The sequence below is a fragment of the Streptomyces sp. SID13726 genome, assembly GCF_010548375.1.
Lineage (GTDB): Bacteria > Actinomycetota > Actinomycetes > Streptomycetales > Streptomycetaceae > Streptomyces.
Genome location: NZ_JAAGLY010000003.1, coordinates 1 through 57,671 on the forward strand (window position 1 = coordinate 1; position 57,671 = coordinate 57,671).

At 70.3% G+C, this 57,671-nt stretch carries 43 protein-coding genes and 1 pseudogene (1 of these 44 running past the window's edge); 26 read left to right on the forward strand and 18 right to left on the reverse strand.

Annotation, left to right across the window (positions count from 1 at the left end):
• Positions 1–153 (reverse strand): annotated as a pseudogene (locus tag G3I78_RS51765) (MBL fold metallo-hydrolase); the annotation flags it as partial.
• 312 nt (positions 154–465) lie between these two features.
• Here G3I78_RS51765 and G3I78_RS08005 point away from each other — a divergent pair.
• The 4 genes from G3I78_RS08005 to G3I78_RS08020 all read left to right on the forward strand — a co-directional run bounded on the left by G3I78_RS08005 (position 466) and on the right by G3I78_RS08020 (position 5,506).
• Positions 466–648 (forward strand): hypothetical protein, encoded by a 183-nt coding sequence (locus G3I78_RS08005; protein ID WP_164422150.1) that lies wholly within the window; start codon positions 466–468, stop codon positions 646–648.
• 60 nt (positions 649–708) lie between these two features.
• Positions 709–1,359, forward strand: a complete 651-nt coding sequence (locus G3I78_RS08010; protein ID WP_164422151.1) for a TetR family transcriptional regulator — start codon at positions 709–711, stop codon at positions 1,357–1,359.
• Between the two features lie 131 nt (positions 1,360–1,490).
• Positions 1,491–3,083: an MDR family MFS transporter gene (locus G3I78_RS08015; protein ID WP_239157700.1), complete on the forward strand. Its 1,593-nt coding sequence runs from the start codon at positions 1,491–1,493 to the stop codon at positions 3,081–3,083.
• Positions 3,084–3,256: 173 nt separating this feature from the next.
• Positions 3,257–5,506 (forward strand): LuxR C-terminal-related transcriptional regulator, encoded by a 2,250-nt coding sequence (locus G3I78_RS08020; protein ID WP_343243675.1) that lies wholly within the window; start codon positions 3,257–3,259, stop codon positions 5,504–5,506.
• 471 nt (positions 5,507–5,977) lie between these two features.
• On the opposite strand, the gene G3I78_RS08025 is transcribed toward G3I78_RS08020, so the two are convergent.
• The 4 genes from G3I78_RS08025 to G3I78_RS08035 all read right to left on the reverse strand — a co-directional run bounded on the left by G3I78_RS08025 (position 5,978) and on the right by G3I78_RS08035 (position 9,671).
• On the reverse strand, positions 5,978–7,138 hold the full coding sequence (locus tag G3I78_RS08025; protein ID WP_164422154.1) for a PTS fructose transporter subunit IIC: 1,161 nt from the start codon (positions 7,136–7,138) through the stop codon (positions 5,978–5,980).
• 238 nt (positions 7,139–7,376) lie between these two features.
• On the reverse strand, positions 7,377–8,597 hold the full coding sequence (locus tag G3I78_RS08030) for a hypothetical protein (protein WP_164422155.1): 1,221 nt from the start codon (positions 8,595–8,597) through the stop codon (positions 7,377–7,379).
• Positions 8,598–8,793: 196 nt separating this feature from the next.
• Positions 8,794–9,216, reverse strand: a complete 423-nt coding sequence (locus tag G3I78_RS53140) for a hypothetical protein (protein ID WP_343243676.1) — start codon at positions 9,214–9,216, stop codon at positions 8,794–8,796.
• Positions 9,102–9,671 carry a hypothetical protein gene (locus G3I78_RS08035; RefSeq protein ID WP_343243677.1) on the reverse strand — a complete coding sequence of 190 codons (570 nt, stop codon included), beginning with the start codon at positions 9,669–9,671 and terminating at the stop codon, positions 9,102–9,104. The genes G3I78_RS53140 and G3I78_RS08035 overlap by 115 nt, the downstream gene beginning before the upstream one ends.
• 324 nt (positions 9,672–9,995) lie before the next feature.
• Between G3I78_RS08035 and G3I78_RS51770 the strand changes: the two genes are divergently transcribed.
• The 3 genes from G3I78_RS51770 to G3I78_RS08045 all read left to right on the forward strand — a co-directional run bounded on the left by G3I78_RS51770 (position 9,996) and on the right by G3I78_RS08045 (position 10,868).
• Positions 9,996–10,166 (forward strand): hypothetical protein, encoded by a 171-nt coding sequence (locus G3I78_RS51770; RefSeq protein ID WP_239157701.1) that lies wholly within the window; start codon positions 9,996–9,998, stop codon positions 10,164–10,166.
• A 25-nt stretch (positions 10,167–10,191) separates the two neighbouring features.
• The gene (locus G3I78_RS51775) at positions 10,192–10,341 is read left to right on the forward strand and encodes a carboxymuconolactone decarboxylase family protein (RefSeq protein WP_239157724.1); all 150 of its coding nucleotides are present in this window, start codon (positions 10,192–10,194) and stop codon (positions 10,339–10,341) included.
• A 188-nt stretch (positions 10,342–10,529) separates the two neighbouring features.
• A complete protein-coding gene (locus G3I78_RS08045; RefSeq protein WP_164422156.1) occupies positions 10,530–10,868 on the forward strand; it encodes a hypothetical protein in 339 nt (112 codons plus the stop codon).
• 3 nt (positions 10,869–10,871) lie between these two features.
• On the opposite strand, the gene G3I78_RS08050 is transcribed toward G3I78_RS08045, so the two are convergent.
• Entirely contained in the window at positions 10,872–12,365 is a 1,494-nt protein-coding gene (locus G3I78_RS08050; RefSeq protein ID WP_343243678.1) for a GMC oxidoreductase, read from the reverse strand.
• 673 nt (positions 12,366–13,038) lie between these two features.
• Between G3I78_RS08050 and G3I78_RS08055 the strand changes: the two genes are divergently transcribed.
• Positions 13,039–18,573: a type I polyketide synthase gene (locus tag G3I78_RS08055; RefSeq protein ID WP_343243679.1), complete on the forward strand. Its 5,535-nt coding sequence runs from the start codon at positions 13,039–13,041 to the stop codon at positions 18,571–18,573.
• Positions 18,574–18,670: 97 nt separating this feature from the next.
• Here G3I78_RS08055 and G3I78_RS08060 read toward each other — a convergent pair whose 3' ends face one another.
• Positions 18,671–19,519 (reverse strand): SDR family NAD(P)-dependent oxidoreductase, encoded by an 849-nt coding sequence (locus G3I78_RS08060; RefSeq protein ID WP_164422159.1) that lies wholly within the window; start codon positions 19,517–19,519, stop codon positions 18,671–18,673.
• A gap of 100 nt (positions 19,520–19,619) precedes the next feature.
• Between G3I78_RS08060 and G3I78_RS08065 the strand changes: the two genes are divergently transcribed.
• The 7 genes from G3I78_RS08065 (at position 19,620) to G3I78_RS08095 (ending at position 25,673) form a co-directional block, all read left to right on the forward strand.
• Positions 19,620–20,231 (forward strand): CGNR zinc finger domain-containing protein, encoded by a 612-nt coding sequence (locus G3I78_RS08065; RefSeq protein WP_164422160.1) that lies wholly within the window; start codon positions 19,620–19,622, stop codon positions 20,229–20,231.
• A 191-nt stretch (positions 20,232–20,422) separates the two neighbouring features.
• Entirely contained in the window at positions 20,423–20,830 is a 408-nt protein-coding gene (locus G3I78_RS08070; protein WP_164422161.1) for a barstar family protein, read from the forward strand.
• A gap of 47 nt (positions 20,831–20,877) precedes the next feature.
• Entirely contained in the window at positions 20,878–21,537 is a 660-nt protein-coding gene (locus tag G3I78_RS08075; protein ID WP_164422162.1) for a response regulator transcription factor, read from the forward strand.
• A 60-nt stretch (positions 21,538–21,597) separates the two neighbouring features.
• The gene (locus tag G3I78_RS08080) at positions 21,598–22,296 is read left to right on the forward strand and encodes a response regulator transcription factor (protein WP_164422163.1); all 699 of its coding nucleotides are present in this window, start codon (positions 21,598–21,600) and stop codon (positions 22,294–22,296) included.
• 11 nt (positions 22,297–22,307) lie between these two features.
• Complete coding sequence (locus tag G3I78_RS08085; protein WP_164422164.1) at positions 22,308–23,003, forward strand: response regulator transcription factor; 696 nt, start codon at positions 22,308–22,310, stop codon at positions 23,001–23,003.
• A gap of 107 nt (positions 23,004–23,110) precedes the next feature.
• The gene (locus G3I78_RS08090) at positions 23,111–24,469 is read left to right on the forward strand and encodes a hypothetical protein (RefSeq protein WP_164422165.1); all 1,359 of its coding nucleotides are present in this window, start codon (positions 23,111–23,113) and stop codon (positions 24,467–24,469) included.
• Positions 24,470–24,548: 79 nt separating this feature from the next.
• On the forward strand, positions 24,549–25,673 hold the full coding sequence (locus tag G3I78_RS08095) for a fructose-specific PTS transporter subunit EIIC (RefSeq protein ID WP_164422166.1): 1,125 nt from the start codon (positions 24,549–24,551) through the stop codon (positions 25,671–25,673).
• Between the two features lie 19 nt (positions 25,674–25,692).
• Here the strand turns inward: G3I78_RS08095 and G3I78_RS08100 are convergent, their stop codons facing one another.
• The 3 genes from G3I78_RS08100 to G3I78_RS08110 form a co-directional block, all read right to left on the reverse strand.
• On the reverse strand, positions 25,693–26,886 hold the full coding sequence (locus G3I78_RS08100) for a HAMP domain-containing sensor histidine kinase (RefSeq protein WP_164422167.1): 1,194 nt from the start codon (positions 26,884–26,886) through the stop codon (positions 25,693–25,695).
• Positions 26,883–27,581 (reverse strand): two-component system response regulator CseB, encoded by a 699-nt coding sequence (cseB, locus tag G3I78_RS08105; protein WP_164422168.1) that lies wholly within the window; start codon positions 27,579–27,581, stop codon positions 26,883–26,885. The genes G3I78_RS08100 and cseB overlap by 4 nt, the downstream gene beginning before the upstream one ends.
• Positions 27,582–27,667: 86 nt before the next feature.
• The gene (locus G3I78_RS08110; protein ID WP_164422169.1) at positions 27,668–28,129 is read right to left on the reverse strand and encodes a hypothetical protein; all 462 of its coding nucleotides are present in this window, start codon (positions 28,127–28,129) and stop codon (positions 27,668–27,670) included.
• 169 nt (positions 28,130–28,298) lie between these two features.
• Between G3I78_RS08110 and G3I78_RS08115 the strand changes: the two genes are divergently transcribed.
• Positions 28,299–28,553 (forward strand): hexameric tyrosine-coordinated heme protein, encoded by a 255-nt coding sequence (locus G3I78_RS08115; protein WP_164422170.1) that lies wholly within the window; start codon positions 28,299–28,301, stop codon positions 28,551–28,553.
• A 116-nt stretch (positions 28,554–28,669) separates the two neighbouring features.
• Here the strand turns inward: G3I78_RS08115 and G3I78_RS08120 are convergent, their stop codons facing one another.
• The gene (locus G3I78_RS08120) at positions 28,670–32,521 is read right to left on the reverse strand and encodes a hypothetical protein (protein WP_343243680.1); all 3,852 of its coding nucleotides are present in this window, start codon (positions 32,519–32,521) and stop codon (positions 28,670–28,672) included.
• Between the two features lie 203 nt (positions 32,522–32,724).
• On the opposite strand from G3I78_RS08120, the gene G3I78_RS08125 reads away from it, so the two are divergent.
• Positions 32,725–36,183, forward strand: a complete 3,459-nt coding sequence (locus G3I78_RS08125) for a S8 family peptidase (protein ID WP_164422171.1) — start codon at positions 32,725–32,727, stop codon at positions 36,181–36,183.
• 178 nt (positions 36,184–36,361) lie between these two features.
• A complete protein-coding gene (locus tag G3I78_RS08130; RefSeq protein WP_164422172.1) occupies positions 36,362–36,955 on the forward strand; it encodes a TetR/AcrR family transcriptional regulator in 594 nt (197 codons plus the stop codon).
• A gap of 6 nt (positions 36,956–36,961) precedes the next feature.
• On the opposite strand, the gene G3I78_RS08135 is transcribed toward G3I78_RS08130, so the two are convergent.
• Positions 36,962–37,987 (reverse strand): SMP-30/gluconolactonase/LRE family protein, encoded by a 1,026-nt coding sequence (locus tag G3I78_RS08135; RefSeq protein WP_164422173.1) that lies wholly within the window; start codon positions 37,985–37,987, stop codon positions 36,962–36,964.
• Between the two features lie 173 nt (positions 37,988–38,160).
• Here G3I78_RS08135 and G3I78_RS08140 point away from each other — a divergent pair, with 173 nt between their 5' ends.
• The 4 genes from G3I78_RS08140 (at position 38,161) to G3I78_RS08155 (ending at position 44,370) form a co-directional block, all read left to right on the forward strand.
• The gene (locus G3I78_RS08140) at positions 38,161–39,969 is read left to right on the forward strand and encodes an NAD(P)/FAD-dependent oxidoreductase (RefSeq protein ID WP_164422174.1); all 1,809 of its coding nucleotides are present in this window, start codon (positions 38,161–38,163) and stop codon (positions 39,967–39,969) included.
• Between the two features lie 255 nt (positions 39,970–40,224).
• A complete protein-coding gene (locus G3I78_RS53145) occupies positions 40,225–42,849 on the forward strand; it encodes a BTAD domain-containing putative transcriptional regulator (protein WP_164422175.1) in 2,625 nt (874 codons plus the stop codon).
• 110 nt (positions 42,850–42,959) lie between these two features.
• Entirely contained in the window at positions 42,960–43,415 is a 456-nt protein-coding gene (locus G3I78_RS08150) for a hypothetical protein (protein WP_164422176.1), read from the forward strand.
• 97 nt (positions 43,416–43,512) lie between these two features.
• Positions 43,513–44,370 (forward strand): helix-hairpin-helix domain-containing protein, encoded by an 858-nt coding sequence (locus G3I78_RS08155; RefSeq protein ID WP_164422177.1) that lies wholly within the window; start codon positions 43,513–43,515, stop codon positions 44,368–44,370.
• Between the two features lie 54 nt (positions 44,371–44,424).
• Here the strand turns inward: G3I78_RS08155 and G3I78_RS08160 are convergent, their stop codons facing one another.
• The 5 genes from G3I78_RS08160 to G3I78_RS08180 form a co-directional block, all read right to left on the reverse strand.
• Complete coding sequence (locus tag G3I78_RS08160; protein ID WP_343243681.1) at positions 44,425–45,654, reverse strand: MFS transporter; 1,230 nt, start codon at positions 45,652–45,654, stop codon at positions 44,425–44,427.
• A gap of 47 nt (positions 45,655–45,701) precedes the next feature.
• A complete protein-coding gene (locus G3I78_RS08165) occupies positions 45,702–46,595 on the reverse strand; it encodes a dihydrodipicolinate synthase family protein (protein WP_164422179.1) in 894 nt (297 codons plus the stop codon).
• Between the two features lie 37 nt (positions 46,596–46,632).
• The gene (locus tag G3I78_RS08170) at positions 46,633–47,949 is read right to left on the reverse strand and encodes an aminotransferase class I/II-fold pyridoxal phosphate-dependent enzyme (RefSeq protein ID WP_164422180.1); all 1,317 of its coding nucleotides are present in this window, start codon (positions 47,947–47,949) and stop codon (positions 46,633–46,635) included.
• Positions 47,950–48,216: 267 nt separating this feature from the next.
• Positions 48,217–48,492: a hypothetical protein gene (locus G3I78_RS08175; protein ID WP_164422181.1), complete on the reverse strand. Its 276-nt coding sequence runs from the start codon at positions 48,490–48,492 to the stop codon at positions 48,217–48,219.
• A 73-nt stretch (positions 48,493–48,565) separates the two neighbouring features.
• Complete coding sequence (locus G3I78_RS08180) at positions 48,566–49,231, reverse strand: GNAT family N-acetyltransferase (RefSeq protein ID WP_343243682.1); 666 nt, start codon at positions 49,229–49,231, stop codon at positions 48,566–48,568.
• Positions 49,232–49,437: 206 nt separating this feature from the next.
• Here G3I78_RS08180 and G3I78_RS08185 point away from each other — a divergent pair, with 206 nt between their 5' ends.
• The 3 genes from G3I78_RS08185 to sulP all read left to right on the forward strand — a co-directional run bounded on the left by G3I78_RS08185 (position 49,438) and on the right by sulP (position 53,426).
• Entirely contained in the window at positions 49,438–50,667 is a 1,230-nt protein-coding gene (locus tag G3I78_RS08185) for a SpoIIE family protein phosphatase (RefSeq protein WP_164422182.1), read from the forward strand.
• A gap of 148 nt (positions 50,668–50,815) precedes the next feature.
• A complete protein-coding gene (gene ppk2, locus G3I78_RS08190) occupies positions 50,816–51,619 on the forward strand; it encodes a polyphosphate kinase 2 (RefSeq protein WP_164422183.1) in 804 nt (267 codons plus the stop codon).
• A 115-nt stretch (positions 51,620–51,734) separates the two neighbouring features.
• Positions 51,735–53,426, forward strand: a complete 1,692-nt coding sequence (gene sulP, locus G3I78_RS08195) for a sulfate permease (RefSeq protein WP_343243683.1) — start codon at positions 51,735–51,737, stop codon at positions 53,424–53,426.
• Positions 53,427–53,469: 43 nt separating this feature from the next.
• Here the strand turns inward: sulP and G3I78_RS52800 are convergent, their stop codons facing one another.
• Positions 53,470–56,247: a LuxR family transcriptional regulator gene (locus G3I78_RS52800; protein ID WP_164422185.1), complete on the reverse strand. Its 2,778-nt coding sequence runs from the start codon at positions 56,245–56,247 to the stop codon at positions 53,470–53,472.
• 536 nt (positions 56,248–56,783) lie between these two features.
• Between G3I78_RS52800 and G3I78_RS08205 the strand changes: the two genes are divergently transcribed.
• On the forward strand, positions 56,784–57,671 hold the 5' portion of the coding sequence (locus G3I78_RS08205; RefSeq protein WP_164422186.1) for a cytochrome P450. The gene runs 351 nt beyond the window's last position; only the first 888 of its 1,239 coding nucleotides appear in the window; the start codon lies at positions 56,784–56,786; the stop codon falls past the right edge of the window.

Here is a 57,671-nt window from a genome sequence, read left to right on the forward strand (position 1 = left end):
GTGGGCCGCAATCACCGTACCCACGCCCAGGACGGCTGTCGCGGCGGCGGCACCCTGCCCGGTGAGGGACAGGGGCCGGCCGTCGAACTTGGCCGGGACCCGGGCCGCGCCCGCGTGCAGGACGGCCACGTCGATACGGGACACCCTGCGGGAGAATGAACCGGTAGCTGCTCGGTGCTTCGCGACACAGCCGCCGACTCGGCCTCCCCTTACCAGCCGGGGGTGTGACGGCCCAAGCTGTGTGATCCCCGGCCGACCCCATGCGGCGCAGGCCGAACCAGTCGACCGACGTGATCAGTACGAGGCCGACGGTTCCGAGGGGGAAGCACACGGTGAACCGCGACTCGGCGGGCAGGCCCGGCGGGTCGGACAGGTCCTGGAGACCAGAACCTTGGTAACCACCGCACTCCCGATGGCTCCGCCAGCCGACCGGGCGATGGAGTGGACACCGTTACCGAACGGCGGGTGAAGAACGTGATCGCCGCCGATGCCTGCCGAGATCTTCTGCGTCCCGTCCGCTCCTGGATGCAGGCACGTGGCGCCGTGGACACTCTCGACGCCGGGCAACGCGCGACGCTCCACGGCCTGCTGGAGAAACTCCGCCCGGCGATCGAGCGCGGCGGGTCGCACGCGTGGGCCGAACCCTGACCACCTCAAGGCGGATCCGATCGCCACTTAGGCTCCCCCGGTCCCGGTAACATCATCGACATGGTGGGCAAGAACGTCCGGACCGAGCGGGTCCGAGCGACCCGGGAACTCATCCGGACCACAGCGGAGCGACTGTACGCCGAGCACGGCGTGTACGCGGTCGGCAACCGGCTGATCAGCGAGGCTTCCGGGCAGGGCAACAACGCCGCGGTCGTCTACCACTTCGGCACCAAGGCCGACCTGGTACAGGCGATCACCCGCCATCACGCCGAGCGCCTTGAGTCCATCGCCGAAAAGCGACTGGCCTCGATCGGCGACTCCCCCGAACTACGGGACTGGGTGGGCTGTCTGGTGCGGCCGATGCCCGAGCACCTGGCGCAGCTGGGCAGCCCCACCTGGTTCGCGCGCTTCTGCGCCCAAGTGATGGCCGACCCCGCTCTCCACGAGATCCTCGTCGGGGAGATTCTCGACACCTCCGCATGGCGGCGGATCCTGGAGGGCCTGCACCGGCGCCTGCCCGAACTGCCGGCCGAGGTGCGGGCGGAGCGCACGGCGATGACCCGACACGTGATCCTCCAGATGTGCGCCGAGCGCGAGCGGGCCCTCGCCCTGAACACGCCCACCCCTCGGGCCGGATGGCACGACACCGCCACCGGGATCGTCGACGCGGTCGTCGGACTGTGGATGGCACCCGTCACCCGCGAGTCCTGAGCACTCGAAGCCTGCGGATCCATTCAGAAGATCCAGCAGTCCCTCTCATTTGAATCAATCGATTGACTTAGATTTACGGGCAGAGCGAGTGCGGTGCCCCGCACCCTCATTTCGCGATGTCAGGAAACAACTTGAGCAACTCGACTCCCGCCCTGGCGACCAAGGACCGGGACGCCGCCACCGTTCCCCCTCGATTCGGCCTGGTGTTCGCCGCCCTCATGGCCGCGATGCTGCTGGCCTCCCTGGACCAGACCATCGTCAGCACCGCTCTGCCGACGATCGTCGGTGAGCTGCACGGTGTGCAGCACATGGCATGGGTGACCACCGCCTACATCCTGGTGGCCACGATCGCCATGCCCGTCCACGGCCGACTCGGCGACCTGATCGGCCGCAAAGCCCTCTTCCTCGGAGCCATCGGAGTATTCCTCGCCGGTTCCGTGGTCGCGGGCACGGCGCAGAACATGACGATGCTGATCATCGGCCGCGGCATTCAAGGACTCGGCGGTGGTGGGCTGATGATCACCTCGCAGGCCATAGTCGCTGACCTCGTGCCACCGCGACAACGCGCACGGTACATGGCTCCGATGGGCGCGGTCTTCGGCCTGTCCTGCGTGGCCGGACCGCTGCTGGGCGGCTGGTTCACCGACACAGTCGGCTGGCGTTGGGCCTTCTGGATCAACCTGCCGGTGGGCGCGCTGGCCCTCGCCGTCAGCGCGTCCGCTCTGCGACTGCCGCGCCGCGCTCTGCGGGTGGCCCTCGACTACCGCGGCTTCGCGCTCATGGCCACTGCCGTGACCTGCACAGTCCTGGTGGCCGACTGGGGCGGCACGGACTACAGGTGGTCCGACCCTCTCATCCTCGGCATGACCACTGGCGGCCTGCTGGCCTGGGCACTCTTCTTCCTCTCACAGCACCGCGCGGAGAAGAGCTCCCGACGCCGCGCGGCTGAGCCGGTGATTCCGCTGTGGCTCTTCCGCAGCCGGATCTTCGACATCGCCACACTGATCAGCCTTCTCGTCGTCGGTGCCGGGATGTTCGCAATCGTGGGCTACCTGCCGACATACGTGCAGATGGTCTACGGCGTCGGCGCCACCGAGTCCGGCCTGCTGCTGCTCCCGATGGTCGTCGGCATGTTCCTCACCGCAGGACCGTCCGCACGGATGATGAGCACCGACGGGCGCTACAAGATCTTCCCGATCGTCGGCACCGCTCTGGTCGGAGTCGCCGCCACACTGATGTCCAGCATGGACACGGCTACCTCGCTCGTCCTCGTGTGCGTCTACGCCTTCGTCCTGGGCGCCGGTCTCGGGCTGGTGATGCAGCCATTGGTCCTGGCCGTGCAGAACGACTTTCCCCGCTCCGCGGTGGGCACCGCGACCTCCGCCAACAGCTTCTTCCGCGAGATCGGTGCCACGCTCGGCACCGCGGCCGTCGGCACCGCTTTCACCCACCGCCTGACCGACCGGCTGGGCAGCGTCGCCCCCGGCACGTCCGCCAACACGTCGTCCCTCACCCCGGCTCTGGTTCGCTCCCTGCCGGAGAAGGCTCAGCACACGGTGATCCTGGCTTACCAGCAATCCCTGACACCGGTGTTCCGCTACCTGGTTCCCGTCTTCGTACTCGGCTTCCTGCTCACCCTCGTACTCCCGGAGAAGCCACTCACCGCCGGCACGGCGGACGACACTCCCGAAGCCACACGCGATGGTGTCCCGACAGTGGTGTAGGCCGAAGGCCGCCGCAGACACACACCTGAGCCCGTCGGCACGAGGGGGCTAGCTGTTCACCTTATTCTGGTGATAATCCACCTTGGCGTGGATGGTCGGTAATGCCCAGCGTGTGGGTCAGCTGTAAGCGCTTGGGCGTGATTCCGGGACGACGGGAGGCGACGAACGTGGCCGTGGCGGCTTCACGATTGGGAAACCTGCCCGAGGCCTTCACCACGTTCGTGGGCAGGCGGCACGACCTGGCCGAGGTCCGCCGCGTTCTCGGCTCGGCACGGCTGCTCACGCTCACCGGCGCAGCCGGCGTGGGCAAGACACGGCTGGCGCTCGAGGTGGCGGCCGCGTCCCGCAAAGCCTTCCCGGACGGCACATGGCTGGTGGACCTGGCGCCCGTGAGGGACGCTTCGGCGGTGGCGGGCGCGGCCGCTACCGCCCTGGGAGTCCCGCACCTGGATGTCCAGCAGCTTGCCCGGTATCTGGCTGGGCGCCGGTCACTGATCGTGCTGGACAACTGCGAACACCAGGTCGACGCCTGCGCCGACCTGGTGACCATGCTGCTGTCGGGCGGGCCGGAGGTGCGGGTGCTGGCCACCAGCCGGCAGACGCTGGGCATCGTCGGCGAACACGTGTACACCGTTCCGGTCCTGTCGGTGTCGGACGAGGCGGTCGAACTCCTGCGGGACCGGGTCACCGCCGTGCGGCCGGAGTTCCGGATCACCGACGCGAACTGGGACACGGTCAGCAGGCTCTGCGCAGCGCTGGACGGATTGCCGCTGGCCATCGAGCTGACCGCGTCCCGGCTGCGGACGCTCACCGTCGAACAGGCCGCAGACCGGATGGAGGACCGCTTCGCGTTGCTCACCGGCGGCAGCCGGACCGTGCGACCGCAGCAGCGCACCCTGCGCGCGGCGATCGACTGGAGCTACGAGCTGTGCTCGCCGACCGAGCGGCTGCTGTGGAACCGGCTGTCGGTCTTCGCCGGCGGCTTCGGCCTGGACGCTGCCGAGGATGTCTGCGCCGGAGAGGGCGTCGCCCCGCACGACGTACTGGACCTCCTCGACCGGCTGGTCGTCCAGTCCATCGTCCTGCCCACCGAGGAAGAGGGCATGCCGCGCTACAGGCTGCTGGAGACCATCCGCGAGTACGGCAAGGAACAGCTCGCCGGGTCCGGTGAGGAGGAACGCCTCCTGAGGCGGCACCGCGACTTCTGTCTCGCCCTCGCCACACGGATCGCCGACGGTTGGTACGGCCCGGGCCAGGAGAAGGCACTGGCCCGACTGCGAGTCGAGCACGCGAATCTGCTGGCCGCACTGGATCAGGACGACGATCCGCAAGCCTCGCTCGCCCTGGCCGGAGCGCTGCGCTATCACTGGTGCGTCGGCGGCTTCCTCGCCGAGGGTCAACGGCGGTTGGAGCGCGCGCTCGCCGCCGCGCCCGAACCCACCCCGGCGCGCGCCCGCGCGCTGTGTGCCGCGGCGTGGGCGGCTCTTCTCCAGGGCGCGTACGCGGCAGCCGACCGATGGCTGGCCGAGGCCGGGGAACTGGGCGAGCGCCAGGACGATCAGGTGGTGCGCGCGCACGTCGTGGGCCTCCGGGGCTCATTGCTGTCGTTCCAGGGACGCCTACCAGAAGCCATACAAATGTTCGAGAGGGCGATCGTGGCCCACACCGCGGCCGAGGGAGAGGCCTCGGCGCTCTTCGACCTGTTCCAGCTGGCCGCGGCGCAAACGCACCTGGGGCACTCGGGCGCGGTGAAGATCGCCCGGCGGGCGGTCGCGCTGGCGGAAGCGCACGGTGAGCGGTGGGCGCGCGCGCACGCGCTCTGGATGGTGAGCCAGGACGCCTGGACACGCGGCAACCCGGAGGAGGCCCTCGCGGTCATCCGGGCCGCACTGGAGATCGAGCGGGGGTTCGACGACCCGCTCAGTACCGCGCTGATGCTGGAGTCGCTCGCCTGGATCACCGCCTCCCTCGGGGAACATGAAAGGGCCGCACGCATTCTGGGCTCCGTCCTCAAACTGTGGCGTGATCTGGGCGCGGACGACGCCGCGTTCGGTTCGCCGCCGTCCGAGGACCGGACGCGGTGCGTGGAGTCGATCGTACGAGCGCTCGGTCGGGAGGCGTACGACAGGGCGCTCTCGGTCGGCAGCGGCCACGACAGTCCCCGCACGGCGATCGACCAGGCCCTGGACCCCGGCGCCCAACCGGTCGCCCAGGACGCGGGTCCCGATCCTCTGACGCCCCGGGAACTGGAGGTAGCACTGCTGGTGGCTCAGGGGATGAGCAACCGGCAGATCGCCACCCGGTTGGTTCTCTCCCTCCGCACGGTCGACTTCCATGTGGCCAACATCCGCGCCAAGCTCGGCTTCAGGACCCGCACTCAGATCGCCGGCTGGTGGGTGGCCACGCAGGGTCCGGTGGAGTGAGCGCGAAGCGGGAGTCTGGGGCCATCTCGTTCGGGCCGTAGCCTGACCGCTGTCCGCTGCCGGTGGGCGCCAGCAGCACGCAACGGGAGGTGCTGCAGTTCGATGGAGTCGGCATAGAAGATCTACCTGTTGCGACCGGCCACTCCGTCGGCGATCAGGTAGCGATAGGGGCCATTCACCGAAGCCCATGTGACGCCATGCCCAGGTTTCGAGATGATTGACCACGAGCCCAGTGGCATCGGCGGTTGCGTCAAAGAAGATCACCTCTCCGCGGTCGGCGCTCGCGATCGACTACAGACCGTTACGGGTCCCGAATCTCAACTGCGGTTCCAGTGCTCGGTCGCGGGCTGGACCGAGCATCGCCATGGTGGTACCAGGCAGTCGGTCACAGGACCGCCTCGTCGGTATGGATCGACACTGAGCAACGGGCCAGCGATGGGGTTGTCGTCCTGATGTCCGCAGGGAGCAGGTCTATCTGGCCACCAGAATCTTCTTGCGCGTGGCCCTGGCGCTCGCGGTGGTCTTGGCGGGCACGGTTCGCCTGAGACTCTTGAGGGCGAGGACGAGCGCGGTCGTCACGACGATCCCGGCCGCGATCGCGGCGCCGAAGAGCAGTGGCTTGCCGAGATAGCCCGCAGCAAAGACACCGCCGTAGGGGAACTTCAGGGTGCAGCCGAAGGTCATGGTGAGGGCGCCGGTAACAGCGCCGCCCGCCATGGAGGCCGGCAACACCCGCAGCGGGTCGGCCACCGCGAAGGGAATCGCACCCTCAGGCAGAGACGCCACGCCGAACAGCCAGGCAGCCTTGCCGTAGGTCCGTTCGGCCGGGGTGAACATGGAACGGCGCACCGCGGTGGCCAGCGACATGGCCAAGGGCGGGACCATGGAGGCCGTGACCACGGTGGCCATGATGGTGAAGTTCAGGCTGTTCGGTGCCGTCTCGACGCCCGTCGCGGCAAAGCCCATTGCGGTCTTGCCGATCGTCCCGCTGAGGTCGGAGCTGGCCATCAGGCCGAGGACCAGTCCGCACACAAGGGTGCTCCCCCAGGTCAGCGGGGGAAGCTCCTGATTCAGCCACAGCGACAGTGCACTGAACCTCGGTCCGACACCCACGAAGACCACAGCCGTCGTGACCACGGTGGACAGCAGTGGGACGACCGTGATCGAGGCGATGTCTCCAAGCCCGGCCCGAGCCACGAACCGTCGAAGCGCCGACGGGACGGGAATCCGTTGGAGAAGCCTGGTGACCGCACCGGCCGTCACACCGGTGATCAGCCCGATGAGGAATCCCCCCTGGAAACTCATGGCGACGATGCCGCCGATGACTCCGGGTACCAGGGCCGACCGGCCGGCCAAGCCGTAGGCGACGTATCCGGCGACGACCGGTGCGAAGAGGGCCAATGCGCTGATACCGGTGCGCAGCAGCAGTGCGGCCCAGGTGTCGGGCTGGGTCCAGGAGCCGTCGTTCAGCAGGCTTGCCATATCCGCAGTCGTGCCGGGACCGCCTATGGCGAAGCCGAGGACCGTCAGCAGACCGCCGATCACAGTGAGGGAGGCGATGTAGGGGGTACTGGAGGCGAGCCATCTGCCGAGTCTGATACCGATGTGCCCCCCTTTCTCAAGGTTGTCCATGGGGGCTACCGGAATCGTGTGATCGCTGGGGTGATACATGCCAAGCTCCAGATGCCTGAGTCGGGGCTGAGGAAATGGGGTGGGGCGGTACCCGATGAGATGTGGTGGGCCTGGGGTGCCGACATCTGCGTTGTCGGCACCCCGGGCTGGAGCGTCGCGCTACTGCGCTGCTGTACAGAGGCACTGCCACGGTGATCGGGGGAATGCGAGCCGAGTCACGGCCTGTGGATGCAGATCCTCAGTGAGCGCCGATGATGATGTCGGCGTTGAATGCCCTGAGGATTGACCAGGCTCTGATGTTGACCATTCGATTCGCGCCGTTGTAGCCCCAGACGGCACCATGGTGAATCCCCGCTATGGTCGCGGAATCATAATTGGGGTTCGTCTCGAATACGGGCGCACCCGAGTCGCCGGGCTGTGTGAAGTTTCCGTTGCAACTGCACTCGTCGGTTCCACCGCGGTCCATCAGGAAGGCGTCCGTTTGGTCGACGCAGAAGTCCGTACCGAACCATGAGTAGCAGAAACCGTAGGCGCTGTACGATACGGGGTGGCCGCAGTGGTTGTAGGTGGTCCGCCCGCTCACGCAGAGCTTCCGGCCCCAGTACATCCAGTCGGTGTAGCCGGATACCCATTCCTTGGAAGAACTGTCGTGGGTACCGCCGGTCCAGATGGAGCCCGTGTAGTCCTGGCCTCCGATGGTCTCGGCATCGATACTCTGGATCACTCGACTGACGTTGCCGTACGGCTTTCCGGTCGGGGTATGGACACTCTTGTTCCAGTAGTTGCAGTGTGCCGCGGTCACCATGTACTTGTGGCCGCTCGCCTTGTCCTTGACGGCGAAGCCGGCGGTGCACAGGGAGTCACCGTCGATCGCACCGCCCCCGTAGAAGGGGTTGTAGTCAGTGAAGCGGGTGTTGTCCGGGGTGAAACGTCCCGGCTGTACCTCGACCCCGTCCGCGTCGACACGCTGCAGCGAACCCGCGGCCGACTTGGGCGCCTCCAGGTTGACGACCACCTTGTCCTTCGCGCCGTCATAGGCGGCACCGATACCGAAGGTGTGCGCGTCCTTGTTCCACTTGCGCGCCAGGACGGTCTTCTGGACCTGATCCAGTTTCTTGTGAGTGAACTTGCTGACCTTGACGGTGACCTGCATACCGGCCGGAATCTCCGCCCGGACCTTGGCCCTTTCCGCGGCCGGAGTCCCGGCGGGAAGCATCAGTACCGGCTTGGAGTGGGCGTCACCGAAAACGCCGAGCGCGGAGTGCGATCTCGCGACTCTGTCGAGTTCCTTCAGCTGTTCCTGACTTGGATCTACCGATGTTTTTCCGGACATGACCTCCGCCGGCTTCCCGGAAGCAGCGACTGCGGACGCAGTACCCGACGCCAGTGGCACCATGATCGCGGTGGCACTCGCTAGCAGCACCCCGATAAGGCGTCGCGATCTCATGATCGATTTCATTTCATCCCTTTCGACGCAAGGGGCAGCGGTAGCCCTTGTCGAATCAGTGGAGGAAGGAGAGAGCTGTCGGCATCACGCAGGGCGCCGTCGGACATGACGCTCAGGCGTCATGTCCGTCCGATGTGCGTTTGCTGTGCGTCGACGCGACAAGCATCGCGACTTGAGCCGTCTCCGCGGTACCGGTACTTCTACTAGGTCAGTACCTGTTGTCCGGCTCCCCGGGACGGACCGCACCAGCGTTCCCCTTCGCGCCGGCGAGACCCAGCGAGAGAGCGACCCCGGAGTAGAGGCTGGAGGGACTCGACACCACGACTCGTGTCGGGATCACCGAACAGACCGTTCTCTGTACCGGAAGTTCTACGGAGGGCCTGCCCAACCTGCCCCTGCTCGGACAGGACGACCATCGGTCCCCGGCGACCAGACCGGTACTCGGCTGCTCGACGGTGGCCGCCCGGCTCGCCGACAGCCGGTGTCCGTCGTGGGACGCGGTGCCGGGCTCGGCGCTCAACGCGGTGAGCATGAGTCCTGGGTCGTCAGGGATGGGCAAGCCCTCAAGAGCGATGGTGAGATCACCGACGGCAGGATGGTGGAAGCGCTGATGAAGGTGCGATGCAGGCAAACGTCGTCCGCGTCCCAGAACCTGCGGAAATCCGCGTTCCGGGTGGAGAGTTCGCCGTTCAGGTCGCTGAGATCGCGCTTGCAGGGGCCCTGTCCGGCTTCGGTGCGCAACAGCGCTGCGGAAGCCGCCGGCTGGTACTCCGCTTCAGGCATGTGCTCGGCCGCACTCGGGGCGAGGAACTGGAACCGCGCGAGATTGACCGGTCGGGCCGGGTCCTGGAACACAGGCCAGTACAGGGCCTGTTGCTGCAGGGCGGGCCGGATCGGCTGCGTGGAGCGGTGTCGTGCCGGTCGGCGAATCGCGCTCGCCGTAGGGCCCAGGTCCAGGAGGTGGAAGCGCTCGGACTCGTCGAACTGCAGCGCACGGGCCAGGGAGTCCGGGACGGCTTCGGAGACGCCGGAGAGGTTGCCGCGCTCCAGCCGCGCGTAGTACTCCGCGATGACCCCGGCGAGCATCGCGACCGCCTCGCGGCACAGTCCCTTGACCCGTCGCCGGCCGGCGACGGGCAGCCCGGCCTGCTGAGGGGGTGATCTTGCCGCGGCGGCTCATGAGGAACTCGCGGACCTCTCTTCGGCTGTCTCCACGTCGAGGCAGCCAGGACGGTTCGGGAAGCGAGGTGTGCACTGCCATTGCACGTATCAGCGGGTTCTTCCGACCATCCACGACCTGCCGTTTCACCGACACCAGGCGGTCGGCGGACTCAGGCCGGAACACGGTTGAAGCCCTCCGACCGCCGTCTGCGGGAACACGCCCACGCGATGCGGCGGAGAGGAGCCTTGGTGGCGGACGACGACGGGAAGCCCCAGGCGCCACGACGGCAGTTCGGGGACATCGCCCCGCCGCTGGGCTGCTGCACCGAGGACGTCCTGTTCGGACAGGAGTGGGACGACCCTGCCCTGTCAGCCCGGGACCGCGGCATGGTCACCGGTGACCAGCCTGATCACCGGTGACAGCACCGAACAGCTCGCGTTCCTTATGGGCAGGGCCCGGGACAACGGGGTCAGCGACAGCGAACTGATCGCGCTGGTGACGCACCTGGCGTTCTACGCCGGATGGCCCAAGGCGATGTGCGCTCACGGTCGCCTGCGGCGGACATGTCCACCGGCTGCGTCTGGGCCGAGATGATCCACCGCGAGTACGAAGGTCACCGGCGCCCTGCCCGCACCCTCTGACCTCTACGGCGCGCGACGCCTCCACACCTGGATCGGACCCCATGAACCCCCTCGCCGACGCCTCCGCCCGGGCCAGCGCCACCGTCGTCCTGACCGTCCTCGACAAGAGCACTCACCCAGGCCGACCGCCAGGCTCTCGGCATGGTGTGCGACGTCATGGACGAGGACCGGACCGCCCCGATGGTGCGGAGCGCGGTGAACACCTTCGGCAGCCTGGACATGGCGTTCAACAACCCGGACGTCCAGAGCCCGCTGTCGGACGCCGCCGACTGGCGGGCCAGGACTTCGACCGCGTCAACGCCGGACCGTCCTGGCTCTAGCCCCAATTGCAGCGGGCGCTCCGAGGATCCGAGCCGTTGCGGCGGTACGGCTTTCGTGTTCGTGCGGCTCAGTGACGTCGACAACCGGGGAACGGGCGTTCGCCCCGCTCGGTGTCTTCGGCGAGGCCAGACGGACGCCGAGACCCGTCCCTCTCCCTGACCGTCAGAAGAGCCGGCCCACGTCCCCACGCACGATGGCCGCAATGCTGTGCTCGGCGAGCGCCGCGATGGTCAGGGACGGGTTGCAGGCACCCGTGGAACCAGGGATGCGGGCGCCGTCCAGGACGTAGAGGCCACGGTGTCCGAGGACACGGCCGTGGAGGTCGACCGCGCCACCCATGGGTACGCCGCCCAGCGAGTGCCAGGTGGAGGGCGCCTTCGCGTTGGTGTCCACCATCAGGCCTCCCCCCGCCGCCGCGATGGCCTCCATACGGGCCGCGATGAGGGCCTGCAGCGCGGCGTCGGCGGTTGCCGGCCAGGTGAGGACGGCGTCATCCTTGTCCGCGTCGTAGGTCCAGGTGCCGGCAGGGTCCACCACACCGAAACCGACGATGGTCATCAGGGTCTTGCCGCCGGCCCGGGTGACGGGTGCCCCCGCATGGATGAGGGTGAGCGGTATACGGCTGTGGGGGTCATGCGCCCCTACGCAGGCCGGCCCTCCCTGCTGGGTACCGGCATCGCCGTTCGGGTTGATCCAGGCCCAGATCCGGTCTCCGTTGTTGCCCCACTTGGTGCCGACCGCGTCGGGCAGGTCCGGCACCAGTCCCTTGGCCCGCGCTTTCACCAGGAGTCGTGTCGTGCCGGGCGAGCCGGCGTTGAGGAACAGCGCGTCCGTCACGATCCGCTTCTTCTCCTGGACGTCCCCTGTCGTGTCGATGCGGTCGACGTGCACCACCCATCGCTGTTTCCGGTCCAGTTCGATGTCGCGGACGACGTGCAGCGGTGCGACGGTGACCTTGCCGGTGGCCTCGGCCTTCGCGAGGTAGGTCACGTCGATGGAGTGCTTGCCTCCGTTGTTCACACCGAAGGCGATGTCACTGGTGGTGTACGTCGCCTCGTAGCGGCCGTCCAACTCGCCCTGGACATAGGACCAGTCGACGGGCAGCGGCACACGGAACGGGGTCAGTCCCGTCCGGCCCGCCACCTCGGAGAAGAGCCGGGAGGACTTGTACGGGTCCGTGGCCAGGACACTGTCCGGGATGGTCGAGATGCCCAGCATCTGCCTCACCGTGGGATAGGCCCAGCGTTCGAGCTGGTCGTAGAGCCCGCTCGCGACGGGTATCGAGCGGGTGAAGTTCTCCTTCGTCGGCTGAAGGCTCATGCCGTGGTACATGAGCGACCCGCCGCCGACCGCCGCCCCGCAGTTGGCGGTCATGCCCTTGCCCTCGACCGCCTCGATCACTCCGGTGTAGGGCGTCCAGTGCTCGTCGACACCCGGCACGATGCTGTGGTCGCTGAGCCAGGCGGAGCGGTGGTCCATGTCGGCGAAACGGCAGAAGGTCGTGGCGTCGGGGCCGGTGGGCCATCGCATCCCCCGCTCCAGAACGAGGGTGGGTACATCCGCCTGGGCGAGCCGCAGCGCGGTCACGCCCCCGCCGAAGCCGGATCCGATCACCACGGCGCGTTCACGCTGCTCAGTGACGGAGGCAGGGGTCACCGCACCTTGCGCGATTCTCGCGCCGGCCAGTGATCCCGCCACTGCGGTGGCGCCGAGCGCCGTCGCTCCCAACAGTTTTCGACGACTGATACCGGAGGCATGGCGAGCAGGGGCGTCGGGGGACATGGGGGCTCCCGTCAGGGTGGTGGGGGGTGTCTGCATCGAGAGAACAGACTCAAAGGCGCGTATTGCCTGAAACGGCTTTGACGGCCGGGCAAGAGGGACCGTAGCGCAAGGCCCTATACATTCGCCAACGCCTCATGGCGCAATCAAACAAAAGGCAAAGAATGCACGGCCGGGCGAATGGGACTCACGTCGCATTTACAGTTCGAGCAGCCACAAAATATTCACAGTTCAGCCACAGGTTGGACAGAAAAATCCGAACCCGCACACCTCGGGAGGTCCCCCACCACCCGCTGTTCACTTGGCCTCGACTCGACACCACGAAAGCAGATCCCTTAAGGTCCGTCACGTAAATCAATCGATTTAACGGTGGGTTGGCCAGTTCACGTGATTCGGCTCACAGCTGCGGAATCCAGCCGCGCATCCCTCGGCGCCAGAATGTTGGGTACAGATGATGAATGAATTCCGGGATTCCTCCGAGGAAGACAGGGATACGCGTGGTGCGGACTTGCGGAGGAGGTTGGCCGCCCTCTCGCCGACGGCACAGCACGTGGCGTTGCTGGACCTGCTGAAGGCTCAGGTTTCGGCGCTCGTCGACGGTGCGCACGCCACGCCATTCGACGCGCGGGCACCATGGCGACGCCTGGGTGTCTACCGGCACATCAGTGAACAGCTACGGAACCGCCTGGTACAGGAGACCGGCCTGTCCCTGCCCGCTACGATGCTGTTCGACCATCCGGCACCGGACTCGCTCGCCAAACACCTGCGGTCGGCCCTCACCGGAGCCGTCGGTGAGGACGACATCGTCCTGGCTCCGGGATCGGCGGGCACCCACTCGTCCGAGGATCCGGTCGTCATCGTCGGCCTCGGCTGCCGGCTCCCCGGCGGCGTCGACTCCCCCGATGCTCTGTGGCGGCTCGTGGAAACCGGCCAGGACGTCATCGGTGGTCTGCCCACCGACCGCGGATGGGATCTGGACGCCCTGTACGACCCGGATCCGGAGCAGTCGGGTACCGCGTACACCAGGCACGGCGGGTTCCTGGAGGGCGTGGACCGGTTCGACGCCGGATTCTTCGGGATCGGCCCGCGCGAGGCAGCCGCGATCGACCCGCAGCAGCGGCTGATGCTCGAGGTGTCCTGGGAGGCGATGGAACGCGCCGGAATCGACGCTCACACGCTGCGCGGCAGCCGTACCGGCGTGTTCACCGGGGTCTCCCTCCAGGACTACGGTCCCGCCTGGCACGAGGCGCCTCAGGAGGCACAAGGGCAGATGCTCACCGGGAATGCCCTCGGGGTCGTCTCCGGCCGTGTCGCCTACACGTTCGGTTTCGAGGGCCCGGCGCTGACCGTCGACACACAGTGTTCGTCCTCGCTGGTGACCCTGCACCTCGCGGCACAGGCACTGCGGGCCGGCGAGTGCGATCTGGCCCTGGCCGGGGGTGTCACGGTGATGTCGACGCCGAGCATGCTGCTGGAGTTCAGCCGAAAGCGCGGTCTGGCTCCGGACGGCCGTTGCAAGGCGTTCTCCGCAGACGCCGACGGCACCGGCTGGGCCGAGGGCGCCGCCGTCATACTGCTGGAACGGTTGTCGGCCGCTCGACGTCACGGTCACCGCATCCTGGCTGTACTGCGGGCCAGCGGCACCAATCAGGACGGTGCGAGCAACGGCTTGACGGCGCCGAACGGACTGGCACAGCAGCGGTTGATACGGCAGACCCTCGCCGACGCGGGTCTGACGCCGGCGGACGTGGACGTGGTGGAGGCGCACGGCACCGGCACCGCGCTCGGTGACCCGATCGAGGCGAACGCGCTGATCGCCACGTACGGCCGGAACCGCCCCGTCGGTCAGCCCTTCCACCTGGGCTCACTCAAGTCGAACATCGGTCACGCCCAAGCGGCGGCGGGAGCCGCCGGAGTGATCAAGATGGTGATGGCTCTGCACCATGACCTGCTGCCTCGGACCTTGCATGCGGACCGGCCGTCCCAGCACATCGACTGGTCCGCGGGAGCTGTACGGCTCCTGCACGAATCCGCGCCCTGGCCACGCAACCGCCGGCCGCGCAGGGCAGCGGTCTCGGCATTCGGTGTGAGCGGCACGAACGCCCACGTGGTCATTGAGGAGCCGCCGGGGACGGAACCCGATCCGCTGCTGACAGCACTGCCAGTCGTCGTGTCCGCCCGGAGTGACGCAGCACTGCGTGAGCAAGCCGGACGCCTCGCCGCACATCTGGTCGAGCGGCCCGAAGCCGGGCTGCTCGACACGGCATTCAGCCTGGCCGTCCGCACTCGCCTCGAACACCGTGCCGTCGCCGTCGTAGAAGGGCGCGACCAACTGGTGAGCTCCCTGCAGGCACTGAGCGAAGGCCTCCCAGGACCAGGCCTGACGCAGGGCACCGTGGGACCAGAGCTCGCCGACGGGCAGCTCGCCGTGCTGTTCACCGGCCAGGGTGGCCAACGCCCGGGAATGGGAAGGGAGTTGTACGCCGCCCATCCAGCTTTCGCGCGGGCTCTCGACGAAGTGTGCACCCTGATGGACGTACACCTGGAACGGCCGCTGCGTGATGTCATGTTCGCCCCCGAGGGGTCCTCGGATGCGGCGCTGCTCAACGAGACCGCCTATACGCAGCCGGCCCTCTTCGCCTACGAGACGGCGTTGTTCCGGCTCATAGAGTCCTGGGGGGTGGTGCCGGACGTGCTGATCGGGCACTCGGTCGGCGAGTTGACGGCCGCCCATCTGGCCGGGGTGTGGTCTCTGGACGACGCCTGCACGCTGGTCGCGGCGCGCGGACGGCTGATGCAGTCCTGCCGGGCGGGCGGTGCCATGGCCGCCGTGCAGGCGTCGGAGAGCGAGGTGCTCGACAGCCTGGAGGGGTTCGGCGATCGGGTGGTCGTCGCAACGGTCAACGGTCCTGAGGCCACGGTCGTCGCCGGGGACGCGGACGCCGTGGCCGAGGTGGTCGCTCTGTGGCGTGAACGAGGGCGTCGCACAAAGCAGCTGACGGTTAGTCACGCCTTTCACTCGCCGCACATGGACGAGATGCTGGAGTCCTTCCACGAGATCGCCGCTCGGGTGTCACCCCGGCCCGCGCAGCTGCCCGTCGTCTCCAATCTCACCGGCCGCGTCGCGCTGCCGGAGCAACTGGGCTCGCCCGACTACTGGGTGCGGCATGTGCGTGAGGCCGTCCGATTCGCGGACGGCATGAACTGCCTGCACGAGCAGGGGGTGACCGCCTACCTCGAACTCGGCCCTGATGCCGTCCTGTCCGCGCTGGGACCCGGCTGTCTGCCCGCGACTGCAGAAGGTGTCTTCGCAGCGGCCGCTCGGTCCGGACACCCCGAGGAGAAAACCCTCCTGACGGCTCTCGCGCGACTTCACGTCCGAGGTGTCCCCGTGGGCTGGGACCGTCTCTGCTCTGGCGCCACCCAGATCGATCTGCCGACGTACGCCTTCCAGCGCCGACGCCACTGGCTGGAGCCCGCTGCACGGCGAAAGGCTGTTCGAGTCGCTTCGGATCCCGCGAGCCGACGCTACCGGGTCGAATGGCGCCCCGTCGCGCCCTCACCCGCCGCCGAACTGCCGTCGCTCTCCGGTACCTGGCTGGTGCTCACCCCGCCCGCGGGCGCCGACGAGGAACTCGTGACCCGTGCGGCATGGGTCATCGAACGGCTCGGCGGCCACCCCGTGCCGGTACGCGTCGAAGCGGCGGACGTGGACCGCGTTCGTATGACGGAGCTGCTGGACAAGCAGGCGGCCGATGCGGGCGGCGTCCTCGGCGGCGTTCTGTCCTTGTTCGCCCTGGACTCGACCATGAGCCCGACCGCGCAGGCAGTCCCCACCGGTCTGGCGCTCACCTGTGTGCTCGCTCAGGGACTGGCCGACCTTCAACTGGGCGTTCCCCTGTGGTGCGTCACTCGGGGAGCGGTCGCCGCGCAGGACGACGACGTGGTAGGCGCACCCGGTCAGAGCCTGGTCTGGGGCCTTGGCCGCACGCTGGCGTTGGAGCGGCCGAACGGCTGGGGTGGACTGATCGACCTTCCCGCCGTGCTGGACGACGACGCGACATTGTGGCTCGGCGCCGCCCTCGCCACTCCCGACGGCGAAGACCAACTGGCGGTACGCGGCGGCGGGCTGCTCGTGAGGCGCCTGGTGCGCGCGACGGACAGCGCACCCCTGCCAGGCACCGAGTGGCGGCCCCGCGGCACGGTGCTGATCACCGGTGGCACGGGGGCACTCGGCGCGCAGGTGGCCCGCGGGCTGGCGGCCAGCGGCGCCCGGCACCTGATCCTGACCAGCCGCCGAGGCCTCGAAGCCCCTGGTGCGCACGAGCTGGTCGCCGAGCTGTCCGCCCAGGACGTGACCGTCTCCGTCGAGGCCTGTGACGTGGCCGACCGTGAACAGGTCACGCGCTTGGTGGAGTCGATTCCTCACGGCGAACTCTCGGCTGTGGTGCACGCGGCCGGTGTGAGCGGCCGCTTCGCACCGCTGACGGACATGTCCCTCTCTGAGGTCTCAGACGTCCTCGCGGCGAAGATCCTCGGCGCCTCGTACCTCGACGAGGCGTTGGCCGACACCGAGTTGGACGCGTTCGTGCTCTTCTCGTCGATCTCGGCGACCTGGGGCAGCATCGGCCAGACCGCGTACGGCGCGGGCAACGCGTTCCTGGACGCCCTTGCACAGCATCGGCGAGCCCGAGGGCGTACTGCCACCTCAGTGGCCTGGGGGCCCTGGGCGGAGGCCGGTATGGGCGCCGAGGCCGGGATGCGGGACTTCCTCATGCGGCGCGGGCTGGCACCGATGACGCCCGCCGAGGCCACCGCGGAACTGTGGCGGAGCGTGGGCGTCGGAGAGAACACCCTCACAGTGGCCGATGTGGACTGGGATCGATTCCTCCCGCCGTTCACGGCCACGCGGACCAGCCGTTTCTTCGACGAGATCCAACCGCCGACCCCCTCGACCGAGATCACCGCGGCTTCGGCTCCCCGCCTCACCGACCCCCTGCGCACGGTCCGCGCAGAAGCGGCAGCGGTCCTCGGGCACGCTTCTCCCGACGACATCGACCCGGCCCGCCGCTTCCTGGAACTGGGCTTCGACTCACTCGCCTCGGTCGAACTGCGCCGGCGCCTCGTCGCCGCTACCGGGCTGCAACTGGCCACCCCGGTGGTGTTCGAGCACCCGACTCCTCACGACCTCGCGCTGCACATCAGCCAGTTGGCATCAGCACAGCAGCCGGAGGCGAAGACAGCTACTGCGGCAGGTGGAGGGGTGCGTGACCTCTATCGGCGGGCCTGCGAACTCGGCAAGTTCACCGAGGGAATCGGTGTCCTGCAGGCGGCCGCGAAGCTGCGCCCGGCCTTCGCCGACATCTCGGAGTTCGGGCGACCGCAGGACCTGGTCCGGCTCGCCACCGGCGGGCAGCACCCCGTTCTGGTCTGTCTGCCGTCCATGGTCGCGCCTTCTGGTCCGCACAACTTCGCCCGTCTCGCTCTGCATCTGCACGGCAAACACGACGTGTACGCCTTGCCGCTGCCGGGTTTCGGTGACGACGAACCCCTGCCCGCGAGCAGCGACCTCGTCGTGGGGATGCACGCCGAGGCGATCGCCCGGGAACTCGGCGACACTCCTGTCGCGCTCGCCGGATACTCCTCAGGCGGCTGGCTGGCCCACGCGGTCGCGTCTCGTCTCGAAACGCACGGTCTCTCACCGCGCGGCGTCGTACTGCTCGACACGTGGTTCCCGAAGGACGACATCCCGGAGCAGCAGATCCGTGAGCAGCTCCAGGGCATCCCCGTCAACGATCACGCCTTCGCGCTCATGACCGAGGCTCAGGTGACCGCGCAGGGTGCGTACCTGGAACTCTTCGACGGCTGGAAACCGCAGGCCGTCGCAGCACCCGTCGTTCTCATACGGGCCGGCGAACGGATGCCTCAGCGCGCGGAGACCGACCGTGACGCCCCCGAGGGGTGGAGCGTGGAATGGGACTTCGAGCACGAAACGCTCGAGACCCTCGGCAACCACCAGACGATGATGAACGAACACGCGTCGACCACGGCGCAAGCCCTCGGCGAGTGGCTGCGTCGTCTCTGAGACCGGCCGGGGGGCGGACCGTAAGGAGCTCACGGTCCGCCCCCCGGTCTTCTTCGCCTTCTCGACAGGTCACCGGGCCTCTCCGTGAGGCAGGCGACTACCTGTCCACCGCGTCGGTCACCGGCTGCCAGGCGTCGAGTTCCGCGGTGCGCTCCCGCAGCGCGGTGCGCATGCCCTCCGCGCTGGAGGTGCCGAGGGCCAGACGCAGCGGCGGGTTGGGGCTGTCCACCGCGGTGCGGATGCCCTCGGCGATCCGTTCCGCGGTGGAGAACGCGGACGGCGGCAGCTCCCCGATGCCCTTCTGGACCTCACGGACGGTCTGGTCGTAGTCGTCCAGGCCGGCCGCGACATCGAGGTTGGCCAGGAAGCGGGTCGCGGTCATCCCCGGCTGGACGAGCGTGACCTTGATGCCCAGCGGCGCGACCTCCGCGGCCAGCGCGTCCGACAGTCCTTCGACCGCGTACTTGGTCGCGGCCAGCAGTCCCACGCCGGGATGGGCGGACTGACCGTAGACCGACGAGCCTTGCAGGATGTGCCCGGACCGCTGGGCGCGGAGCACCGGCAGGGTCGCGCGGAGCACGTTGAGCACACCGAAGACGTTGGTGTCGAACACGGCACGGACCTGAGCGTCGGAGGCCTCCTCGACGGCTCCGAACAGCCCGTAGCCGGCGTTGTTGGCCACGACGTCGATCCGTCCGAACCGCCCGAGTGTCTCCTCCACGGCGTCCCGGACAACCCGCTCGTCACGCACGTCCGCCTGGATGAGGAGCAGTCGCTCGCCGTACCTCTCGCCCAGATCGGCCAGGGAGGCGGTGTCCCGGGCTACGGCGGCGACGGCTTCGCCGCCTTCGAGCGCCCGGAGTGTCAGTTCGCGGCCGATGCCGGACGTCGCGCCGGTGATCAGCCATGTGCGGGGGTGGTTCTGCTGGATGCTGTTCTCATTCATGTTGCGACCATAATCAGTTAGCTCGCAACATGTCAATCAAGAGTGCTCCTGATGTTGCCTGTTACAAGAGTTAGAGCATTCAGCCATGTAAGGTGGGCCCATGAGCAGCGCCACAGCCGGATCCCCCGGAGCCAGTCCGCGTACCGTCACACCGGCGGTGGACACCGTCCTCGCCTTCGTGAACACGCGCGCGGACGGTGCGGGACGGCGGGAGCTGTTCGGGGACGGGGGCTCTTTCGCGACGTGGCTCGCAGAGCACTACGAGTTCGGCGGCGAGACCGTCGTGACCGACGCGGACGCCGCGGTCGCGCGCGAACTCCGCGATGCCCTGGTGACCCTGCTGCTCGCGCACTCGGGCGACGAGGAGAGCCTGGGTGAGCCATTGCGCGACGCCGAGCGGCACCTGCGGCGCGTGGGTTCGCTCTACCCTCTGGCCACGATGGTCACGGCGGCCGGCGTCGAGCTGGCGTCACCGCAGGCAGGGGTGCCGCGCGTGTTCGGGACCGTGCTGGCCGCGGTGACGACCTTCGCCCAGAGCAGTGACTGGGGCCGCGTCAAGGCGTGCCGCAATCCCCCGTGCCACTTCGGATTCTTCGACCGCACGCGCAACGGAGGCGGCCTGTACTGCAGCACCGGATGCGGCTCCCAGGTCTCCATGCGCAAACACCGCCGGCGGAAACGCCAGGAGGGCGAGACACCGTCCGGGGGCTGACCCGGGAGGAGCCCCTGGGCCGGAGTTGTGTAACAGCCGTTCATCGTTTCCCAGGGCGACCTGTGATGCGGCCGCAGATCCGTTGAGACACACGGTTGCTGTGATGCGGAGGCTGACAGGGCCAGCGCGACGCTTCAGTCGCGCGCCACCCCGATCAGCGCCCCCTCCCGACACACACCGACCAGGACATCATGAACATCACCGCACCATGGGTTCGGCCGCTGCCCGACCTAGACGCCGTTCCCGCGTCGGCGCACGAGATCCGCGGGACGTACTGCCGCACGACCATCGATCTGTTCGCCGAGTGGAGCACGGTACTCGGCTTCCCCGAGCTGTTCGCGCACAGCTGGGACTCGCTCGGGAAGTGCCTGCGCCACGTCACCGAGGACGATGACACGGGCCCCGTGACGCTCGTGCTCCACAACGCCGCGCTGCTCCTGGAGGACGAGGACCCGGACCAGCTGCGCGCTCTGCTGGAGGTCCTCGACTCGGTGGACTTCGGCCTGCTCCTCGTGGACGACTCCACGGACGATCTACGGCGACTCGCGCACCGGATGGCCGAGGCAGGCTTCGACACAGAGCTGCTGACCGAGGAGTGAGCACCGGGCGTACGTCCACGACCCACCCTTCTGGAGAAGCACCCCGTATGACCACCGTCCTCGTCGTCGGTGACCGGCACCCCCGGCACCCCGGCCTGCGCGGGCTCCTGGACGCCCAGCACGACATGACCGTCGTGGGGAAGGCCGCCGACGGCGGCGAGGCCGTCCGGATGAGCGCCGAACTCCGCCCCGATGTCGTCGTGTTGGACGTCCGCACCCCGGGCATGGGCAGCGTCGAGGCCACCCGCCGGATCACCGAGTCCGACAGCCGCTCCCGCGTCCTGGTCCTGACCACCCCCGACCACGGGGAGTACGCGTACGAGGCCCTGCGCGCCGGAGCCGGCGGGGTCTGCCTCAAGGACGCCCGTCCCGACGAACTCGTCGGCGCCATCCGCGCGATGGTCCTCGGCGACTCCGTCGTCTCCCCTGGTGTCACCCGCGGACTCATCGACGCCCACACCCGACCCGCCCCCGGCGGACGCGCCGTCGCGCAGGAGCACCGGCTCGCCCAACTGTCCCCGCGCGAACGCGAGCTCCTCACCGCGCTGGCCATTGGCGCCACCGACGAGGAGATCGCCGGTCTCCTCCGTCTCACGGGGGAGACCGTCAAGTCGTACGTCGGCCGCGTCCTCACCGCGACCGGCGCCCGCGACCGCGTGCAGGCGGTGATCTTCGCGTATGACGTCGGCCTCGTCAGGCCCGTCTGACCCCACCCCCCAGAAGACCCCCGGAAGCCCTCAGATGACCTCGGACACCGGCACGCCCACATGATCACCGTTCTCGTCGTGGACGACCAGGCGCTCAGACGCCTCGGGCACCGACTGCACCTGGAGTCCCAGCCGGACGTGACCGTCGTGGGCGAGGCCGCCACCAGCCAGGAAGCGATCAGCCTCGCGGCCCAACTGCGGCCCACCGTCGCCGTGCTGAGTGCCCATCAGGACTTCACCGACAGCCTCGGCGCGATCCGTGGCCTCACGACGTCAGAGGAAGCCGCATCATCCCGCCCCCGCCCCCGCATCCTGCTCCTGGCCACCACCGCCGATCACGCCCAAGCCTGCGCCGCGCTGGCCGCGGGCGCCGACGGCTTCCTCCTCCACGACGCCCTCCCGGAAGAACTGACCGCGGCGGTACGGGCCCTCGCCGCCGGGCATGCCATGATCTCGCCCGTTCTCACCCGCGCGCTCATCGACACCGTCCTCCAGTACGCGCCAACGTCCGTACAGAACTGCGAGTTGGGCACTCTCACGGCACGCGAACGTGAGGTGCTGACCGCCGTCGCCACCGGGGCGAGCAACTTCGAGATCGCCGACCATCTGTCCATCGCGCGCACCACGGTCAAGTGCCATGTCAGCAGCATTCTCACGAAGATCGGTGCCCGCGACCGCGTCCAGGCCGTGATCTTCGCCTACGAGACCGGCCTCGTCCGTCCCACTCCCCGCCACCTCGTCGGCGCCGACCACCCCTGAGGACAACTCCCTTGCGCATCCTGCTCGTCGAGGACGACCGCGGCACCGCCGACGCCATGCGACGCGGTCTGACCCGCTACGGATACGACGTCACCTGGGCGGCGACCGGCCGGGCCGCGCTCGCCGCGCCCGAGCCCGACCTGGTCCTGCTGGACCTCGGGCTGCCCGACCTCGACGGGCTGGACGTCTGCCGGGAGTTGCGGGCGCGCGGCGATGTGCCGCTCATCATGATCAGCGGACGCGACAGCGAGACCGACAAGGTCGTCGGACTGGAACTCGGCGCGGACGACTACCTGGTCAAGCCGTTCCTGATGCGCGAACTCGTGGCCCGGGTACGGGCGGTGCAACGCAGACGGCGGGGCGAGCTCGCAGCCGGCACGGCCTCGGAACCCGGTGTGTACGGGCGGCTGACCGTGGACCGGCGCGCACAGCGTGTCCTCCTGGACGGTGCCGAAGTCGCCCTGCGCCCCAAGGAGTTCGCCCTGCTGGCCTTCCTCACCGACCGCATGGGGGAACTGCTCCCCCGGGAGGCGATCATGGCCGCCGTCTGGGACAGCAACTGGTTCGGCTCCACCAAGACACTCGACGTGCATGTGTCCACGCTGCGCGGCAAGTTCGGCGAGGTGCTGCGGATCGAGAGCGTACGCGGCGTCGGCTACCGGACGGACGTGGGCCCGCTGCCGGACCACCCCGAAGCCCTTGTGTAACAGCGGCCCATCGATTCCGATCGGCGGCGGAGACGCCAGGGCCGGGGCACCGTTACACCTCCTTGGTTTCTTGGTGGCCGTTCCACTTCCCACCGAAACGAGAAGCTGTGCGTACGAGAGAGAGCCTGACCAGGCTGGCGCTGACGGCGACGGCCACCGGGCTGCTGGCGTTCGGCGCGCCCGCCGTCGCCCTGGCCACGGCCACCACCGGCCCCGCCACTGTCTCCCCAGCCACCGGCGATCCCGCCACCCCCACCACCAGGACCGCCGTCGTCGGCATCCCCGACAAGAGTCCGATCAGCCCCTCCCAGTGGTCCGAGGTCGGCAAGCTCGCCCAGCGGCAGCACGCCCTGGACACGCTGTACGACCAGAACACCAAGAGGCCGGTCATCGTGGTCCCCGCGGACGCGCCGAAGACCGTCTCCACCCTGTCCACAACGGACGACTCCGGCGTACGGCCCGAGATCAAGGTGAGCCGCTTCACGACCAAGGACATCGACCGGATCTCCGGCCGGCTCACCTCCCGCACCTGGGACAAGAACGCCGTCCGGTACGGATTCGCGGTCCTGTACGACGGCGCCAGCGACAAGGTCGCCCTTCTCTCCGACGCGCCCAAGGACGTCACCGACTCGGCGAGCAGGACCGCGCCCGGCGCCATCGAGGTGCGGCAGGGCAGCGTTCAGGCCGCCTACACCCGGTTCACGGACTCGCCCGCCTTCTACTCCGGGCTCTCCATCGTCAACACCAGCGGCAGCCAGTGCACCGGGGGCCCCGCCGTGTGGTCCTACCCGGACCGCAACGAGCATCAGACCGGCGAGATGCTCACCGCCGCGCACTGCTCCAAGACCGGCTCGATCATGCACAACTACGAGTGGAGCCGGAACTACGTCGGCACGGTGACCCACCGCGACACGGAAGCCGACGTGGAGACGCTGTCGTACAACCGCTCCCTGGGCAGTTCCGCCTGTCCGTTCCACAACCGCTGCTACAGCTACAACATGTACACGGGGGCGAGCTCCACCAGCCAGACCCAGTCCTCGGTCGTGGGCTGGGAGATGCCGGTGGCCGGGGACAACGGCGTCCACGTGAGCGGTCAGACCAGCTTCCAGTGGGGAGGCAACGTCGTGGTGCAGACCACCGGCGTGCACATCTGCTACGCCGGGACCGACGTCTGCCTCCAGCACGGCGGCTTCCTGATGCGGCACTACAACATGGGCTGGGACAACAAGACGGTCCAGCAGGGCGACTCGGGCGGGCCCATCTACGTGGACACCGTCTACCGGGACCGCAGCCAGCCCGTCACCAGCCCGGTGAACGCCATGGGCATCATCTCGGGCTTCATGACGACCTGTGACCACTGCAACGGGCAGATCACCAGCTACAGCATCGGCGTCGACATCGACACGGCGCGCCGCTACGGCGACACGGACACGGTCATGACCATCCGGAACCGCAACACCCCCTAGCTCGCCCCGGGGCCGGCCGCCTCCCGGCCGGCCCCGTCTCTCCCCCATGTCTCTCCGCCCCGCCCTCTGGAGCCTCCCCATGTCCCACGACACCGTCCCCATGAACGAAGGCGCCGCATCCGGTGAGCACATCGGCGTCCGGTTCGGCCGCCTGCTGACCGACGGCATCCGGCACCTCGGTCCCTTCGTCGCGGTCGGCGGGCTGCTGCTCGCCCTCGCCTACCTGATCAGCGGCTGGAAGATCAGCATGAACGCCGCCCAGCTGATGGAGCAGTCCTTCGCCTGGACGAGCGCCGACAGCTGGGCCACGCTCATGATCCGGTCCGGCTCCACGGCACTGGCGTTCGTGGTCCCGGCCCTCACCGTGTACGTCGCGTACGGCGTCGCGGGCCGGGCGGCGCTGGTCCCGGGCGCGGTCGGCGGACTGCTCGCCATGAACCTGGACAGCGGCTTCCTCGGCGGTCTGGCCACGGGACTGCTCGTCGGCGCGAGTGTGCTCGGCCTACGGCGCCTCGCCCTGCCCCAACGAACGGTGACCGAACCGCTGATCGCCTCGCTGGTGGCCTCGGTGGTGCTGTACGGGCTCGTGCGCGACTGGCTGGCCGACCTCCAGATCGGCGTGAACGGCCTGCTGACCCGGCTCACGGAGGGCCACGGCGCACTGCTCGGACTGGTGCTCGGCGTCTTCGTCTGCTGCGACCTCGGCGGCCCGGTCAGCAAGGCCACCTTCTCCTTCGCGGCCGGGGGCCTGAGCGTCGCCACCCCGTACAACCTGAGCGTGGTCGCCGCCGTCGTGGCGGCCGGAGCGGTCCCGGCCCTCGGCATGTCGCTGGCCACGATCGTGCGCGGCCGGGTGTTCGCCCCCGCCGAGCGGTCGTACGGCAAGGTCGCCTGGCTGCTCGGTCTTGCCGGTGTCTCCGAGGGCGCGATCCCCTTCGCGGCGGCCGATCCGCTGCGGGTGCTCCCGGCCGCCATGGCGGGCGGCGCGGTCACCGGCAGCCTCGCGATGACCTTCACCACCACGCAGAAGGCCCTGTACGGCGGGGTGTTCGCGGCCGGGGAGATCGGCGAGCCGTTGCTCTACGGGCTCGCGCTCGCCGCCGGGATCGTGGTCACGGCCGGCACGGCGATCCTTCTGAAGAGCCTCGGAAAGGAGTCGGTCACCCGTCCCGCGGCCGTCGGGAAATTGGCGGTGGTGCGCTGAGCCGGGGAGGCCCGCGGGCTCACTCCGGGGGCCCGGCCCGCAGTCTCAGCTCGGCCTCCGCCCCGCCCTCCGGACGGTTGCGGAAGGTCAGGTCCGCGTCCAGCAGCCGGGCCTGGCCGACGGCGATGGTCAGGCCCAGACCGGTTCCGGTGCCCGGGGCGGTCGTACGGAAACGCTGGGGTCCCGAGGTGTGCAGGACCGCGAACATGTCGGGCGGGAAGCCCTCGCCGTGGTCGCGGACGCGGACGACCGGGCCGTCCACCTCGACCTGGACCGGTGGGGCGCCGTGCCGCAGGGCGTTGGAGGCGAGGTTGGCGAGGACGCGTTCGACGCGGCGCGGGTCGGTCGTCACGACAGCGTCGGCCACGACCCGGACCTCCACCCCCTCCAGACCGGACACCGCCCGCCGGACCATGGCGCTCACCTGTCGCTCCTCGGTGTCCGGGACGGCCACCAGGGCGTCCATGCGGGCCACTTCGAGGACGTCCTCGACCAGGGCGCGCAGGTTGCGCACGGAGCGGTCGAACAGCTCGGTGGCGGGGCCGGGCGGCAGCAGGCCGAGGGCCGTGGACATGCCCGCGACCGGGGTGCGCAGCTCGTGCGCGATGTCGGCGGTCACCCGGCGCTCCGCCTCCAGGCGGGCGCCGAGCGCGTCGGCCATGGTGTCGACGGCGGCGGAGAGACGGGCGATCTCGTCCCGGCCGCCGGGCCGGACCCGGGCGTCGAGGTCGCCGTTGGCGATGCGTTCCGCGGTGCGGGCGGCCGTCCTGGCCCGGCGGCCCATCCGCATCCCGAGGAACAGCCCCGCCAGGGACACCAGCAGGGTCGCTGCCATTCCCACCGCGGCCAACGTCCGGTCCAGGGTGGCCAGGGCCCGTTCCTCCGGGGCGTACGACCGTGACAGCGCGAGCACCTCGCCGCCGGAGACCTGGGTGGCCGCCCACAGCGTGTCGTCCCGCAGATACGTCACGCGGATCCCGTCGCGCACCGCGCGGGCCACCGGGCCGGGCAGGTCGGGCGGGTTGAGGCGGGCCGGGGACTTGCGGGCGGCCGCGTAGTCGTAGGCGGCGCTCATCAGCCGGACGTCCAACTCCGAGCGCGCGGTGCCCAGTTGGTTCCCGGCGGTGAGGTGGTGCACCAGGAGGCCGGTCACGGCCGACACCGACACCGCCGCGGCGGCCACGGCCAGGGCGACCTTCGTACCGAGGTTCACTTGGCGTGGGCCACCAGCTTGTAGCCGAAGCCGCGGACCGTCTCGATCCGCTCCCGGCCGATCTTGGCGCGCAGCCGCTGCACATGGACGTCCACCACCCGGGTGTCACCGGACCAGGCGTAGTCCCACACCCGCTCCAGGAGCAGGTCACGGGTGAGGACGGCACTCGGCGCGGCGGCGAACTCGCGCAGCAGCTTCAGCTCGGTCGTGGTCAGGGCGAGTGGGCGCCCGTTGCGCCGTACGTCCAGGGTCGTGGGGCAGAATTCCAGGTCTCCGAAGCACAAGGGTGCGGCCTGAAGCGTCTTCTCCTGGCCCTGGGGCGCCGACTCGACGGGCGCCACGCGCCGCAGCAGGCAGCGGATCCGGGCGACCAGCACCGAGCCGTCGAACGGCTTGGTCACGTAGTCGTCGGCGCCCGCCTCCAGGCCCATCACCACGTCCACCGGGTCGTTGCGGGCCGAGATGAGGAGTACCGGCACCCCGGACTCCTCGCGGATCCGGCCCGCCAGGCTCACCCCGTTGAGCCCCGGCATCATGATGTCCAGCACCGCCACGTCCGGCCGCCGCTCCCGGAACTCCGCGAGCCCGGCCACACCGTCGGCCGCGGTACGGACCCGGTAGCCGTTCTGCTCCAGCGTGAGCCGGGTGGCCTCACGGATCAGTTCGTCGTCCTCGACGAGCAGGATCTCGTGCATGGTCGCTCTCCCCAGGGTCGGCAACGTTGTCAGGGCTTCGGTACGGGTGTGAGGGCTTCGCAGGTGTGAGGGCTTCGGTACAGGTTTCAGGGCTTCGGGACATGAAGGGCCACTCCGCGTACGTCCTCCGCCCAGCCGGGCGCCGGCGGGTGGACGGGGGTCACGGCCGCGTGGCTGTAGTAGGCCGCGTACTGGCGCTTGACCAGCCCGCTGAAGACGATCGTGACCGCGTAGTGCGGGTAGTCGCCGTGCGGGCACCCCGATCGGCAGGCCAGATCCAGCACCGAACCGGTACCGGTGGCCCGCGGGGAACCCCAGTCGTGCCACTTCACACCCCACAGGACGGTGTCGGCCGTCAGGTCCATGGTGTCGGGGCGCGGCCAGGCGAGGGACTGCCAGTCCAGTGCGTACACCGGTCCCGTCCAGGGGATGCGGGAGGGCGCCGGGCCCTCGGACCGGATCTCGCCGCCCGCCGCACCGCAGGCCGAGAGGTCGGCCAGCAGGCAGGCGGCGAGTGACACCCGCAGTGCCGTATCTCGAAGGATCATGCCGAAACAGCGCCCGCCATCAAATGAACGGGACATTGATTCCTCCCGCGACATGGGTAAATGACTGGTCTTCCGCTCCGCGCGGGGCTTCCCCTCACATCTCACCCCTTTGCTCCAATATTGCGTGTCGCACAATAGCCGCCCCCATTGCTCCGTCGAAACTGGCGCCATGACACGCGTACCCGACGAAGGTCTCGTCCTGGTCCCCGGGAACTCCCTCCTCACCGCCACCCCCGAGGAGGGCCGAGCCCTGGCTCTGACCCTGGCCCGCCACACCGTCCACAACATCCAGCCCGACCTGGACATCCTCAAGGGCGGCCGCCCCAACTACTCCACGACCCCGGAAAGCCTCATGCACGCGACCCAGGTGGTGGCGCTGGAGTTCCAGACCATCGCGGCGGCGAACAACTACTGGCGCTCCTGACCGGACAGCGGATTCCGAATTACCCTTCGAAACCCCGGGGTTGCGTCTCCCCCGGGGTTTCGCACGTACTCAGTGCTTTCGTCAAGTACTCCGGGGCAGGGAAATACCCCTGCCGCTCAGCCTCCGCCGGGCGCTCGTCCCGCGTCTTGAGCAGTTCTGCTCAACGGATACCTGTTTCGCGGCCCACCGGGGCCCTCACCGCAGACCTTCCGATACGGGATGTCCGGAAGATACGCCTTCCACGCGGCCCTGGAGAGACCGGTGGAGCCGAGGCGGGCGCAGATGCCGATGACCGCCCGTTCCGGGTCGATCGGGTAGCTCTGGAGCGGAACGTGCCGGCTGCTCGCGTACACCGTGTCGCCGTCCCGGCCGAAGGCGAGGGACTGGATCTCCTCGCCGGGGGTGGGCAGGGCGGCGAGGAACTGGCGGGAGGCGACGTCCCAGAGCTGGAGGGTCCCCAGTCGGCCGCCCACGGCGAGGGTGCGGCCGTCGGGTGAGAAGGCGAGCGCGGTCACGGCCTCCGGGGAGCCGGGAAGCACGGTGGTGGAGGTACCGGCGACGACACCCACGGGGTGGCCGAGGTCACCGTCCCAGAGCGTCACCCGGCCCGAGGAGTCACCGGCAGCGAGACGGGTGCCGTCCGAGCCGAACGCCAGCACGTTCACCTCCCTGCCCTCACCCAGCGCCCGACCGGTGACGGGGCCCGAGGGCAACCGGGCGTACTGGTCCCCCGATCCGGCGAGCAGCCGTCCGTCGGGGCGTAGGGCGAGGGCCGCGCCGCGAAATCCCGGCACCGTGTCCGTCATGCGCAGACGCCCGGAACCGAGCTTCCAGACCTCGACCAGGCTGCCGTGGCGCGCGGCGACCGTGACGACCAGGGTGCGGCCGCCCGAGCCGAGCGCGAGGGACACGGGCACGCCTCCCTCCGTCGCCGGGATGTGGGCCGAGGCCCGAGCCTTTCCCTCCTCCGCGTCCCATACGGTGATCCGCTGCCGCCCTGATCCGGACGCGGACGGGGGCTCGCTGATCGCGACCGCACGGCCGTCCGGGCTGAACGCCGGTGGCGGCAGGGCATCCCGCGCGGCCGGTGCGGTCCTCGTCCAGCGGACGGCACCGGTCCGTGTGGAGCGCAGCGTCCAGCGGGTGGCGCCCGCCGAACGGTCGACGGTCGCGAGGGTGGTGCCGTCCGGGGAGAGCACGGCCGAGTCCGCCGGCGAGGTGAGCCAGCGGGGCGTGAGTGCGGCGCTCAGGTCGTACGAGCGGACCGTCGCCCCGACGAGGACCCGCAGCGTCCAGCCAGGGCCTGGGTCCCACTCGAGACCGCGCACCACCTCACCGGCCAGCGGTCGCCGGAAGACCCGGACCGGAGGTGAGGTCAGGCGCCAGACCGCGAGGTCCTGGTCGTCGGCCGTCGCCAGGAACGCCCCGTCGGGAGTGAAGCCGACGTCCGCGAAGCCGGTGTCGCCTGCGCTCTCCAGGTCGGTGCGGAGGCGCGCGCGGGGCAGGTCCCAGACCCAGACACCGGTGTGCGACACCACGGCGAGCAGCTTGCCGTCGGGGCTGAAGCGGAGCGGGTGCAGGCCGACTCCGCAGGCGCGTTCCTGTGCGGCGCGCTCCCACGGCCCCCGAATCCTTGCTCGGCGCTCGGTGTCCCACACCCTGAGGGAGCCGTCCGAGAAGCAGACGGCCATCAGCCGGCCGGCGTCCCCGACCGCGGCCAGCGACCCGTCACCGGGCGCGGACACTTCGAAGCGGGCCTTTTCCTCGCCCAGCCTGCGGAGTTGGACGGTGCCCGGCCGCGTGGCGGTACGGGGTGTGCCGAGGAGATAGCTGTGCCCGTCGGCGTCGAAGTCCAGCATCACCGCCTTGCGCAGGATGCGCGGGTCCGCTGCGGCTCGCCCCGAGTCGAGGTCCCACAGCTGTTCGCCCCGCGGGCCCGCGAGATAGAGGGTCCGGGCATCCGGGCTGACCTCGGACACCGCCGTGTCCTTGGGCAACTGGACCTGGACAGGCGGGCGTTGGCCGGTCACGTCCCGCAGTACCGTCCGGCCGTTGGCGGTGCTGAGCAGGGTGCGGCCGTGGTCGGTGAGGTACCGCATGGTGTCCTCGCCCATGTCCGGGTCGGTGAAGGTGCTCCGCTCCGGCTGGAAGAGCGCGCCGAGCAGCGCCGAGCGGGTCTCGGTGAGCGGGGCGATCCGCCAGGCGGCGAGGTCGAGCAGGGTCGCGGTGCGCGGGTCGGAGGAGCGCAGTCCGTCGGCGACCGTCACCAGGCTGCGCGCGGTGGCCTTGGCGCGTTCCTGCTCGCTCGACCGGCTCTGCTGCCAGGCGAGCAGTCCCGCCGCGAGCGCGAGCACGAGGAGTGCGGAGAGGGCGGTGGTGAGGGCGCGGAATCTTCTGGTGGTGCGGGTGGCCACGGTCCGTTCGGCGGCGCGGGCGGTGAGCGCTGCGGTGAGGAACGCCCTTTCCGAGCGGGTCAGTTCATCATCCCCCTCACCCTCGTCCTCCTCATCTGCCGCGCCCGCCGCGCCCGCCGCGAAAAGCTCCTCGGCCCGGCTGAGCCGGGTCCCCCGGTACAGGGCCCCGGGATCGCGGCCCAGTTCCTCCCAGGCCCTGGCGTCCTCCGTGAGCCGGTGCTGCTCGCGCAGCCGCTCGCGGTCCTCCTCGATCCAGTCGCGCAGCCGGGGCCAGCCGTCGATCAGGGCTTCGTGGGCCAACTCCACGGTGTCGTCGTTCACGGTGATCAGGCGGGCGGCGGCGAGGAGTTCGACGACGGCCGTGACCTCCTGTCCGGGTCCCGACGCCCCGGCCTCGGTGTCCAGTTCGGTGTGTGCGGCCGGGCGGCGGGTGTCGGCGGTGCCCTGGCCCGGGGTGATGAGGCGCAGCAGGACGCGGCGGGCGATTCGGGCCTGGGCCGGGGACAGTTCGGCGTACGCCTGTTCGGCGGTGGCGGTGAGCGCCCCGTGCACGCCGCCCGCCTCCTCGTAGGCGGTCATGGTCAGGGTCCGGCCGCGGCGGTGCCGCCAGGTCTCCAGCAGGGCGTGCGAGAGCAGGGGCAGTGCGCCGGGCCGTCCGGTGACCTCGTCAACGATCCTCGCGGTCAGCGCGTGCTCGACACTGAGCCCCACCGCGGCCGCCGGTCCGGTGATCACCTCCCGCAGTTCGGCCGGGTCCATCGGCCCGACCAGCAGACCGGCCCGGCTCACGGCGTCCGCGAGTTCACGGTGGGCGGCGCAATGACCGTAGAAGTCCCCGCGGAGCACCACGACCACCCGCAGTCGGCTCGCGGGCCGCCGGGCCGTCAGCAGCAGGTCGAGGAAGCGGTCGCGTTCCCCGCTGTCGTGGCACAGGGTGAAGAGTTCCTCGAACTGGTCGACGATCACCCAGGTGTCCCGCTCCGCGTCCTGGGGTGTGAGCGCCGCCGTGTGCGACCGGGCCGGCCGGGCGCCCGGGGTCAGGATGCGGATCACCGCGGGTCCGGCGTCGGCCCCGGCCTGCTGGAGCCGGGGGATCAGCCCGGCCCGCAGCAGTGAGGACTTCCCGCTCCCCGACGGTCCGACGACCGCCGCGAACCGGTGCTCCCGCACCAGGTCGAGTAACGCGCCGACCAGGTTGTCCCGGCCGAAGAAGAGGTCCCGGTCGCCCGGTTGGTACCGGGCCAGCCCCCGGTACGGCGGTACGGCCTCCCCGTCCTGGCGGGACCGCTCGACGGCCCGGTGCGCCTGCCGCCAGCGTTCCTCCCATTCCTCCGCGTCCGCCTCCAGGGCCTCGGCGTACGCCAGGACCAGTGCCAGCGAGGGGAGTTGATCCCCGGCCGCCGCTTGGGACAGCGCGCTCGTCGAGTACCGGGTCCGGCCCGCCATCGCACGGTAGGTGGGTCCGCCCGCCCTCTCGCGGAGCACCCGCAGGTCGTGGGCGAGCCGCTGGACCGGACCGGCGTCGGGGTCCACCGGCTTCTCACGTCGTCCCACCGGACTGCTCCTTTCACCGGTCGCCGGGGAGGGGCGGCGACCGGGTCGGCCGGTGCGGTGCACACCCCAACTGACGTGCGGGGCAACGGCATTGTTCAGAGGTCCGGAAGGGTACTGACCAACGCCCGGCGCACCAAGACTCTCCCTCGCCCCAGGGGACGCACCGTCACCCCCCACCCACCTGGAACAGGAGAGTCACCCCCTTGCGAGATCGTTCGATGCACCGGCCCCCTTCCGGGAAACGGATCAGACAGCGACTGCCCGGACGCGTCCCGGTGGTCACCTACGGCACCGCCGCACTGCTGGCGGTCGCCGGCCTGGCCGGTACGGCCGTCCCTTCCACGGCTGCCCCGTCCACGGCTCCCACTTCTACGGCCACCTCAAGTCCGCCGACCGGCTCCGCGGTCGGCGTATCGCACGTCACGCTGATCACCGGCGACACCGTCGGCGTGGATCGCGCGGGGCGGATCGTCGACGTGCGGCGGGGCGAGGGCCGCGGCCGGATCGGCTACCGCACACAGGTGGCGGGCGGCCACACCCTCGTCGTCCCCGCCGACGCGATAACACTGCTGAACAGCGGCAGACTGGACCGCCGGCTGTTCGACATCACACGGCTCATGGCGGACGGCTACGACGACGAGCATCGCGCCGGTCTGCCGCTGATCGTCTCCTACCGGGGCGACCGGAGCCGGCGCGCCGGAGCCGAGCGGACACTGAAGGCGGCGGACGCCCAGGTGCGACGCGAACTGCCCGCTGTGCACGGCCAGTTGCTGGTCGCCGACAAGAAGGACACGGCGGAACTCTGGCGGGCGCTCACCGCCCCGGGCACCCGGTCCGCCAACTCGCTGACCACCGCGCCCGGCGTGGACCGGGTCTGGCTCGACGGCAAGGTCGAGGCCGACCCGCGGGCCGCCGAGGGCCCGCCCGGTGACGACACCGGCACCGTCCAGATCGGCGCGCCCGACGCCTGGAAGGCCGGCTGGGACGGAAAGGGCGTCAAGGTGGCCGTCCTGGACACCGGAGTCGACCCGACCCACCCGGACCTGAAGGACAGGATCGCCGGCTCCCAGAACTTCACCGACTTCCCCGACACCGACGACCACTTCGGACACGGCACCCATGTGGCGTCGACCATCGTCGGCTCCGGTGCCGCGTCCGACGGCCGGTACACAGGCGTGGCTCCCGGTGCGCGGCTGCTCAACGGCAAGGTGCTGGGCGACGACGGCTCCGGTTCGGAGTCCGGCATCATCGCCGGGATGCAGTGGGCGGTCGACCAGGGCGCCAAGGTCGTCAACATGAGCCTGGGCGGCACGGACGCCTACGGCTCCGACCCGATGGAACAGGCCGTGAACAGCCTGTCGGCGTCCAAGGGAGTGCTGTTCGCCGTGGCGGCGGGCAACGAGGGCCCCGCCGAGCAGACCGTCGGCACCCCGGGCAGCGCCGCCGCCGCGCTCACCGTGGCCGCCGTCGACCGCAAGGACGTCCTGGCCCCTTTCTCCAGCCGGGGCCCGACGGCCGACGACCGGCTCAAGCCCGACATCTCCGCGCCCGGTGTGGACATCGTCGCCGCCAAGGCCGAGCACGGCACGATCGGCGAGGACGCGGGTACCGCCGGCTACGTGAGGATGTCCGGCACCTCCATGGCCACCCCGCACGTCGCCGGGGCCGCGGCTGTCCTCGCCCAGGAGCACCCGGACTGGTCAGGCGAGCGCATCAAGGCCGCGCTGATGGGCTCCGCCAGGTCCGGTGCCGGGCTGACGGCGTACGAACAGGGTTCCGGCCGGGTCGACCTGACCCACGCGATCACCGAGGCCGTCGTCGCTGATCCGCCGTCCCTCGACTTCGGCACCCAGCTCTGGCCGCACGACGACGACACCCCGGTCACCAGGACCCTGACCTACCGCAACACGGGTGCCGCACCGGTGACCCTGAGCCTCACGGCGGCCGGTACGGCGGGCATGTTCACCGTCTCGCCGGCCACGCTCACCGTCCCGGCGGGCGGTACCGCCACGGCCACCGCCACCGCGGACACCCGCACGGCCGGGCCGGACGGTGTGCACTCCGGCGCGGTGACCGCCGCCTCGGCCGACGGCCACACCGTCCTGCGCACCCCGGCACTCGTCGTGCGCGAGGTCGAGTCGTACGACCTCACCGTCAAGACCGTCGGCCTGGACGGCCGGCCGCCCGCCGTGGCCCTCGTCGCCGTGGTCCCCAAGTCGGCCGCCAAGCTGCGGTTCCCGTACGACCGTGACACCGACGGCGACTACCAGGTGACCGTACGGCTGCCCAAGGGCCGTTATCTGATGGACGACTTCATCTGGGACGGCCAGGAGAAGTACTCCATGCAGGTCGCCCCCGAGGTGAACCTCACCAAGGACACCTCGCTCGTCTTCGACCAGCGCAAGGGCAAGAAGGTCACCATCACGGCCCCCGCCCCCGAGGTCTCCGGCGACTATCCCCTCGTCCGGTTCGCCACCAACGGAAGCAAGCGGGCGTACGACTACGGCATCGCCGCGTCCCTCACCGGCACCACGCTCGCCCAGGTGGGTCCGAGCGCTCCGCAGGACAGCTTCATGGCCCAGGTCACCGGGGTGCGGGCCGCGCCGGGTGCGGGCAAGCCGCAGTACCACATCGTGGTCGGCCGGAAGGGATCCTTCTTCAACGGGCTGGTCCACACGGTCCGTCCGTCCTCGCTGGCCAAGCTCGACCTGGCGATCGGCTCCACCGTCAAGAGCACCGAGGCGGTGCCCGGCGGCCAGTGGGAGACCCCGGGCTTCCCGCAGCTGACCGGCATCGACACCGGCACGCTCGGCACGCGCATCCCGGCGCCGACCGGTCACGCGGCGGTCTATGTGTCGGCGGACCAGGGCCTGCGCTGGAACATGAGCCTGAGCCTCTACCGCCCCGGCGGGCCCTACGCGTACTCCGTGACCAACAGTGTGAACGCCACGGGCTACAAGTCGGGCCGCACCTACCGCGAGACGTACAACAAGGCCGTCTTCGGACCGCAGGTCTCCGGTGGCACGAACTGGATCGGCGGCTACCGCTCGGGCGACAACTACGCCCTGTGCAACTCGCTGCTCTCCGACGGGCGTTACGTGTACCCGCTGGAGGGCGAGCAGACGGCCAAGCTCACCGCGGGCGGCAGGACCTACCTCGACGTCCCCCGCGATCCGTGCGACTACGGCGTACTGACCGGACTTCCCGAGGAGAAGACCGAGTTCACGCTGACCAACGAGACTCGGCGCAGCCTGCGGGACTACAAGGTGAGCGACAGGGTCACGGCGACCTGGACCTTCACCTCGCAGCACGTGGACACCGCCGGGCCCGCGCAGCCGTTGCCGCTCTCCGTGGTCCGCTTCGCACCCGAGCTGAGCCTGACCGCCACGGCCAAAGCGGGGCGGAAGACGGTGGTCCCGGTCACGGTGCACGGCCCGGCCGCGGCCAAGGGACACCTCAAGTCCCTCTCGGTCCGCGTCTCCTACGACGGCGGACGCACCTGGCACCCCGTCACCGTCCACACCGGCGCGTCCGGCAAGCGCTCCATCACCCTCACTCCCCCGGCGACGCCCGGCACGGTGTCCTTCCAGGCCGCCCTGTCCGACACCGAGGGCAACACGTACAGCGGAACGATCGACAACGCCTATCTCACCGTCAGGTGATCGGTACTCCCTGAAAGCGCCGTGACCGGCCGCTGACCTGTGCCCGGCGTCCTGGAGGGCGCCGGGCACAGGTGCGGGTGCGGGTCGATGCCGGACCCGGGTGCCGGCCCCATCGCGGTCCCCCTGGCCCGGCCGACTGGTCGGGGCGATTGATCGGGGCGACGGATATCCTCCCGGGATGACTCCGCAATCCCCACCCGGCGAACGGCGGTCCGCGAACGACGGGCCCAAGGCAGCCGCCCGCAACCGGGCCGCTCTCGTGGCCGCCGCCCGGGAGATCTACGCGGAGTCCGGTCTTCAGGCCCCGCTGTCCGCCATCGCGCGGCGCGCCGGGGTCGGCCAGGGCGTGCTGTACCGGCACTTCCCCGATCGCTCGGCCATGGCGTTCGCCGTCCTGGAGGAGAACGTCGGGCAGATCGAGCGGGCAGCCGACGCGGACGGCGCGGACATCGCGCACCTTCTCGGTGTGCTGACCTGGCATCAAGCGGAGTCCGCCGCGTTCGTCGGCATCCTGCACGCCGAGGGCATGAGCAGCCACGCCGAAGTACCCGCCTACGCCCAGGAGTTGTCTCTCCGGGTCGAGCGCGCCCTGCGCCGGCATCTGCCGGACGGCCATCGGCTGACCGCTCGGCCCGACGACCTCATGATCGCGGTCGCGATGGTCTCGGGCGCGGTGACCGGCCCCACCCGTGAAGAGCGGGAGCGCCGTGCGGTGGCGGCCTGGCGGCTGCTCGGCATGGAGGTGGGACCGGTTCGCCCCTTCGAGGGGTGAACGGCGTCAGCCGCCGTTGGACTGTCGGGTGCCCTTCGCCAGCGCGTCGAAGGCGTACACATAGCCGCCCGCGGGCCCGCTGACCGTCATGTAAGCCCTGGTCCCCCCAGGGGTGATGGCCACGTTGGTCGCCGACTGGAGGCCCTTGGCGGCACTGGCGGGGACCTCGACGGTCGCGAGGCGCTCACCGTACTTGCTGTACACGATCATGGCGGGCCTGCCGTGCAGCCCCTGATAGAGGTTGCCGTCGGCGTCCACGGCGATCGAGTCGGTCTGGGCGAGCCCGCCGTCGACCCGGACGGCGGTGTGCCGTGAGGCCGCCAGGCCCTTGTCGTCCAGCAGGAGATAGCCGATGCGGTTCTCGGTGAGTTCGCTGATCCACAGCCCGCGGCGATCCGCGTCGAAGGAGATGCCGTTGGGCGAGGCCAGGCCGCCCGCGAGGACGGTGGCCTTCTGCCCGTCCCGGTCGATGCGCACCACGCGGCCGATCGCCTTGCCCTCGGACATGCCGCGCGAGTCGCTGACGTACAGGTTGCCCTCCTGGTCGAAGGCGAGGTCGTCCGGGTTCATCGCCGCTCCGTCGATCTCGCCGGAGAAGAAGGTCCGCGGATCGCTGCCGTCCGGCGCCAGGCTCACGATGTCGCCGTGCGCGAAGTCGGTCAGGTACAGGCGTCCGTCGTACGGGCTGAACTGGGCGGAGGTGTAGGCGCCTCGACCGTCGGTGTACAGCGGGCGCGAGGTCTTCTTGCGGACGTCGACGCTGAGCACCTTCGGCTGGCCACCGGGCGCGGTGACGTCGACGACGAGCAGCTTGCCGTTCGCGTCGAAGGTGGGCCCCTCCAGCAGGGTCATGCCCGTCTCCGCGTGCACCTTTGTCAGTCGCAGCACCTTCTGGGCGCGGATCGTCATCTGCCCGCGCGCGTCGGCCGCCGGGTCCTCGGTGGAGCGGGCGGTCTGTGCGCCGCACCCGGTGAGGGCGAGTACGCCGATTGCGGCGAGCAGGGAAAGGGGCCGGATCGGGAGCCGTCGCATGAGATCACTCATTCCTTCCAGGGGTGTGCGGGCGCAACCGCCCCACCAACCGGACACTACTGTCCGGTCCCTGTTACCGTAGTACACGGCTGCCCAAGTCCGCTGCTCGCCTGTGCAGTTAGCGGCTCGGACGGCTTCTTGGCAACGAACCGCAAGGAACGAGGTCCCCCCACATGGCGAATTCGCACCCGTTGTCAGACCAGGCGCTCACCGATCTGCGGGAGCGCTACCGGACCGAGCGGGACCGGCGGGTACGGCCCGACGGCGCCCGTCAGTACCTCGGCGCCGCCGCCGAGTTCGGCTACTACGCCGATGACCCGTACGCGGGCGACACAACCGAGCGAGAACCGCTGCGGGACCGGGTGGACGTCGCGGTCGTCGGAGGCGGCTTCGGCGGCATCCTCGCCGGGGCACGGCTGCGACAGCAGGGTGTCCGGCGGGTCCGCGTCGTCGAGACGGGAGGTGACTTCGGAGGGACCTGGTACTGGAACCGGTACCCGGGCATCCACTGCGACGTCGAGTCCCACGTGTACCTCCCGCTGCTGGAGGAGACCGGCTACATCCCGGAGTGGAAGTACGCGCCCGGCGACGAGATCCGTCGCCACGCGGTGCGGATCGCGGAGAAGTTCGACCTCTACGCCGACGCCCTGTTCTCCACCTCGGTCACCTCCTTGACCTGGGACGACGCATCGGAGACCTGGGGCGTCACCACTGACCGGGGCGACGAGTTCCAGGCCACGTACGTCGTCACGGCCACCGGCACCCTGTCCGAGCTGAAGCTCCCCGGCATCCCCGGCATCGAGACCTTCGAGGGCCACACCTTCCACACATCACGCTGGGACTACGCCTACACGGGCGGCACCCCGGACGGCGGCCTCTCCGGTCTCGCGGACAAGCGCGTGGGTGTCGTGGGCACCGGCGCCACCGGTATCCAGGTCGTACCGAAGCTGGCCGAGGACGCCCAGCACCTCTACGTCTTCCAGCGCACACCTTCCACGGTCGATGTGCGCGCCAACCGACGCACCACGGCCCAGGACGTCGGCGCCGGCCGGGACGGCTGGGCACGTGAGCGCCGGGACAACTTCCTGCGCATCGTCTCCGGCGAGACCGCCGGGGAAGACCTCGTCGCGGACCAGTGGACGGCCACGGCGGGCCTGTTGGAGAAACTGCTGCCGAGCTTCCGGCGCCAAGGTGACCGGGCGGGCTTCGAAGCGGACTACGAGGTCGCGGATGCCGTCAAGATGAACGAGATCCGCGCTCGCGTCGGGCAGATCGTCACCGACCCGGAGACGGCGGAGAAGCTGAAGCCCTGGTACCGGTACGCCTGTAAGCGCCCCACGTTCTCCGACCACTATCTCCAGGCGTTCAACCGGGACAACGTCACCCTGGTCGACACCGCCGACACCCACGGCATCGAGCGGATGACCGAGCGCGGCGTCGTGGTCGAGGGCACCGAGTACGAACTGGACTGCCTGGTCTTCGCCACCGGCTTCTCCGTGGGCCTGTCCGGCATCACCTCGGGCAGGCTGCCGGTCCGCGGCCGGGGCGGGCGCCAACTCCAGGAGGCCCGGCGGGAGCAGGGCCCGCGCACCCTGCACGGCTTCACCGGCAACGGCTTCCCCAACCTCGTGCAGCTGGGTGGCGTACAGAGCGCCGCCAGCGTCAACTACACGCATGTGCTGGACGAACACGCCGTCCACGCGGCGGCCCTCATCGCCGCCGCCGAGGCCGAGGGCGCCGTCGTCGAACCGTCCCGCGAGGCCGAGGACGCCTGGATCGCGGCTCTGTCCGAGGGCGCGGCCGACCACGAGTGGTTCCACGCCGAGTGCACCCCCGGCTACTACAACGCCGAAGGACGCGGCCGCCCGAACGGCCCGACCGCCTACCCTCACGGGGCGTTCGCCTTCCATGAACTGCTCGCGCGCTGGCGGGCGGAGTCCCTGGGCGAGGTGCTGCGTCCCAGGACCGCGGGCCCGAGCTAGGCCACGGCCGCGATACGCAAGTCGCCCTGCGGGACGCGGTGTTGAGGGTGCGGTTTCCGGTATGCGAGGCAACCGTGGACAAGGTATCGAACGCCCGTATACGACCTTTGTGCGCTGCTAGAGTCGCAACGCCGGAAGTCGTCCCACCGCACCGTCGGCACGAGGTCGTCGGCGGAGCGGTGGCGATGTCCCGCATCGGGGGGTTCGATGCCGCTCATCGCGAAAGCTCTCGCACCGCGCGTCGAGGGGACCTCTGTGCCGCCGACGTTCACGGAGGCGGCGAGCGGCGGGCTCACCGTCCTGCACGCGCCTCCGGGTTACGTCGACGGCGAGGGGCTGGCGACCGCGCTGACCGGGGCGGGGAGGCATCCGCTGTGGTTGCGGCTGGACGTCGAGGACGGCGATCCGGCGACGTTCCTCATCTCGCTGGCGGCCGCCGCGTGCCGTCAGCGGGAGGGCGCCTGCCGTGCCACGCGGGAGATGCTGCGGGCCCGGCCGGGTCCCGTGTCCGGCTGGCCGCCGCTGTTCGGCCGGCTCGCCTCCGACCTCGTGCCCCTGCTGCGGAGCCGGGGTGCGCTGGTGCTGGAGAACGTCCATCACGCGTCGGCACCGTCGCAGACGCTGCCCCTGGCCGTCGCCCACCTGCTGCCGGCCCTCGTCGCCGCGGGCGTCCCGTGTGTCCTCGTGAGCCATCAGCAGGTGCCCCGCAGGTTGCTGGGCGGGAGTGAAGTCCGCCGTTTCGGGCCCGAGTTGCGGGTCCCGCCGAGTGTGCTGGAACGGCTCCTGGACGTCGACGCCCCGGTAGCCGGGCGACTGCGGCGACGGCTGCGCGGTCTCTGCGGCGGCCGGGCCGCAGTCATCGACGCGGTGCGCACCGCGTACGCCCTGTCCGGCGCCCGGGAGGTGGAGCGCGCCCTCGACGGCGCCGACGACGTGGAGGACCTGCTCACCCGGCTGGCCGGGACGCTCCTCCACAGCGCCGACGGGGCCCAACAGCGCTCCCTGGGGCGGGCGGTGCGACTGGAGTACGCCCATCCGACGCTGATGGGCAGCGGCCTGCTCCCCTCCGGGCCCTGGTTGCAGGAACTGGAGGACGGCTGGACCCGGGTGCGCACGGTGTGGCGCGGTCCGCTGCGCACGGTCCTCGACCAGTGCGGTCTCCCTCTCCGTGAGGAACTACGGTGTGCGGCAGCTCAGTTGGCGGCGCTGGACGCGGTGGAGCACGCCGTACGCCTGTATCTCGACCTCGGCGACGGGGAGTCCGCGGCCCGTCTGATCACCGACAGCTCCGACGATCTGATGGACGACGGCCAGTGGGAGCTGCTCGACGGCTGGATCGGCCGACTGCCCGCCGCCGTGCTCGACGGACACCCTCAACTCATCTACATCCGGGGTGAGATGGCCGCCGCCTGCGGGGCCGCGGGACGGGCCCGGAACTGGTTCGACCTCGCGGCGTCCCGGTTCGGCGACCGCGCCGACTCCGACGGCGCCTGTCGCAGCATGCTGGCCGCGAGCGTGGTGGCGGCCGGCGCCGGTGACATGGCTGCGGCCACCGACCGGGCCCTCGCGGCCTACGGGCTGGCCGACACCGACGGCCTTCCGGCGCACCGGAGTTGGGCGGGCTGGCAGCGAGGGCGGCTGGCGCTCCTCGCCGACGACACGGAAAGCGCGCTGGCGCACTTCGCCGGGATCGCCGTAGCCCCGTCCGACGGTACCGCGGCAACCGGTGCGGGGCCCGGCACGGCCGCCGAGGCCGCGGCCACCGCCCATCACCTGGCGCGGCAGGTGCAGGGACTGCGTCATGAACAGGCCCTGCACCGGGAGTCCCTGACCGTGCTGAAGGACATGGAGCACGGCATCCTCGACCAGATCACGCACAGCGCGAACCCGTCGCCGGACTGGCTCGGCCAGGTCGTGGGCCGGTGCGGCTGGTCGCACACGCCGGTCCCGTTGAAACTGCTCGACGTCACCCCGCCGCCCGTCAAGGGCGACAGGCTGTGGGGAGACCTGTGGCGCACGTTCAAGGGCGGGCGGCCCGAACCGGCCCCCTCCGTTGTCCTCGACTCACCAGCCACGGCGTCCACGCCGAGCACACCTCTCGCGCCGGACCGTGCGCCGACGCGTCTGCTCGCCGTCCATCTGCTCGGCCCTCAGGTGGTCACCGTCGAGGACACCCCGGCGGACAGCTTCACCGGCGGCCGGGCCCGTTCGCTCTTCGCCTATCTGCTCACGCACCGCGATCCCTGGCCACGCCGTGAGGCGCTGATGGAGGTGTTCTGGCCGGGCTCGTCCCCGGTGGCCGCCCGCAACAGCCTGAACGTCGCGATCCACGGCCTGCGCCGCACCCTGCGCACGGTCACCACCGAACCGGTGATCGTGCACTGCGACGGCGCCTACCGGCTCGCCGACGACGTTCTGTTGTGGCTGGACGTCGAGGAGTTCGAGCAACGCGCCGAACGGGGGAGGCAGTTGGAGGAGTCGGGGAGGCTAGGCGGCGCGATGTCCGAGTACGAGTGCGCGGCGGGCCTGTACCGGGGTGATCTGCTCGCCGACGAGCCGTACGAGGACTGGCCGGTGCTCGACCGGGAACGGCTGCGGCTCGCAAACCTCGACGTACTGGACCGGCTCGGCGGTCTCTCCTTCACCTTCGGCCGGTACGCGCCCTGCGCGGCGCTGTGCCGGCGGATCATCGAACTCGACCCGTGCCGCGAGGACGCCCACCGGCGCCTGATGCGCTGCTACTGCCGACAGGGCCAACCGCACCTCGCCCTGCTGCAGTTCCGCACCTGCACGCGGCTCCTCCAGGAGGAGTTGGGGGTCCGACCCGGTCCGGCCACGGTCGAGTTGCGCGACCATATCGCACGGCATGACCGCATTTGATCCCGCTTAAATGCGGAATCCGCTACGGCTAAGCGCCGACATGTGCGGCGGTTAAGCGGCCCGCGATACGCCGTGGGGCAGACACCGCCGAACGAGGGGAGCACGGCACCATGCCATCCGAACCGAGCGCAGACCTCAAGATCGTCGAACGTCTCCAGGTCCTCGACCCGAAGGGCGTCCCGTCCAACCTGATCATCCGGCACGGGGATCCGTTCCAGCTGGCGATCGAGTTCGACATCACCTCCCCGACGGTCCGGGCTGTGCTCTGCGCGCTGGAATTCGAGATCAAGTACACGGCGGAGAGCCTCGGCCCCAACCCCGAGGTCGACCTCGGCACCGTCAGGGGCAACACCGTCGCCGGTCAGTACAAGTACGACGCCACCACGCCCGCGGGCGCGACGACCGCCCTCGATGTCCCGAGCGGAGCGCTCAGCCCGGACACCATCTACAAGCTGGGGGCGGTGCTCACCTTCAACGTGCGCTGCCCGGGCGCGGGGACCCCGGTGAACCGGTTCCCGCTGTTCGCCTTCACCGACAGCACGAACATCCTGGTGACCTCGACGTAGTACGCCGGGACACGCCGGTCCTCCGGTGGGGCACCACGGGAGGACCGGCCGTTCGGCGGAGCGATGACCCACGGGCAGAGGCGACGGAGGAGCGAGCGTGGAGCGCCGTAGCGACACCATCGACGGGGAGGACGGCACTCCCCGCACCCACGACCTGACGCGGATCGAGGGCATCGGCCCCAAGATCGCGTCCAGGCTCACCGCGTCGGGCGTCCTGACCTGCGCGGACCTTGCGGAACGCCCGGTCGACGAACTCATCAAGCTACTGCCGGACATCACCGGCCTCTCACCGGCCAAGGTGGAGCGCTGGCGTGTCCGCGCACGGGAGTTGGCGACGGCCACCGAGCCGCCGACGGACAACCGGCCCTACGAGAGCTTCCTCGTCCGGGTGCTGCTGGACGAGAGCGGTGTGATCCGCAGTACGACCGTCCAGCACGTGCGGAGCGGGGAGCAGGCACGCTGGGCGGCCTGGGAACGCGAGTCCCTGCTGGACTTCATCGAGGGGCGGGTCGCGCCGTCGCCGATTCGCCCAGTTTCGGTCAACTCCCCTGCCTCACAAGGCACTTCTCGACCGGACGTGCGCGCGGACACCCCTGCCGACCTCACGACCGGGCTCACCCTGGACCTCGTGGACCGCCAACACGTGCGTGCCGACGGCAGGTTGGCCATGACGATCACGCTCGACCTCGACGCGGCCGAGCTGCGGGCGGATCGTCTCGCCTACAACGCCGTTGTGGTGGCACGGAAGTTGGGGACGAAGACCCGCTATCAGCTCGCGTCCGGGGAGGGGCTGGTCCCGGTGCGCGAACCCACCATCCGGTTGGAGGGGCAGGGGCTGCCCGCCGGCTTCTATCGCCTGGAGGCGGCTGTCAGTCTGCGTGAACCGGGGGCGGTACAGCCTGGAGGGCTGGCCGCGACGGCGGAGGGTCTGGCCCTTGAAGTGCCGGCGAGCTGAGGGCGAGTCGCATCGACCCGTGTGATCGGCCGGCACGCCAGCACCTGCCTGCGTCTACGGCTGTCGTGTCTGGCACCGGCTCCTCGTGAACCTGCCCCTGACACGATTCTCGAACGTGGCCGCCAGGACGGCTGTGGTCGTCCCGGTGATGCCGAGGACGAGGGGCAGCCGCACGTCCAGGCCGGTGAGGGAGCCGGCGAGGGCGGTTCCCGCGGATCCCGAGGTGATCTTCAGGGCGGCCACCCAGATGAAGACCTGCCCCTGAACACCGGCCGGCGCGTATTCCGTGCGGGCGGCGAGCGTGGCGGCGAAGAAGAGCGCGTTGAGAACGCCCGTGAGCCCGAACGCCGCTACGGACAGGGCGAAGGTGTGGCTCAGGGCGACGAGGCCCAGGCCGGCGACCACACAGAGGGCGAGGCGGCGCATGAGCCGGTCGGGATCGCCGGTGAGCGGGGAGATCATGACCGTCACGGAGCCGACGAGGTTGCCGAGACCATAGGCGGCGGTCAGCACGGCCGCGGTGCCGGTCTCGACGCCGAGGATCTTCGTCAAGTGCACTGCGGTGACCGGCAGGGCGGCGACGCTGAGCGCGACGGCCATCGTCAGGTAGGTGGTGCGGCGCAGTGAGCCGTTGCGGGCCATCAGCATCAGGGTCGGCCCCGGCTTGAGGGTCGCGCCTCGGTCTCCTCGGTGATGCGGCGCCGTAGGGGGCAGGAGCAGCACGCAGGCGGCGGCCGCCGCCGCCGCGGCCGCGAGCGCGAGTGCCGCCGCGGTGGGCGAGGCCCAGCCGGCCAGAGCGGCCACCAGGGACGGGCCGACGGTGCCGCCGATTCCGTAGGTGGCCACGTCCCAGCCCTGTGCGCGCCGCTGGGTGCGCAGCCGCGGTCCGACGATGGCGGGCAGCCGGCTGCTGATGCCGCCTGTCAGCAGGGGGCCGCATGTGCCGGCGATGGCCAGGAGGAGTGCCGTCGGCAGGGCCGGCAGGTGGCCGTATGTCAGCACTCCGGTGGCCAGCGCGGTGCTGTACACCAGACAGGCCGCGGCGATGACCTTGCGGCCGTCCCGCGCGAGATCCAGCGAACGGGCGACGAAGGGGCCGAGCAGATGCGGCGCGGTGATGCAGGCGCCGAGTGCACCCGCGAGCGTTCCCGACCCGCCCGACGAGCTGACGAGCAGGACGACCGCGACGATCGCTCCCCCGTCAGCCGTACGGGCCAGGGCGGCGGCGATGACGTAGCGCGCCAGGCGGCCCTTGGCGCCGGAAGGCCCTGGGAGCCTGCTCACGGTATTCGTCCCGCTCGCTGTGGGCTGCTGATTCACGGCGACCGCGCTCAGCCGGCGAGACCGAGGGCGTCCAGCGCTTCGGCGACCTCCTGACGTGCGGCCTCGTCCAGCCCGCGCAGCGGGCGTGGCAGGTTCGGTTCGCCCGTCAGCCCGAGGTGGGAGGCGGCGGCGGACATGACCCGCAGGCTGCCGTGGCGTCGGAACAGGGCCCACAGCGGCTCAAGGGTGTCGGACAGCTCCGTGGCGGGATCGGCGTCACCGGCCTGAGCGGCGCGGGTCAGGGCCAGCGCGGTCAGGGGGAAGGTCCCGCCGATCACCGAGTACCAGACATCGCACCCGGCGTTGAGGCCACGGGCGGCCATCCAGTCGCCGCTGACACCGATGGTGACCGTGTCGGGGATCAGCGCCCGCAGCGCGTCGATCCGGGCCTTGGCCTGTGCCGGATCGTCGGGCACACCCGGGATCTTGATCGAGGCGACACTCGGCAACTGAGCGATCCGGCCGTGCAGTTCGTCGCTGAACCGCACATGTGTCGTACCCGGGTTGTCGTACACGCACAGCGGCACCGACAGCTCCCGGGTGACGTCCTCGTACAGACCGAACACCTCGTCCTCGGTGAGCGGCTGGTACGTCATCGGGGCGAGCAGCACGGCGGAGGCCCCGGCTTTCTGCGCGTCCTCGGCCAGGGCGAGGACGTGCGAGGTGCGCAGCGCGCCGATGCCCGCCATGACGGGGGTCCCGTCGGCGGCTTCGACCGCGATCCGCAGAGCGCGGGCCCGCTCCTCGCGGGTGAGGTAGGCGTAGCCGCCGGTGGAGCCGAGAGCGCCGATGGAGTCGGCACCGGCGGTGGCGAGGCGGGTGACGAGTGTGGCGTATGCCGTGGTGTCGATGCCGTCCTCGTCGGTGGGGGTGAGCGGGAAGGCGCTGAGGCCGTGGAACACGGTGACTCCTTGAGAGGGGAGGGGGCACGTCGGGCTGTCAGGGCGCCGTACGCAAGTCGGCGACTACCGCGGCGAGTTCGGTGGCGAATGCCTCGGCCTGCGGCTCGGTGACGGTGGAGCTGGTGATCCGGATCGCGCCTTGGTGGGCGGACGGGTCACGGACGAAGAGGTGGCCGGGGCGTACGGCCCAGCCCCGATCGGCCAGGGCTCGGACGACGGATCGGCTGTCGACGTCGAGTTCGACCCATACGTTCAGTCCGTCGGGCCGGTGGGGCACCTCGATGCCGTGGGCATGCAGCCGCTGGATGAGCAGGCTGCTGCGGTGCGCGTAGGCCGCGCGGGCCCTTTCGTGGAGTTCCTGCACGCGGGGATCGACGAGCAGTTCGTGGGCGGTGTGTTGCAGGAGGCGGCTCACCCAGGTGGTGCCGGCACTCAGCCGTGCCTCCAGGCGCGCGGCGGTCTCCGCGTCGGTCGCGACCAGGGCGAGACGCAGGTCCGGGCCGAGGAACTTGGAGAGGGACCGCACGAGCGCCCAGCGCGTCGCGGTCGCAGGGGTGATCCGGTGGTACGGCCGGGCGGAGACGGCCGAGAAGTGGTCGTCCTCGATCACCAGGACCTGGGGATGGTCGGCCAGGACCGCGCGCAGGTCGGCCGCCCGCTCCCCGGTGAGACTGGCACCGGTCGGGTTGTGGGCGCGCGGCGTGCAGACGACCGCGCGAGCGCCGTCCTCGAGCGCGGCCCGCAGCGAGTCCGGACGCATGCCGTCGCCGTCGACCCGCACCGGTGCCGACCGGTACCCGTTCAGCCGCAGTGTTCCGATGCTCGCCAGGAAGCACGGATCCTCGACCGCCACCACGTCGGCACGGGCGAGATGGGCGTTCAGGAGACGTTCGGTGGCGTCGACCGCTCCGTGCGCGACCAGCGTCCGAAACGGCTGCTCGATGTCCTCGGCGAAGTCGCCGGCAGCCCATTCGGCCAGTGCCTCGTCGACGGCGGACGTGCCGTACAGGGGCTGGGAGTAGTGTCCGCCGCGGGCCGCGGCCAGGATGTCCGGCAGTAGCCGCGGATCGGGGTTGCCGCTGGCCAGGTCGATGGAGTCGCCGCCGACGCCGACGCCCTCACGGGCGAGCTGCGGCACCGCCGCAACCACGGTGCCACCGCGGCCCCGGGTCTCGGCCACCCCGGCCTCGACGAGCCGCCGGTATGCCAAGGCGACCGTGTTCCGGTTCACTCCGAGCTCGGCGGCGAGCACCCGCACCGGCGGCAGCACCGCCTGTGGCGCGAGCGCGCCCGACGCGACCTGGTCTCGGACACTGCCGGCGATCTCCGCAGCGGTCGTACCCGTGATCGGCACGTGATCACCTCCGCAAGCGACTCTAGCACTTTGTCCTATGCCAAAAACCGGTGGCCTCGACGCACGCGGGAACCCTGGCTGTCGCCGGGCGGAAGTCGTGGATGAGCGGGCTCCGCACCTCGGGAACGCCGTGGTGCTCAGTGTGATGCGGGGCGGCCGTACGAGGCCGGAGGGCTGTCGTGGAGGTGATCGATGTCGGCCGTCGACGTCGGCAGGTCGCCGTCGACCGGTGATTCACACACGGCCCGCGACATCGTCAGCAGGCACTCAACTGCCGTTCCAGTCGATGCCGTTGTCCTGGAGCCAGCGGATGTCGTGCTCGGCCACGGGCGGCACGGACGCCGGCGTCACTTCGACGGTGCCCATCCGTACCCCGCCCTTGCCGCCGACGTGCGTGGCGTTCTCGTCGCCCGCTTCGAGGATGCGCCTCTCGTAGTGGGGCGGCCAGCGCAACAGCATGCGCCGGTCGCAGCTGAGGCAACTCCACTCCTCGGCACCGGAGTCGACCGTCCGGGTCAGGACCATCTGATGAGTGTCGGACATCGCGCCGTCCTCCTCGTCCCCGGACGTCGGGTCTCCTCGCCATGCCTGTCCAAACCGTGCGCGGGCATGGGAATCACCCTGCTGTCGGTGATCCGTCCTGTCGGGCGCGGTGGCAGTAGAGCATCCCCTCGTGGTCCGGCTCCGGGTCGAGGAGGCCGAAGCCGACGGATTCGACGCAGTTGCGGCTGGCGTGGTTGTCGGCGTCGATGCCGCAGAAGAAGGTCTGGACATCGCAGGTGTCGGGGTGGGTGAGGACGGCCCGGAGGGCGGAGCGGCCGTGTCCGTGCCGCCACCGGTCGGGGTCGACCAGGTAGGCCAGGCCCATGGCGATCCGGGGTTCGGGGCCTTCACCGTGGTAGCGGACCCAGCGGTCGTAGACATCGCCGCCGATGAACGCGACCGGCGTCCCGGCCTGGTCCAGGCCGATCCACCCGTGGCAGCGCAGCACCACCGCGCCGCGGAAGACGGTGCCGGGCTCCTCGCCGATCAGCCCCAGCTGACGGTGGATCCATTCGCGGCCGCCCAGGCGCCTTCGGACCTCGGGGTGGTCGAACCAGTGCTCGATCCGCTGCGCCCCGGCCTCGCTCAAGGGCTCCAGCCGCATGCCCGGGCCGTCCGGCCGGGTCTGCGCGGGCCGGCTCATGCCGCCGCGCAACGGGACGTCGTAAGCCTTCCTGAACGCCTGGTTCGTCTTCTCGGTATGTGTGCGGACCTCGTCATGGCAGACCTCCCGCGTCACCGCATTCCCGATTGTCGGGGGCGGATTGTACGAGACCGCCTGCCCGTTCGCACCCGGTGCGACGAGGACGTCCAGGACGGATACTCTCCAGCGAGTGACCCCGCCGTCCCGCCGAGGGCGACGCCCGGACTGAGGACGTACGCCACCTCGATGTTCTCTATCGTGGAAAATCACGTCATGACGGCCGAAGTCGAGGCAGGCAGCACATGAGGCAACCGCAGATCGACCACGCCGCGGTCTTCCGGGCCCTGCCCGGCATGGTGGCACTGCTGACGCCCGAGCTGGTGTACGTCGACGTCAACGACGACTTCGTACGGCTCACCGGCCGCGCCCGCGACCAGTTGGTCGGCCGCTACATCTTCGACGTGTTCCCGGAGAACCCCAACGACTCCGCCGCGGCTGGGATGCGGGAGACCCGGGAGTCGATGCTGCGCGCGGTGTCCACCGGCGAGCGCGACACCATGGCGGTGCTCCGCTACGACATCGAGGACCCCCAGCGCCCCGGCCGCTGGAAGCAGCATTTCTGGAGCCCGGTCAACGCGCCCGTACTCGGCGCCGACGGCAAGGTGACGCTGCTCGTGCACCGGGTGGAGGAGGTCACCGAACTGATCCGGGCCCGCGGCGGACCGGGGGGCGACAGCCGGGCGCGCGTGCTGGAGGCCGAGCTGTACACCCGGGCCCGGGAGCTCCAGGAGGTGAACGAACGCCTGCGCGCGGCGCACGCCCGCGAGCGCGAGGTCGCCCTGGCGCTCCAGGAGGCGCTGCTCCCCGCCCCCGGACCCCTGGGGCACCATCGGACGGCCGTGCGCTACCGGCCCGCCGTCGGCGCCCTGAACGTGTGCGGTGACTGGTACGACCTGGTCGACCTGCCCGACGACTGCCTCGCGGTGGCCGTCGGTGACGTGGTCGGCCACGGCCTCGCCGCCGCCTGTGTCATGGGCCAGCTGCGCAGCGCGCTGAGTGCCGCCACGCGTGTCGCCGACGGCCCGGCCCGGGCTCTGGAGGCCCTGGGGCTGTACGCCCGTTCCGTCGACGGCGCCGAGTCGACCACGGCGGCGACGGCCTTCATCGACTGGTCCGACCACACCATCACCTACAGCAGCGCGGGCCACCTCCCGCCCGCCCTGCTCGGCCCCGACGGCACGGTGACCTTCCTGGACCGGGCCACCGACCCACCGCTCGGCGCCAGCCTCGAACACACCATGCGCCCGGAGGCCACCGTGTCCTTCGCCGAGGGCGCCACGCTCGTCCTCTACACCGACGGTCTGATCGAACGCCGCACCGAGGACATCGACACCGGCCTGGCCCGCCTCGCCGCGACCCTCGCCGCCCACCGCGAGGCCGACCCCGAGACGCTGGCCGACGCCCTCCTGAGCCGGCTGCTGCCGGCCACCGGCAACACCGACGACACCGCCCTGGTCGTCATCCGCCTCTGACGCCGAGGCGCACCGAGGCGCACCTCGGCGACGCCGCCTCCCCCATCCGACGTGCGCAGCCGCACGCCGGAAAGTACGGTGGCGTCCAGATGTTCGACCTCGGACATGGGACGGCGTGCCGGGCAGGCCGTCGGAGGGTGGAGGCGGCATGGCCGAGAAGAGCGTGGCGAAGCTGCCGCGCAAGGCGTACGAGGCTGAACTGCTGTGCCTGCAGACGGAGTTGGTGAAGCTCCAGGAGTGGGTGCGGGCCGAGGGCGCCCGGGTCGTCGTGGTCTTCGAGGGCCGGGACGCGGCCGGCAAGGGCGGCACCATCAAGCGGGTCGCCGAGCATCTCAACCCCCGGGTCGCCCGGATCGCGGCGCTGCCGAAGCCGACCGAGCGCGAGCGCAGCCAGTGGTACTTCCAGCGGTACGTCGAGCATCTGCCGGCGGCCGGCGAGATCGTGCTGTTCGACCGGTCCTGGTACAACCGGGCCGGTGTCGAGCATGTGATGGGCTTCTGCACCAAGGAGGAGTACCAGCTCTTCCTGCGCCAGTGCCCGATCTTCGAGCGGATGCTGGTCGAGGCCGGGATCGTGCTGCGCAAGTACTGGTTCTCGGTGAGCGACACCGAGCAGCAGGAGCGCTTCCGCAGGCGTCTGGAGGATCCGCTGCGGCGCTGGAAGCTCTCCCCGATGGACCTGGAGTCGATCACCCACTGGGAGGCCTACTCCCGTGCCAAGGACGAGATGATGGTGCACACCGACGTCTCCGAGGCGCCGTGGTACGTCGTGGAGAGCGACGACAAGCGCCGGGCACGGCTGAACATGATCGCCCACCTGCTGTCCTCGGTGCCGTACCGCGAGGTCCCGCCACCGGTCCTCGACCTTCCCGAGCGGCCGACGTCGACCGGCTACGAACGCACACCGCGCGAGCTCCAGACCTACGTCCCCGACCACGCGGCGACCCTCTGAGTCACCGGGTGAAGAGGTGCCCCCGGTGGGACACTCCGGTGACTCATGGGCGCCGGACGGAAGAAGGTGGTTCGTGAGGCAGGACACGGGAACGCACCCGCCGTGGTGGCCTCGCGTGGCACCCGGAGCCGTGACCCTGTTCGGTTACCGGCGCACCTGGCTGCGGGGCGACCTGCTGGCCGGGGTCACGGTGGCCGCGTATCTGGTGCCGCAGGTCATGGCGTACGCGGGCGTGGCCGGGCTGCCACCGGTCGCGGGGCTGTGGGCGATCCTGCCCGCCCTCGCCCTGTACGCGCTGCTGGGTTCCTCACGCCTGCTCTCGGTCGGCCCCGAGTCCACGACCGCGCTGATGACGGCCACCGTGGTCGCCCCGCTCGCCTCGGGCGACCCCGGCCGGTACGCGACCCTGGCGGCCACCCTCGCGGTCACGGTCGGGCTCCTGTGCCTGGTGGCCCGGGTGGTGCGCCTGGGCTTCCTCGCGGACCTGCTCTCCCGCCCGGTCCTGATCGGCTATCTCGCGGGCGTGGCGCTGATCATGATGGTGGACCAGCTCCCCAAACTGACCCGCGTACAGACCACCGGCTCGGAGTTCTTCCCCCAACTGTGGTCCTTCATCAGGCACTTGCCCGACGCCCACGGCGCGACCGTGATCCTCTCCGCCGCCGTGCTCGCGTTCCTCTTCACGGTGCCCAAGCACATCCCGGGCCCCCTGATCGCCTTCGTCCTCGCGACCGCCACGGTGGTCGTGTTCGACCTCGACGACCGGTACGGCATCAAGGTGATCGGCGAGATCCCCTCCGGCCTGCCCGGCCTCGCGTGGCCGGACCTGGGCGAGCTGCCACGCCTCGTCCTGCCGGCGCTCGGTGTGCTCATCGTCGCCTACACGGACTTCATCCTCACCGCGCGGGCCTTCCACGGCGAGGGCCCCGGGCTCGACGCCAACCAGGAGTTCCTGGCCCTCGGCACCGCCAACCTCGGCGCGGGCCTCCTGCACGGCTTCCCGGTCAGCAGCAGCGCCAGCCGCACCGCGCTGGCCTCCTCCGCGGGCGCCCGCAGCCAGGCGTACTCCCTGGTCGCCGGGGCCGTCGTACTCGCCGTCCTGCTCTTCCTCAGCCCCCTGCTCACCCGTACGCCCTCGGCCGTCCTGGGCGCGCTCGTCGTGTACGCCGCCGTCCGCATGATCGACCTCGCGGGTTTCCGCCGCCTCGCGTCCTTCCGCCGCCGCGAGTTGTTCCTGGCGCTCGGCTGCCTGGCCGGGGTGCTCGCCCTCGACATCCTGTACGGCGTCCTCGTGGCCGTCGGCCTGTCGGTCGCCGAGCTGCTGAGCCGGGTGGCCCGCCCGCACGACGCGATCGAGGGCGTGGTGCCCGGGGTGGCCGGCATGCACGACATCGACGACTACCCCACGGCCCGCACGATCCCCGGCCTCCTCGTCTACCGCTACGACTCCCCGCTCTTCTTCGCCAACGCCGAGAACTTCCACCGCCGCGCCCTGGCCGCCGTGGACGAACAGACCACCCCCGTACGCTGGTTCGTCCTCAACGCCGAGGCCAACGTCGAGGTCGACATCACCGCCCTCGACGCGGTCGACGAACTCCGTCGCCAACTCACCGACCGAGGCGTCGTGTTCGCCCTCGCCCGCGTGAAACAGGACCTCCTGAACGACCTCAAGGCATACGGCCTCGCGGACGCGGTGGGTCCGGAGCTGATCTTCCCGACGCTGCCGACCGCGGTGGCGGCGTACCGCCACTGGGCCGATGGACGACCGGACCGAACCGGAGCCCGCATCCAGGAAGAACCCACGTGACACGGTGCGCCGTTCAGCGGTGAGGTCACCTGGGTCCACCTGCTCAGCTCGGTCCCGGAACCGGTGCGATCACCAGCGACGGCAGGTCGGAGCGGCGGGTGACCTTGAGCTTGCGGTACGTCTTGGTCAGGTGTTGCTCCACCGTGCTGACCGATATGTAGAGACGACTGGATATCTCCCGGTTCGTGTAGCCGAGCGCCGCGAGTTCGGCGACTCGGCGTTCGGCCTCACTGAGCAGGGTCTCCGCTTCCGAGACCTCGTCGGGGGACTGGAGGGATTCGAAGGACGCGGCCGGTTCCGCCGAGGCCGGGGCGAGGGCCAGCGCCTCCACCAGGGACTCGGCATGGCACTCCCGCGCGATGTTCCATGCCCGCCGCCCGACCGTACGAGCCCGGCGCAGCTCCCCGAGCGCGTGGTACGTGTTCGTCAACTGCACCAGGGTGCAGACGAGTTCGTACTGGTCCCCGCAGCCCTGAAGGAGATCGGCGGCCTGCCGCAGCAGCATCGAGCGACGGCTGACGTTGAGGGTCGCGGCGATGACGCGCATCGACAGACCGGCGCCGCGCGGCGACCGCCCGTCCGCGCGGGCCAGTTGATCCTCCGCGAGCTTGCAGGCACGCTCCGGTTCGTCCATCTCCAGCAGCACGGCCGCCGCCTCGCCTCGCCACGGGACCAGCCCCGGGACGTCCATGCGCCACTCGGTCATCAGTTCACCGCAGGTCTCGAAGTCCTCCAGGGCGGCGTGAAGGTGTCCGGTGGCCAGATTCAGCCTCCCGCGCGCCTGGAGGTACGACAGCCCGAACCGGGTCTCGAGAGCCTCCTGCGGAAGCGGCAGCTTGAGCTGCGCCAGGGCTTCGTCGTGCCGGCCCATCGCGGTGAGGGCGCGTACGAGCGTGCCCCGGACCTGGGCGAGCGTCACGCCCCAACTCGCGGACGGCAGCAGCCGCAGGGCCTCACGCACCTGTTCGGCGGCGTCCAGCAGTGCGCCTTGCCGCAGACTGATCTCCGCTCGCACGGCCAGCACCGAGGCGTGTCGCAGTCGTGACTCACCGATGGCCGACTGGGCGAGCACGGCGTCGCACAACTGAGCTGCCTGGGGGATCCGTTCGCTGTAGACCAGGGTGAGCAGCCCGGCGAGGATGACACCGGTGCCGGTCTCCTGGAGCGGGGCACTGCCCAGGACGCGCTCGACGAGGTCGACCGCTCCCTGGCTGGACGACCGGGAGAGGACCGCGTCGAGCGCCTGGGTCACGTTCAGATTCTGCCGGGTGTGCGGCAACCGTGCGGCTCGATCGGGCTGGTGGCCGTCCCCCTGGAGACCGGCGTCGGCCAGTGCCGGGTAGGCGTGGCGGATGACCAGGCTCAACTCGGTCAGCTCGCCGTGGGAGGGACCGTCGGCCGCTCCCGCGGCGTCCGCCAGCAGCGGCAACAGGCCGCGGGCACCGTCGAACCGGCCGTGCCACATCAGCGCTTTGACGAGCACGATCAGGTCGCTGCCGCTCAGGTGGCCGGCGTGGCCGGCGGTGACCAGGTCGTCCAGGTAGGGGGTGCACATGCTGGGGTTGAGGCCCCAATCCGCGCACAGCTGCGCCGCCAGCAGACGGGCAGCGGCCCTCTCGTCGCCCGCGCAGCCCTGCCGAGCCAGTGTCAGACATGCCGCCGCGTGTGACAACTCCCCTTCGGAGAGAGCTAGTCGGGCGGCCTGGGTCAGGACGCCCACGGCCCAGGGCGCACTGCTGTCCCCCGCCGCGAGGAGCCAGCGCGCCACCCGGCAGGCGGACAGGCCCTGGTGATAACCCCAGTCGGCGGCGCCCGAGTTCAGCCGGTAGAGGTTCTCGGGAGTGACACCGCCCAGCACGGCCGAGGCGCCCGCGGAGTGGCTGAAGTCGTCACCGGTGAGTATCCCGGCCGCGCGGAGGGAGTCGAGGATCTTGCCGACGACGACCGGGCACATGTCCAGCAGCGCGGCCACCCCCTCGCAGCCGCCCAGCACCGCGACCGCCTGTGCCACCCTCGCCGGACCGGGGTCGACCCGCCGCAGATACTCCAGCACCGCCCGCCCGTACCCCTCGCCGGCCCCGAAGAGTTCGTCACCGCAGGGCACGGCGCCCGCGCGGCGCATGACGAGATGGTCGCGGAAGAGGGCGTGGGCCAGGAACGGGTTGCCGTTGGTGTGCCGGTGGCATCGCTCCACCATGGCGGCAGGCGCCTGACGACCCAGCACCCGGGCGCCGAGATGGGCCACACCTTCCAGGGACAGCGGTTGCAGGGTGAGCTGGTGGCAGTTCGGCTGACGCAGCAACTCGTCCGCGCACTCACGCTCGTGGTGCTCCGAGGACTCGGAGTACGTGAAGACCGTGGCCACCCGGGCGCCACGGATGCGGCGGGCGAAGTACGACAGGACGGACTTGGACTCCGCGTCCGCGAGGTGGATGTTGTCGACGGTCACGGCGAGGGGACGGCGGCCGGAGAGGTCCAGCAGGATCATGGCGAGGGCGTGGGTGGTCCGGATGTCCGGCTCCGCGCCCGCGTCGACGGCGAGCAGCCGGTCCGCTTCCGCGCGCGCCCCGGCGGACAGCGGTGCGTGGAAGAGCAGTTGGCTCATCACGCCCATCGGAACCTGTCTCTCCTCCTCGCAGGCGATCGCCGTGAGCACCAGCACACCCTGCTCCGCGGCAGCCCGTGCGTAGGTCTCCAGCAGGACGCTCTTGCCCATGGCCGCGGCAGCCCCGACCAACGCCGATGTGCCGTGCCGGTAGACGGCCTCGTCGAGCAGGTCCAGCAGGAATTCGAGCTCCTCTTTACGCTCAAGCAGAACCATGCCCGTAAAACCTTTCCCCTCGCGACGCAAAAGAGCAACCAGCATTGAATAAAGAAACGGCTAAACCACTCAAGGCGTTGCGCCTGCCACTGATCGCCTCCCTTAATTGCACGGACGCCGCCGGGCGGTCAATTCCGGCCGACGTCAGGCTTTGCAAATTAACACCCCGATCGATGCCTCGCAAGGCGCGTCAGTACAGGGCGATTTGACAACGCCGAGCCGAACGACCCACACACCGCTAAACGACGTATGAACCCAGACCTAACGAAGATCTCGGCTTTTCAGGGCCGCGCGAAGCAACTGTGCAGCGCGATAAAGAGCGCATAAGAAATTCATCAATGCACCAGCCCGGCCACATCCAGCATCACGACGTTTTTCAGCCATGCCGAGTTTCATGTGCAACATACCGGACCCTCGACACTGCCAGGGGTCGCAATAGGGGGTCGTGGGCCCGATTAGGGGTTTCCTCACCAACCCGCGTCGCTAACGTACGAGACGTCACCCTCCCGCGCTCCGAGCAACCCACGAGGAGCTCCATGCCCTTTTCGCCCGACAAAGAACTGGCGGACCCCCTCCAGACCGCACGGTTCATCTGGAGCATGGGGGCGCTGGGCGATCCGTACGCGTTGCTGCTGCGTGGCCAAGAGGACCCGTACCCGCTGTACGAGCGGATCAGGAAGCGGGGCCCGCTGCACCTGAGCCGCGTCGACACCTGGGTGACGGCCGACCACGCGCTGGGCAACCGGATCCTGCGAGACGGCCGTTTCGGTACCCGCACGGCCGAGGGCGAGCGGGTGCTCCCGCTGTTCTCCTCGCTCGACGACTCGTTCCTCAAGCTGGACCCGCCCGACCACACCCGGTTGCGCCGGCTGGCCATCCCCCTGTTCAGCCCTCGTCACATGGGCGCCTACCGGCCCCATGTGGAGGAGGTCTGCGCCGAGTTGCTGGACCGGCTGGACCCGTCGGCCGGTTTCGACCTCGTCCAGGACTTCTCCAAGCACCTCCCCATCGCGCTGATCCGCGGTCTGCTCGGGGTGCCCGACAGTGCCCGGGAGAAGTTCGACCGCTGCTGTCACGGAGCGGCGCAGGTGCTGGAGGGCCGGATCTCGCCCCAGCACATGGCGGAGCTCGAGGGTGCGATCACCGGGCTGTACGAGGTGTTCACCGAGCTGATGGAGCTGCGCGCCCGGGAGCCCGGCGACGACGTGATCAGCCGGCTGGTCGCCGCCGAGCGGGAGGAGGTGCTCACCCGCGAGGAGTCCCTCGGCATCTGCGGCATCCTCGCCGTGGCCGGCACCGAGACCACCACCAACCTGGTGGCCAACGGGATCCTGGCGCTGCTGGACCACCCCGAGCAGTGGACCCTGCTGCGCGAGGATCCGGCGCTGGCGGAGGGCGTGGTGGAGGAGACCCTGCGGTGGGAC

Bases quoted from the DNA above. Each gene is read 5' to 3' on its own strand.
- G3I78_RS08010 (WP_164422151.1), top strand. From the start codon at position 709: ATGGTGGGCAAGAACGTCCGGACCGAGCGGGTCCGAGCGACCCGGGAA.
- G3I78_RS08025 (WP_164422154.1), bottom strand. From the start codon at position 7,138: ATGGACAACCTTGAGAAAGGGGGGCACATCGGTATCAGACTCGGCAGA.
- G3I78_RS08030 (WP_164422155.1), bottom strand. From the start codon at position 8,597: ATGAAATCGATCATGAGATCGCGACGCCTTATCGGGGTGCTGCTAGCG.
- G3I78_RS08035 (WP_343243677.1), bottom strand. From the start codon at position 9,671: ATGCTCGCCGGGGTCATCGCGGAGTACTACGCGCGGCTGGAGCGCGGC.
- G3I78_RS51775 (WP_239157724.1), top strand. From the start codon at position 10,192: ATGGGCAGGGCCCGGGACAACGGGGTCAGCGACAGCGAACTGATCGCG.
- G3I78_RS08045 (WP_164422156.1), top strand. From the start codon at position 10,530: ATGGTGTGCGACGTCATGGACGAGGACCGGACCGCCCCGATGGTGCGG.
- G3I78_RS08060 (WP_164422159.1), bottom strand. From the start codon at position 19,519: ATGAATGAGAACAGCATCCAGCAGAACCACCCCCGCACATGGCTGATC.
- G3I78_RS08065 (WP_164422160.1), top strand. From the start codon at position 19,620: ATGAGCAGCGCCACAGCCGGATCCCCCGGAGCCAGTCCGCGTACCGTC.
- G3I78_RS08070 (WP_164422161.1), top strand. From the start codon at position 20,423: ATGAACATCACCGCACCATGGGTTCGGCCGCTGCCCGACCTAGACGCC.
- G3I78_RS08075 (WP_164422162.1), top strand. From the start codon at position 20,878: ATGACCACCGTCCTCGTCGTCGGTGACCGGCACCCCCGGCACCCCGGC.
- G3I78_RS08080 (WP_164422163.1), top strand. From the start codon at position 21,598: ATGATCACCGTTCTCGTCGTGGACGACCAGGCGCTCAGACGCCTCGGG.
- G3I78_RS08095 (WP_164422166.1), top strand. From the start codon at position 24,549: ATGTCCCACGACACCGTCCCCATGAACGAAGGCGCCGCATCCGGTGAG.
- cseB (WP_164422168.1), bottom strand. From the start codon at position 27,581: ATGCACGAGATCCTGCTCGTCGAGGACGACGAACTGATCCGTGAGGCC.
- G3I78_RS08110 (WP_164422169.1), bottom strand. From the start codon at position 28,129: ATGATCCTTCGAGATACGGCACTGCGGGTGTCACTCGCCGCCTGCCTG.
- G3I78_RS08115 (WP_164422170.1), top strand. From the start codon at position 28,299: ATGACACGCGTACCCGACGAAGGTCTCGTCCTGGTCCCCGGGAACTCC.
- G3I78_RS08130 (WP_164422172.1), top strand. From the start codon at position 36,362: ATGACTCCGCAATCCCCACCCGGCGAACGGCGGTCCGCGAACGACGGG.
- G3I78_RS08135 (WP_164422173.1), bottom strand. From the start codon at position 37,987: ATGCGACGGCTCCCGATCCGGCCCCTTTCCCTGCTCGCCGCAATCGGC.
- G3I78_RS08140 (WP_164422174.1), top strand. From the start codon at position 38,161: ATGGCGAATTCGCACCCGTTGTCAGACCAGGCGCTCACCGATCTGCGG.
- G3I78_RS08150 (WP_164422176.1), top strand. From the start codon at position 42,960: ATGCCATCCGAACCGAGCGCAGACCTCAAGATCGTCGAACGTCTCCAG.
- G3I78_RS08175 (WP_164422181.1), bottom strand. From the start codon at position 48,492: ATGTCCGACACTCATCAGATGGTCCTGACCCGGACGGTCGACTCCGGT.
- G3I78_RS08185 (WP_164422182.1), top strand. From the start codon at position 49,438: ATGAGGCAACCGCAGATCGACCACGCCGCGGTCTTCCGGGCCCTGCCC.
- ppk2 (WP_164422183.1), top strand. From the start codon at position 50,816: ATGGCCGAGAAGAGCGTGGCGAAGCTGCCGCGCAAGGCGTACGAGGCT.
- G3I78_RS52800 (WP_164422185.1), bottom strand. From the start codon at position 56,247: ATGGTTCTGCTTGAGCGTAAAGAGGAGCTCGAATTCCTGCTGGACCTG.